The following is a 43,517-nucleotide window of genomic DNA, read 5'->3' as shown; positions in this document are numbered from 1 at the left end:
CACCTATTAAGATGGTTTGATTGCTATGCCCTTTATTTCTTGGCTGTCCTCTACTTATTTGTTTCAAACTTAAACCTCCATTTTTTCTATTCCGTTTGCCGGAACATAAAATCATACTACGGCAGAAGCTAAAAGCTCCGTTAAAAAACCGGAAAGCAAAACTGTAAAGAAAATTTGCTTCATCTCAAGTGCCAGCTTTGCCAATATAATACCGCACGTTGGTATGTATATTTTCAAAAATATATCTGCCCATTTTGCAGGGCAGAAATTTATGCATGGCATATAAAAAGCGCGCAGAACGTGCTTTTTATTGCCTGCTCTTTTGATAGATAGATGTCAGTTCTATCAATCTCTCCATCATTTTACTGTCTACGATATCCAGCCCAAATCCTTGCATCATCTGTCTGAATACCATAAACTTTCGGTAGGATTCATCCTCAGAACTGTCAAATATCATAGGATTCATCCAAACATTTGCCACAAGCAAAATCAGTTCTGCCAATTGCTCTGGGTAATCCGTTTGGATAGAGCCGTCTGAAATACCCTGCCTGATAATGGGCAAAATATAGTTCGGCGCAGCGTTATCTATGGTATCATGCAAAAGTCCGAAAAGAAGTTTCGGGTTATTCTGAAAATCCGGAGCTACTGTAAAAATATCATCCTGTACAAGCCGGCTGATGGATTCACGAAAAATTGTTTTCAACTTTTCTTTTCCGCTGAGGTCAGAACGGTCACGAATGGCTGCAAGCATCTGGTTCGATTCAACTGTCATTCTTTCCATAACAGCAACCAAAATATCTTCCTTTGACTTAAAATGATGATAGATGGCGCCTTTGCTAAGACCACCTAATTGATTGATAATATCCTGAATTGAAGTATGCTCATACCCCTTTTCCAAAAATAAGCGGAAAGCAACATCTAATACCAGATTAACAGTTTTTTCCGGATGCTTATTCCTTGCTATATTTCCTCACCTCCCCGGCATACCCTTGGTATGTATTTACATTATCATACTGTTGGTATGTTTGTCAAGATATTTGATATTGTATTTACATGTAAATCCCCCATGCTGCCAGTTCCTGCAAATTTGGGCGTCAGCACAAATTTGTCTGTGAAAAATTTATTTTTCACAGTAACACTACAGGCCACTATACATATACTTTTCCCTGAACTTCTTCGGCGTCTCTCCGGTATATTCCCGGAACATCTTTGTGAAATAGCTTTGGGAGGAAAAAGCAAACGCCGCGCTGACCGTAGCACATGAGCACTCCGAATCTAACAGCATATTTTCTGCGGCCCTTAGTTTGTTTTCCATAATATAATCCGTGATTGTCATTCCGGTCTCCTTTTTGAAAAGTGAGGAAAGATAATCAGGATTCTTCCCCAACCGCCCGGCGATATCGGTCACACGGATAGGACTATTTAAGTGATGGTGTATATAATCCATACACTTTACCACTGTTTTCGAATAGATTTTCTCTTTTTTCAGAGCTGACATATGCCTGGTAAAATATTCTATTGCCTCCTCATGGAGTTTTTCTACATCCTCAATCGTTTTACATTTATCCATCTGCTGAATATAATAATCACTGGTGGTATAGGCCGTTTCGCTGTTCATTCCCCGGTGATTGCAAATCGCATAACCAGTGTCATGGATGCTACAAACAGATATTTCATGTTCGTGAGCGGATCGTCTGAAAGATGTCCCTGTTTCCGTGCACAAAAAGTTCTGCGCGCTTCCTCCAGCGCCCGAAGATCTCCGTCCCGTACATGTCTGTATATACGCATTTCTTCTTCATAATCGCTGTGCCGGAAATTATGCTCCCTGTTCATAAATTCCATATAAGAAATCTGCTCTTTTATTTTCCTTCTCACTTTATCCCCCATGTATCCAATGCGCTCTATTATGCACAACTGTTTTCTGACGTATGAAATGAGTCAAATCGTATATCAGTATATTACCATTTTTCAAAGAATTTTAATATATCGTATTCCAATTTTATCATAATCTTCAATATATAAACGATCAAGGAGATCATATTTTAATCACACAGAAAGGAACGGACCATGAACAGAAAACGAAAAAAAACCAAACTGACCGGTACCATCTCCCGGGACGTACAGCCCTACGAAGTGGCCCACCGCAAAGTGGCGAAAGCCGCCGCTGAAGAAGGCTTTGTCCTTTTAAAAAACGATCATCAGGTACTGCCTGTGGCAAAAGGCTCCAAACTGGCGCTCTACGGCGCCGGCGCCTCCAATCCTATCAAAGGCGGAACCGGCTCAGGCGATGTCAACGAGCGTGAAGTTGTCAGCATTTACGATGGCTTAAAGCAGGCAGGCTACGAAATCACCACGGAAGACTGGATCGAAAATTTTAGGAAACAGTATGAACAGTCCCGTCTTGACTGGCGTCAGAAAATCTGGGATGAAGCGGACAAGACTGCTGACGATTCCATGTCCTTTTTCAACGCATACGCTTCCATGCAGTATGCCATACCCGCCGGCGATATCCCTGAAAAAACCGATGCACAGACGGCCGTGTATGTAATCAGCCGTATTGCCGGAGAAGCTGCCGACCGCTTTGACAAAGAAAGCGATTACTACTTAAATCAAAAAGAAGAAGAAATCTTAAAAACCATCTGCACACTTTACAAGGAAGTCATTCTCCTGATCAACTCAGGCGGCATTATTGACCTTTCCTTCCTGGATTCCTATGCCAATATTTCCGGTGTGGTTCTGATTTCCCAGCCGGGTATGGAAACCGGTCATGCGGTGGCCTCCCTCTTTACAGGAGAAGTGACTCCCAGTGGAAAGCTTACCGATACCTGGGCATACAAATATGAAGATTACCCTAACTCCAAAACCTTTTCCCACAATAACGGCAATGTACAGACAGAAAAATATGAGGAAGGCATTTATGTGGGCTACCGCTATTTTGACACTTTCCAAGTGCCGGTCCGTTATCCCTTTGGCTATGGACTGTCCTACACAGATTTCCACATTACCGTGAAAGGCATTGCCAAAGAAGCGGATGATTCTGTTTCCGTAACCCTTTCCGTTGCAAACACAGGCAGCGTCTACAGCGGCAAAGAAGTGGTTCAGCTCTATGTATCCTGCCCTCAGGAAAGTATGGAAAAGGAATACCGCCGTCTGGCCGGCTTTGCCAAGACAGCTCTCCTTGCTCCGGGACAGTCCCAGACGCTTACCATAAAGATTCCTCTCTATACATTGGCATCCTTCTGCCCAAAGACACCTGGGTGGATTCTTGAAAAAGGCGTTTACGGCCTGTTCGTTGGCAACAGCATCGCTGCTGCTGCTCTGGCAGGCACCCTCAATCTGGATGCAGACGTTTTACTTGTGAAGACAGAACATATTTGTCCTCTTAAGGAGGAACTGCAGGAGCTATCCGCTCCCAAGCAAGCCGTACAGGCGCTGAGAAATTCCTGGCTTGCACAGGCAGGTAGCGTACCTTCTCTTTCTATCGAAGCAGCTGTGCTGCAGACAAAAACGGTTGTTTACGGCAATGAAAAAGACAATATCTCACCTGAAGTATGGCAATTTGTAGATTCTCTTGACACCGAACAGCTAACGCTGCTGGCCACCGGCGATCCTGGCAAAAGCCAGAATGCTTCCGATGAACAAAAAGACAGCGCCCTTGGCAGTGCCGGTATCTCTGTGCCAGGCTCCGCAGCCCAGACAAGCAGCTGCGCTTTAAAAGACGGCAATCTGGCCCCAATCGTTCTGGCAGACGGCCCGGCAGGTTTAAGACTTCTGCAGAGCTATCCTGTTGTGGACGGTGAAATCCGGCCGGTTCCTTTCGAGATGAGCATAGAGCATGGTTTCCTTACCAGAAAGGTTGACCTTGATACTGATAACGCCGAACTTTATTATCAATACTGCACGGCTTTCCCCATCGGAACGCTGCTTGCCCAGACCTGGGATCGGGAATTGCTACAGGAAGTCGGAAAAGCCGTAGCGGAGGAAATGAACCTGTTCTGCGTAACGCTTTGGCTGGCACCGGGTATGAATATCCACCGCAATCCTCTGTGCGGCCGAAATTTTGAATATTATTCCGAGGATCCCCTTCTTTCCGGCAAGATGGCTGCTGCCATGACAGACGGCGTACAGTCCCTATACGGGTGCGGAACCACCATCAAGCATTTTGCATGCAATAACCAGGAGGACAACCGTATGGGTTCTGACTCTGTTATTTCCGAGCGTACCTTGCGCGAGATTTATCTGAAAGGATTTGAGATTGCCGTAAAAGAAAGCCAGCCTATGTCCATCATGACCAGCTATAATCTAATCAACGGCATCCATGCCGCCAACAATTATGATTTGTGCACCAAAGCGGCGCGGGATGAGTGGGGCTTTGCAGGTGTAATCATGACCGACTGGACCACCACCCAGAAAGGGCCTGACTGTACCGCATCCGGATGTATGCGGGCCGGAAACGATTTGGTTATGCCTGGCGTCCCAAATGACCATAAGGATATCAAGACTGCGCTCAAAGACGGAAGTCTTACTTTGGATCAGCTAAAGCTCAGTATCGCGCATCTGGTAAATATTGTGTGGAAATCTAATCGGTATGAAGCGGAATAAAGTTCCCCACAGGTATCAAAATGAATAAAATCTAGTGCTGACATACAAAAAATCCGCATTGGCCGGTATCACCAATGCGGATTTTTTAATACAATGGTTCTTATTGGGCTTATGATGTTCCTGTTTTTCTCCTGCTCCACAAAAGCGCCTCCTCTACCGCGCACATCTTATCCGCCAAACTTACAATTACCGCCTCCCGGCATTTCGGTATGTGCGTAATACGTATGGGCCACATATGGCTGTAAATAATATTTTTCTCTTTTGGACTCAGATAGAATATCCGCTCCGCATTGCCAAGGGCTGTTTCCGGATGTGTCCATCCATGCCGCCAGGGAGAAATCCCTGGGGCCGTGGCTTCATACAAGTAAAAATCATGGAGCATTGCGCCCCTGATGACAGCTTCCATATCCGCTCTGATCCCCATACGCTGTATCATCCAGATACTTTTCAAAGTCACATGGCGGCAATGGGAATAAGTATCTGCATTTCTGTGCTGTTTGTATTTTTTCATACGCCTCACCTCCGGATGTTTCATCATATAGCAAAGCGTATCATAAACTCTCTCCAATTGTTCTACCTTCCCTCCGTACTATTTTCCTAAAACTTTGTACCAAAACTAAGCATATCCTAAAATCTCTCTTTGTGCAATCCCTGGCCGCAGACAACTTTTTCCAGACAGCTATGATTAATATATTTTACAGATTATGGTGGAACGGTTAGTTGCTATTCACGGCCTGGAAGCCGCTCATAGTAATATTCGGGGCGATATTCTCCCCTCACACCTGAATCATGTTCTCACGCAGTGCGCAGTAAATACGCATTCCTGACCCATAAAAAGTAACAATGGTTACTCCTGCATAATTTTGTATTATCACCCCACATTGACATCATAATAAAGATTTTTTATAATTATCATATCTTTTTGTTCCAAAATATATGCCTTTCAGCGCTACGGAATATCTCCGACAAGCTCTAGTAAAAATAAAACCCTATTACAACAACGGTCAGCACGCTCTGTGAACTGACCTTAGTGAATAAAAAGGAGGTACCTTCTATGACTACAGAAAAAGACTGGATAAAAGATCTGGTTATTTACCAGATATACCCCCGCAGTTTCTATGATGCCAACGGAGACGGCATTGGGGATCTGCCCGGGGTATTGCAAAAGCTGGACTATCTTGAGGAGCTGGGCATAAACGCTATCTGGTTCTCACCGGTATACCGTTCCCCCAATGACGACAATGGCTACGATATCTCCGGCTATCAGGAAATCATGGCAGAATTTGGCACCATGGAGGACTGGGAGCGTCTGCGCGATGCCTGCAAGGAAAAAGGTATCCGCATCATCATGGATTTAGTGGTAAACCATTCCTCTGATGAACACCCCTGGTTTCTTGCATCCCGTTCGTCCCGTGACAATGATAAGAGCGAGTATTATATCTGGCGCGATGCGGTGGACGGACACGAGCCCAATAATTGGGCCTCCGCCTTTGGAGGAAGCGCCTGGGAATATGTACCGGAAAGAGATCAATATTATTTTCACTTTTTCTCCAAAAAACAGCCCGACCTGAACTGGGCCTGCCCAAAGCTGCGTGAAGAAATTCACCAGATGATAAACTGGTGGGTGGATAAAGGCGTAGACGGCTTCCGGGTAGATGCTATCAGCTATCTGGATAAACCTCAGGATTTTCCGGACTCTACCCAGCCAGCCCAGCCGGACGGGTACTCCTTCCCCGATATTCTGGCAGGCCGCCCTGGCACGCATGCCTATATTAGGGAGATGAATCAGCACATCTACGCTCCCCGCAATGTACTGACCGTAGGAGAGGTATCCGCTCCCACCGTAGAAGAATTAGGCAACTATGTGCGTACCAGCCGGGAAGAATTCGATATGGCCATCCCTTTTGTGCCGCCTATTGTGGAGATCGATACCTGGACACCGGAAAAGCTGCTGCACGACATTCAGGAAAGCTATGAAGCCCTGAAGGAAGATGGCTGGTGGGCACGTTTTTTCAGCAACCACGACAAACCCAGGCAGGTTTCTCTTTATGGTGATGACAGGGCATATTGGGAAGTTTCAGCCAAATTTCTGGCTATGTTCCTCCACACCCTGCCCGGTACCCCCTTTGTATATCAGGGCGAAGAGATTGGAATGACAAATGTAAAGCTCCCCTCCATAGAAGATTACAATGACCTGGACACCCTGAACATGTATAAGCAGGGCCTTCTTGCGGGCATGACGCCGGAAGCTGCCCTGGCCCGCGCCCAGCTGATTAGCCGGGACAATGCCCGTACCCCTATGCAGTGGGACAACTCTGCAAAAGGCGGCTTTACCACCGGCACTCCCTGGCTTTCGGTGAACCCCAATACAAAGGAAATTAATGTCAAAGCCCAGCGCCAGGACCCGTTTTCTATCTACCAGTGTTACCGTAATTTGATCGCCCTGCGCAAAAAATCTTCGGCCCTGGCCCGTGGAGATATGGCTTTTCTGGAAACAGGATGCAAAGAGCTCATAGCGTTTACCCGCAGCACGCCAGGCGAAACACTACTTATGTTCCACAACTTCTCCTCAAAGGAGCACGCCATCCCAGATGCCTTGCGAAAGGATGCCAAAAAGGCGCTGCTCTCCTCCTACGACCGGGAAGGAGGTTACAGAGGCCCTATGCTGCGGGCGTATGAGTCTGTGATTTTTCAGATGTAGCATGAGCCATCCTCTGTAATATGTGCGAACCATGCTTGCATGAATGAGTACATCTATCAGAGGATGGGCCAGGCGCCCGATTATCAGCTTCGTTAGCCGCTTTATCTTGTTGAAAAGCTGTCCATCGTTTACCTCAAATCAGCTTTTCCAAAATCTCCTTCGCCATTATGATATCTTTCTTCTGTTCTTCTCCTGCTATCTCCCTTTCTATGGTAATATCCCCGTCATATCCAATTTCTTTTAATTTCGCTATCAATACCGGATAATTTACCTTCCCTTGTCCCAGCGGCACTTCCACGCCCAGGTAATGTCCGTCCGTAGGGTACAAACCATCTTTCCCGTGAATGCCTCTCACATACTCTCCAAATACATCCAGCGCATCCACCGGGTTTGCTTTCCCATACATAATCAGGTTGGCAGGGTCTAGATTAATTCCCACATTTCCTTTTCCCAGCGCTTTTTCGATATCCTGAATTGCCCTCTTTAATGTAACCGGCGTCTCCTGCCCGGTCTCAAACAGGAAATTTTGTCCGTTTTCCTTACACTTCTCCACCAAGGCCTTGCACGCAACAAGTACTTCTTCATACTTTGGGTCATAGGGATTCTCCGGAAGATACCCTACATGTGTGGCAAAGTCTGTCACATGGATTTTCTTTGCAAAATCTGAGCCCTCCATGAGCATTTTTACTCGTCCCATACGATAATCTGCAGGCACTAATCCAAGCGTAAGCTGTCCTTCATAGAAGTCCCACACCTTCCGTCCTTCCCATCCACACCAAAACGCGCTGATTTTCACGTTGTGCTTTTCCACAGCTCTATTCACTGCCTGCACTACACTGAGGTCATGAAGAATCCTCCGGTTCCAGCAGACAAGCTGACAGCTCTCCATTCCCATAGCACGCAGCTCTGCAAATTTTGCGTTGACATCCGTATCCTCAAATAATTCAATCAATACACCTATTTTCATATTGATAACCATGCTCCTTTCTCAACGTGTGAATTTGTGCGTTCAAGCACAAATATTCATGCCGGCAGCTTTCAAATGTTCCCTTCGTGCTTCTTTACATAATCCTTAGCTGCTTCCCACACCTTCAGGGCAAGCTCTGCGGACTTCACTCCTTCCGCCAAAGGCGCTACTTCTATCGGTTTCCCATCCATAATACATTGTAGGAAGTATTGAATCTCCGTGTAATAAGGTCCTAAATTCGACACATTAATACCTGCTGTGTCATCTTCCATCTCAAACTCCATTGAAAGCTCTGGCACCTCCACTGTTCCATCCTTCTTATAAACGCAAAGCGATGGACTTTTCGTTCCATCATAAATTACCGTAGCTTCCTCGAAGCATGCCCGGAAACCCGCCTGAAATTCCAATGCCGGCGACACATTCCATAACCCTTCCGCTGTCACAAACGCATCTTTGAATTGATAAGTCGCGATAACCTGGTTTATCATTCCACTCTCAAAGGCTGTTGCCCTCACGTCATAATAATCAGGTTCGCCCAGCATATACCGCAGGAAATCCAAATCATGTATATGAAGATCTAACACCACCGATCCACTCTTTTTCTCATCATGAAACCAATCTTCAAATCCCCACTGCACATCGCCACTGATCCGCTGCATCACCATTGACTTCAGGCGTCCATAAGCTTGTTTATCATACACTTGCTTCAAATACCGGTATTCTCCAAATAACCTTACCACCTGCCCTACCATAGCCCTCCCTTTGGTGCGCTTTTGGGCATCCAGAATTTGCCTGCCTTCTTCAGGGGTCAGGCACACCGGTTTTTCTACAAATACGTGCATACCTTTTTCCATGGCTGCCACCACGTGTTCGGCATGCATATAGGTGGGAAGGCAGATATGTACAATATCCAACGTTTCCTTTTCAATCAATTCCATGCCATAATGATAGGTTTTTGCACCTGGGAAATAAGAAACTGCCTTATCCAAATACTCCTTCCGGCAGTCCGCTAATGCGGCCACCTCAATATCCATTTGGGAGGACAATGCTTTCAATGAAAGATAATGGGTTGTACCCATCCCCCCACATCCAATTACCCCAACCTTCATTCTCATCTTTCCTTTCCTTTTTTTCATTTTTTAAATTGAAGCATTCTCTTTCTATCATACCAGATCAATGACAAAACCTGACAAAAACGCAAATACCATGGTAAACAGCAGATACAGCAAAAACCTCTTTACACCAAACACGCTCTTGACTGCGCCAAGGTTCGTGTTCTTCGTTGCCGGTCCCGTTTCCATAAAAACCGCCGCACTCCCCATGCTCATGCCATCCACAAGCCCATGGACTTATTGGGCTTTCATCGTTCTGCAGACATGCATACACGGAATCCGGGTCTGGCTGGACTCCATCATGGCAAGTGTCCGTATCATCTTTTTCACTTCAATTCCTTTGGGACAGCGGGCAGAGCAGGCTCCGCATTCAATACAATCTATGGGCTTTCCGTCAGATTTCATCCTGCTTAGTCTGTTTAGTACATCCGGATCACCTGAACGGTATTTTTCATAAATCCGGATTGCCTCTGGAATATCAATCCCTGCAGGACAGACAGCACTGCACTTTCCACAGTCTGTACAGATCGGTATGCTTTTTGTGAAAGCATCCAAAAGAATGCCGCTCTTACTTTTCCTCAAAATAAATTCCTCCTTAATAGCCTATTCATTCTTGCCTTCATTTGTCTGCAGCATCCGCTTATTGCCTAAGTTCACGCAGCCTCCGTACAGCCAGCGTTCAGTGTTACATTATGATTATATTTCCATCTTTCAGCCCTCACAACACCAGTTTACCATAATTCGGGGTTTATGCCACGCATGATGTTAAAATATGGCGTAACTTTCGTTCATGACATGGATGCAAATTTTAATTACCGCATGTTGTATATCTGACTTGCATGTATTATAATATGAATGGTGTTTTTCTCTACATATGGAACCTGCCACCGACAGCTTCCTCCGGATGAATGGCAACACCAATTTTACAAAAAACGGGTCTTATGCCACATGGCAATAGGAAGCAAGTACAGCATCCCATGAGCGAGCATACAGTAAAGATGCAATTTGGGATAAGCTGTATGATGCAAAAATGTAGTGCACGCAAATCAGATCAGGAGGTATTACATTGGCAAATTCAGGAAAAGAGGACCTGCGTTCCCGCCGTACCAGGGAATTCATCCGCAAGGCTTTTGAAGATATGATCTGCGAGATGGATTATGAACAGATTTCTATCAAGGAACTGACAGAACGCGCAAACATCAACCGGAAAACTTTTTATCTGCACTACAATTCACTGGATGATCTTCTCCGGGAGATGCAGAACGAGCTGGCACAGGCATTTATCGAACGTACCAAAGGACTGGAGCGTCCCCGTGACCTTGATAAGATTACACGGGAGTTTTTTCTGTCTCATGAGGAATTAGGAAAACTTGGGGAGCGGATCACTTGCAGCGGAAGCTACCATTACATAAGCCGCAGGATCACCAACGATATCATGGGAAATGTCTGGAAGGAAGATAAAAACGGTTCCTCCAACCCCTATATCCAAAATATCTATATGACCTATGTATCACAAAGCACACTTGCCATTTATAAGCAGTGGGTTGCCGATGGGAAAAAGATCCCGCTGGAAAACATCATCCAGATAGCGATTAAACTGGTATGCAATGGGGCAAACAGCCTGATGTAGACTATCTCCCAATATCTATATGTACTAGCCTTTACCATTAGGCAGCATATGCTCCAATATTCTGATCTCTATCTTTTTAAAACAGGTGTCACATAGGTTGAAGATGACAATACTGTATTTTGTCTTTGTTTGTCATAGTTCTTTAGATTGAGATAAAAATTGAAATAAATATGAGATATAAGAAAATAGTGCTCATTAGCAGAAAAACAAAAAAAGGCGGCTACTTGACCTTATGAGATCAATATGAAAGCCTGTTGATTCTTCCTTTTAGAATCAGCAGGCTCTCTTTTTTCCGAAACCGGTTACTTTTTTGTGCTTTATATACTTTAAAAATACCAATTAATCTAATTTATCATAAGCATCCGCCGTCACGGCCTCGCACCATTCTGTTTTGGTTTCCTCTCCCTGAACCTCCACAGCCAAGTGCTGGAACCATGTATCCTTTGCAGCTCCATGCCAGTGCTTAACCTCTGCCGGAATATTAACCACATCGCCAGGATGAAGCTCTCTTGCCTCCTTGCCCCATTCCTGATACCAGCCACGGCCTGACACACAGATTAGCATCTGTCCGCCGCCATTTTTCGCATGGTGGATATGCCAATTATTCCTGCATCCCGGTTCAAAGGTCACATTAAATATAGGTACCTGACTGGTTGACACCGGCGCTAAATAGCTTTGTCCAATGAAGTACTGTGCAGTACTGGTATTGGGCTCTCCAACCGGAAATGCGGACAATCCTGCCGGAATGCTGTTCTCTTTCTCCTCATGGATTTTTCTGTTGTTCAGCATCTTAACCAGCTGGGGATCAAAGTGATTGATGATTTCACTGTGTCCAAGATCCTTTTCGCCGATTTTCTTCATCTCGTCCTCTATCAATTCAAAATCCCAGATAGACAGATTCTGCTCCATTCTCTCCACGTGGGTTGACTTTGGAAGGATGGAAACGCCTCTTTGCACATTCCACCTAAGAACCACCTGCGCTGCGCTTTTTCCGTATTTTGCTCCGATTTCTGTCAGCTCAGGATCTGTAAAAATGCCGTGCTTTCCTTCCGCCAAAGGCGCCCATGCCTGGGGTGCAATTCCGTAAGCCTTCATAGTTGCAAGCGCCTCCTGCTGGGCAAAGAAGGGATGCAGCTCTACCTGATTAACCGCCGGTATCACTTCCACGTTCTCGCAAATATTAGCCAGGACAGAAGGGAAAAAGTTTGACACGCCTACTGCCTTTGTAAGGCCCTCCTGATAGGCCTTTGTAATTCCTCTGTATGCTGCAAAATAATCTCCCATTGCCTGGTGCAAAAGCACCAAATCTACATAGGGCATATCCAATTTTTCAAGAGAAGCTTTTACTGCCTCATAGGCCGCCTTCTCTGTTTTCTGGTCCTGCACCCAGACTTTCGTTGTAATAAAAAGTTCTTCTCTGGTCACCAGACCATCTGCAATCGCTTTTTTTACTCCTTTGCCAAGGGCTTCCTCATTCATATAAGATGCCGCCGTATCCAGCAGGCGGTATCCTGTTTTAATAGCATCATAGACCACTCTTTCGCATTCATCCGCATCCGGAATCTGAAATACGCCAAATCCCTCCAATGGCATCTTCGCTCCTGTATTCAGTGTTACATATTCCATTTTTATCTCCTTTCTTGTCAACAGCCCATCCATTGGGGGCGGGTACAAATTTGCTTAATCAACCAACGCCGTAAAAGAAAATTGGATCAGTTTCCACACATCCTCCCTTCTAACATACACCTCTGTTACCGCAAAGTGGTGGGTGGTGGGCTGTTCATTCAGCAAAAGCCCATAATCGCAGTCTGTAATCACAACCGCCGTATCCCCATAAATATCCGCCTTCTGATTATGAAATGTAATTTCAATGGGTTTAAATGCACCGCTGGTATAAAATTCAATCTCCTTATCCAGTCTGCATGTAATTCCAATATGAACAAAATTACAGTTAGGATCCGCAATTTCCCTCATTCCGGCTTCATCCGCCCGCTCCATAGCGTCCCAAAACTTTTTTGATGCCTCCAATACTTTTTTTGTCATCTCTATCCCTCCTGCATACCGCAAGCTATGCTTGCGGTACTGTGTGAATATATCTTCTATAACCTACGAGCCACCTTCAAATTGTGGCGGCAAATATTCATCTACTATTTTTAAACTATTCTTTATTACTTTTGCTCCTCTACCGGCGGTACCGTGTTTGCATATTTCTCAAGCAGCTCCGGTGTGCTGGTATAATATCTCTTATCCTTGTTAACTGCTTCCACCTGTGCCATCTCTCCGTCCGTAAGAGCAAAATCAAACAGCGCAAAGTTATCACGGATATGGTCAGGATTTTTAGAGCCTGGAATCACAATATTGCCTGCCTGTATATGCCAGCGCAAGATAATCTGGGCATTGCTCTTTCCGTATTTTTTACCCAATTCAGTGAATACCGCATCTTCAATCAAAGCCTTATCACCATGGCCAAGAGGATACCACGCCTGAATTACAATGCCTTCTTTATCCAAAAACGCTTTCAGCTCTTTTTCCTGTGAGTAGGGATGTACCTCTGTCTGCAAAATAGCTGGCTTCACTTCGCAGATGTCAAGAATCTCCTGTATCTGTTCCTTGGTAAAGTTAGAAAGACCAATGACGTTTACCTTTCCCTCTTGATAAGCCTTTTCCATTAACCGGTAACCTGCCACATAATTTCCTGCCGGCTGGTGGATTAACAGAAGGTCGATATAATCTGTATCCAGTCTTTCTAAAGTCTTTTCTACAGCATCTTCATTTTCATAAAAAGAAGGCCACAGTTTCGTTTCCAGGAAAATATCTTTCCTTGCAATACCTGACTTTTTCATTGCCCGTCCTACTGCCTTCTCATTCACATAAGCATTGGCCGTATCAATCAAACGATAGCCGCTCTCCAAAGCACTTAAAACAGAAGCCTCCGCTTCATCCGGACTTAACAGGAAGGTTCCAATTCCTGCCATAGGCATTTCTACTCCATTATTTAATGTTATCCATTTTTGTTCGCTCATTCTTTCCCTCATTTCTGCGTTGCTTTCTGCCCATTACGAGTTTGTGGCAATCAACGCGCAGCCACATAATCTGCTTCCACCACATGCGCGGCATCTGCAAAGCTTATGGTAAACGCTCCTCTTTCTTTTATGTTCTTTGTGGTCTTATGTCCTCCGCTTAAGCAAAGCACCACTTGATCTGATTCGTAAATACCGCCCCATGCTACATTCATAGCATCCGCGACTCCGTTCTCGTCATAAGTACCGATAATCAATACCGGCAAAGGATACATCCACGGCTTCTTTCCAAAATTCTTTCTCAATTACGCTACCTCCTGTCTTTATGTCTTACCTCCAATACTTCCTTTGGCTTTCCTTGCTGTCCACAGCCTATATCCATTGCTTTCTGCTGTTCTATCTATAATTATAGGGGAAATCGAATCTCTATGGAAGTTTCAGTTAGTTCATTAGTTTATACCTGAAAGTTATCAGTTCTGAGTTAATACTCGTTACCAGCATTCCTCCAAGATCTCAAGAATCTCCTCTCTGGAAAGCTTCTTGCAGCATCCTGCCGTAAGGTTACAGGTATCGGCAACCTTTTTCAAAACACTCTTATCTGTGATGCCCATCTCCCTGAATGTGGACGGCAATCCAATTTCCCGGATAAATCCTTCCAGCGCTTCAATTCCCGCTAAAGCAAGTTCTTCCTCTGATTTTCCTTCGGCCGGAATCTCCCATACCTTCTCCGCCATACGTGCAAACTGTTTCGCACTGTCTTTATACATATGCCGATAAAGAACCGGATGAATCACAGCCAAGCCCTGTCCATGGTTACAGTCCGTATAAGCGCCCAGCTGGTGCTCAATCTGATGCGCCTGGAAATCTGTCACCTTTCCAATTTTCAAAATACCGTTTTCCGCCATGGCGGAGGCCCACATCAGCTCACTTCTTGCCTCCCAGTCTTCCATGTCCAGCATAAGCACTTTGATGTTGCGAATCACATTGCGCATAACTGCCTCTCCAATCTCGTCAGACAAGGTAACATCGCGGGGAGATCCTAGGTAAGTTTCCATACTGTGGCTTAAGGTATCAAAAGCTCCTGAAATAACCTGTCTTGCCGGAAGCGACATAGTGTAAGCAGGATCCAGCACTGCAAAGCTGGCATATGCCCCCAGCACACCTGCCTTCTGCTTCGTGTCCTGGTTGGTGATTACAGCGCCGTTGTTCATCTCCGCACCGGTTCCTGATGCGGTTACAATCGCTCCCATTGGAAGAAATTCAGAAGGGAAAACATGATCTTTAAATTCCATTTCCCAAATGTCTTTATCCGTCATTGCCTGGGCCGCCACAATCTTACAGCAATCTATTACGGAACCGCCGCCTACTGCCAGAATGAAATCTACTTTCTTTTCCCTTGCAAGAACTGCGCCTTCCTGCACCTTTTCATAAGTGGGATTAGGCATAATTCCTGAAAAGTCAACAACCTCTTTCCCCGCCTCCTTCAAATAACCGCAAATTTCATCATACACTCCACTGCGCTTTACAGAGCCACCCCCATAAGCAAGCATAACGGTTTTTCCTGCTTTTTCAAGCTCGGCGGGCAATGCCTTTGCAGCTGCCTTTGCTCCAAAATATACTTTTGTAGGGTATGCATAAATAAAGTCTTTCACAATCCATCTCTCCTTCCATTCTTCCGGATTTTCAGCTCTTATCATCTTGTGTTTTACAAGTATCTTACCTATGTCTTATTGTAAGCAAATTGCGGCTTTATAAGAAGTTTCAATTGGTTTACCAGTTTATACTTTAAGGTTATAACTATGATTGTACCTTTCACGTTATTACATGAAAAACTTCATTAGAAATAGCTTGTCCTCTCAGTACATAAATGTTATTCTGTTGAAAAATCCAAAATAAATGGGAAGTGATTTGTGCTTGCGCCTAAATTTATAGAGTGCTGGCTAAAATAGGGGATTCAATATGAAAGAAAATAAATATGACAACGAACAATTTTATCAAAAATACAGTCAGATGGAACGCTCCAAAAAAGGGCTGGCAGGCGCCGGCGAATGGTCTGAGCTTCAAAAAATCCTTCCTGATTTTCAGGGAAAAAGTATACTGGATTTAGGCTGCGGATATGGCTGGCACTGCAAATACGCTGCCGAACATGGAGCCGAGTCTGTCCTTGGCATTGACCTATCTCATAAAATGCTTGCAACGGCCAAAGAAAAAAACTCGGCTTCCCAGATAGATTATCTTTGTCTTGCCATGGAGGATTTAAATTTCCCCGACAACACCTTTGATGTAATTTTAAGTTCACTGGCATTTCATTATGTAAAAGATTTCGAGCCATTAGTGGCAAATATCGCCAGATGGCTCAAAAATGACGGATCATTTGTTTTTTCTGTGGAGCATCCTGTTTTTACATCCTATGGCAGTCAGGACTGGTACTATGATGCAGACGGCAATATCCTGCATTTTCCTGTTGATAATTACTATTATGAGGGAAAGCGTGAGGCTGTTTTTTTAGGGGAACCGGTTATCAAATACCATAGAACGCTGACCACCTATTTAAGCACCCTGCTTCAAAACGGCTTTTCACTTCAACAAATCATAGAACCCAAACCGCCAAAAGAAATGTTAAATATGGAAGGAATGAAGGATGAAATGCGCCGTCCCATGATGCTGCTGATTTCAGCTATACGAAGATAATCTGTTGTAACAGGGGCGCCTTAGGCTCCCCTGCTGCAGTCTGTTTTAAATGACCTGAAACTCCTTCCATTTTCCGGATTTCTGACGCCAGATAAAGATAACTGCCCGAATCACCCAGTCAGCCACCATTGCAAGTGCAATCCCGATGACGCCCATTTGAAAAACAATTCCTAGCAGAAAAGATAAAAACAACCGTCCTGCTATGGTAGAGATAACCGAAACATACATAGTGAATTTCACATCTCCTGCTGCCCGTAGCCCATTACTGAGCGCTCCTGAATAAGGGAAAGCAACTGCATTAAACACATTATGTATCAGCACAAGCCAAATCACAAGCTGTTTTGTCCCCGCCTCTAACGCATAAAATCTAAGAAAGAATGGTGTTAAAATGAAGATGAAAAGATTCCATCCGGATGACAATAGCAACGTTATCCTCGAGAGCTTTTTAAGATAATAATCCGCTGCCTGAATGTCCTTATTTCCCATACACTGTCCAACTACGGTGATGAAGGCAGGCCCCATTGCCACACCGGCTAATGCTGCCAAAGACCAGATACTTTGCGCCACTCCGTTTGCCGCAATCTGATAAGTGCCAAAAAGCGCTACTATACTGCTAAGAGCTACCTTAACCAACTGGAAAATCCCATTTTCCACACCGTTTGGTATCGCAACGTTCAAAATCCGCTTTAAGCAAGTAGTATCCCACTTAAAAATCCATGAAGCTTTGTAAACCACTTCTCTCTTTTTCCCAAAGCACAAAAACGTAATCACAACAGCCGAAAATGTTCTTGCTATCAGCGATGGCCATGCCACACCGGCTACTCCCCCATGCAGCACAAATACACCAATCACATTACCGATCACATTAATGATATTCGAGACCACAGATATATACATTGTCACGTTCGTCTTCCCAAGACTACGGTAAACCGCCGCTCCGGCATTATAAATTGCAAGAGCCGGATAAGAATAGGCAGAAATTCTTAAGTATGTCACACAGGCTTCCATGACGGAATCATCCACCTTACCAAAGAGCAGACGGAGCATACCCCTGTTTCCAATCAGTACCAGCACCGCAATCAACACCGAGAATACCGTTCCAAACATCAAAAGCTGGCTGGCTGAGATGCCTGCATTCTCTGATTCTTTCCTTCCGATATATTGGCTGAGCACCACCGCTCCGCCGGATGCCAGGGCCGTAAAAAGATAAATAAATATTGTATTAAACTGATTGACCAGAGAAACACCTGATACTGCTGCCTCCCCTGCATAACTTACCACCAGCGTATCTGCAATTCCCACAAGCATCACCAGGAGCTGCTCTAAAAACAATGGAATAATCATTGCCTGTAAGTCCATATTAGAAAACATCATTTTCTTTTCTTCCATAAATCCTTCTCCTTCCTATTTCACACAAAAAAGCAGGTGCAGATAAAACTGATTTCCTTCTACACCTGCATTATAATATAGCTTTTTTATTATATCAAATACTTAGTTTTTATATCATACTCATGCCTGAAAGGCATGTTATTTTTCAAAGTTCATCATCAATAATCGGATGCTTCCTTTCGGAAGCAAACATAAAGCAAACAAAGCGTACGGAGGAGGAAAAAACCATACGCTTTGTCTGTCTAAAAAAGGGGAAGAATATAGGAAAAACCGTATTGCGTCTGCCATCCTTTTCACACCTTCATAAAAGTAATATCCTAAAAATATAAACAATCCCATAACAGCTATGTAATCCAGCAAAAAGGAAATAACCGGCAATAAGAAATGCTGTCAGACATCCAATCCATTTTCCAAATGTGATAGACTGTTTCCAGTGCTTTCCCACCAACTCTAATCATTATATGCCAAGTCATTCGCACTGTGCCTCCCAGAACGCCACCGCATCGCTAATCCATCCTTCCGCAGTTGTGCCAGTCCCAATGCCAAACCCGTGCGTCAGTCCTTCATAAGCATGGAACTCTGTAGGAATGCCCAATGCTTCAAGACTCTGCAGTCTGGACTGCATGGTTCTCCAGCTTGCTATACCGTCATTCTCGCCCCTGCCGATCCTCCCCACAGAGAATAATCTTCTGGAATTACTCCCAGTTCTTCTGCATGGTCATAGATAAAACTGATTGCCCGCGCCAGATCCGTATACGGATCATCCGGGCGATACATCAGGGCAAAACTATTGTATCCCATCTTTGAAAGCTCCAGCGCATGCGGAAAACTGTCCTGCATGGCTCCGACATGCATAAAACCACCTCCGGCATTTACTACCGCAAACTTCTCGCCCGGATTTCCCCGAAAGAAGAATAAACCTGTATCCTCCTTTGACGGATCAGCCTCTTTTTCTTCCTCTGAATAAATTTTATAAAAAATCTGTTCTCCTGCCGCCGCATGGTCGTGAAGGCTCTGTATGATTTCTACTGTTTTATCAGGATCAATGTAGTTATACCAGGCATATATACTGCCGCTGCTGATTTCTTCCAGCGTCATATTCTCTGACACAGAACGGTCCACAGGAAACAAAAGCCGACCGAAATCTTCAAAACAGGGATCGCTTATCACATCCTCGACCGTGGAGGAACGCAGGTAAGTATATTCTGCTTCATTTTGTTCCACGATACGATTCTCCGTTTCCATATTTGACTCTGTTTCTATATTTGACGCTGTATCCGCTTTCGGAGTTGTGTCCGTTTCGCTGTTTCCACAGGCGGAAACTACAAAAGCAAAACAGCACAGCAGCCCGAAAACACTTAATGCGTTCATTCTTTTTTTATATTTCATAGATTTGTCCCAAAAAACTCTCTCAGCTTATTTGTAATCTTTTCCACATATTCAGGAAACCAATAGGTTTTAATATGTGTTGCTCCGTCAATCAGGAACAATTCTTTGTTCCCGTTGCCCTCTCATAACACCCCTCCGTCATATACAGAGTATCAGCGCATTTACCCGCTATCATGAGAAGCGGCTGATCAATCATTTCCATGCCGACTCTGGCATCGAAAGCAAACAAATCAATGTTAGAAGATACCGTATAGGCAAAACTTGAGCCGGTATGCTTATGGGTAATCCCATAGTATACATAGCCGTCTTTATATAAATCGAAAGGCATCTTCTCCGCTTCTTCGGGTGTCATGGTATCCAGCATATTAGGCGTATACCGCACTTCTTTTCCGGAAAGTTCGTCCTCTCTCGCTTTATATGCATCCATAAGCCTCTCCGTAATAGTGGCATCTGGGAATCCAGAAATCCGTTTTTGCGTACAATACCTGTATTGAAAGCAGACAGCGTGGCAACTGCCTTCATTCTTTTATCTGTCTGGGCAGCTCTTAATGTATAGCCCCCGCCTCCGCAAATTCCCAGAATACCTACGCGTTCTCTGTCAACGCCCTGATAATTCACAATAAAGTCTACCGCCCCATGAATATCTTCCACCCTGTTCTGCGGTTTATCTGTATTTCTCGGCATCCCTTCAGACTGTCCCTGATAGGAAGCATCAAATGCCATTGTAATGTACCCCATGTCAGCAAGTTTCTAGGCATACAGTCCTGCAACCTGTTCTTTTACCCCGCCATTCGGATGTGCCACCACGACTGCAGCATATCTCTTATTTTCATCAAAATCCGAAGGTACATATATATTTGCCGCAATCTGCAGTCCCCGTAACTCATATTTTACGGCACGGATATTTACCTTACCCGGAATATTCTCGGTCAATGCGCCGTCATAAACCAGACCAAATTTGTTTTCTTCTTCTTTTCCCATTTTGATTCCTCCTGTTTGCCTTATATATTTTTCCTACTTTTCACCGGACTTCTTTACAGCGCGTCCTGCCGCCTTTTCAGTCACGTACTGAGGGCTGTTTTTCCGCATCCACCGTTTATTCTCCATCCTCTGCGATCAGCTCCACAATGCTCACCCGTGACAGTCTGGCGGAATAAAGCCACGCAGACAAGGCAAACAGCATCGGTATTACCACAAGCGGCACTATATTTCCCAGCATACTGAAACCTGCCGCAAACTCGCCGATTCCAAAACGCTTAAATACAGCCCCGATCAATGGGTCCGCCAGAATCCCTGCTGCCAAAAAGCCTAAAAGGGCTCCGCCAAACTTCTTTTTGTTTATATTTTCATAATCGCATTGTGGCAAGACGCCTTTTATTACGGAAGTCTCGTTTCGTTCATAAGTATCAACCCAAAGATATATACCAAAATAGTGGATTTTTGCGTTCCTCTCAGTTCACCTCCCTGTCGTATTTCCCCTTGTGACACAGCGCTTCCTGTGTTACAATGCGGTTGAACCCTCCGATTGATACAACCGATTATATTATCCGGTAGTAACTATCGGTCAAGGGGATTCATGCAAAAAAAGTTTGAATTTTATGTGAACATTAAGAGGGAAAGCCACGATGTATACAATGATGCAAGTCTGCAAAGCAACGAATATGACCTACCAGACATTAAAATTCTACTGTAATGAAGGGCTGGTTCCCAATGTCAAACGCGACCATAACAACCGCCGTATTTTCGATGCGCGTGATGTAGAATGGATTAACAGTCTTATCTGTCTGAAAAAATGCGGTATGAGTATTCAGGAAATGAAAGATTATCTTGATTTATGCCTGCAGGGGGAATCTACGATTCCCCAACGCAAAGAAATGTTAGCTGAAAAACAGGAAGCTCTGTGTTCTTCCATGAAAGAACTGGAAGACAGCATAGCATTTATTGACTGGAAACAGAATTTCTATGATGAGATACTTTCCGGCAAGCGTCCATATGCCAGTAGTCTGATCCAGGCGGAGGAATAACTCTTTAGACGGATTCTGCATAAAAGCAGTCTGCCTGCAGCTTAATTATTCCAAAGTTTCACCTTTCCACAGTCAGACTAATCCATTGTAAATATACTGCATGGCAGCCTCAGCATTGTGTTCGTTGCCTTCCTGCACCCGGTATGCCAGATTACCATCTTTTTCATTGTCCGCATCAATAAAGATACCTCCCGGCGCATCTAACATCGCCTGAATCTGACGCGAAAACGCAGAATAGTCAAAATCTTCCGTACCGGACATGGCATAAATAAAGAAATCCTCCGGGCCATATCCGGAATCGGTCACAATACTCTCCATATACTGTCCGTCCGATGTCAGATCGCCGCTGGAGGGCAAAAAGTATCGGAAATACGGCAGGCAGTATTCAAACGTATGCCAGGTGGCAACAGAACCCATGGAAAAACCACAAAATGCACGATGTTCACGGGAACGCTCCAAATCCTCAATCGAAGTGCCTTCTGCGTAAGTACTGTATTTTCCCTCCACCGCCGGGATCAAATCGTTTATCAGCTCATTGTGGTAGTTATCCGTCAGTCTGAGTTCAAGGCCATAGTCATCACTGTCATTAGGACTCTCATTATTGAAGGTCGGACATATGATTATGACCGGTTCCATTCTGCCATCCTGCACGACATGGTCAACCACGTTCTGAAACACATTCGGGTTCTCCGGCGTGCCCAGATAGGTGGCCTCATTTGCCCATCCGCCGTGCATCAGATAAAACACATTGTACTGCTTGTCCTCAGAATAACCGTAAGGCAGATATACATAGGCATTTTTTGTAAGCACTTTGGTACGCTCCTCATAACTGAAAGATTCATATGTCGTGTATTCCAGCCGCTCCAATGTTCCCTGCTCCGATGCCGCAGAATAATAGTCCTCCGAAATCTCAAGGGGTGTATCGGGAATACAGGCAATATTTTCTTCCTGCCCCACATCAATCACATCTGCCTGTTCTGGCGAAGTCATTTCTTCATTTGAGACTGCTTCATTTCCAGCTGACGCTCCTATGTCCGTTTCACCCACATCAGAAACTCCCATGTCCTCCGGTACTGTCCTGCGCTGTGCACACCCAGTACACATCATCAAAGACAGGACCAAAACCAGTAAATTTAATTTCTTCATACTCGTTTCCTCTGTTCCTAATTATTTGAAAACACATTTTCCAGCCACTTAGCGTATGCCGGAATCCAGCCTTCCGTATAGCCATAACCGTGCGGCCTTCCTTCCAGCACATCGACTTCCACAGGAACCTCTGCCTGCTGCAAGGCTTCTATACACGCCTCAAATTCTCTCACAAAAGGGTCTCTCGTCCCATAGCAGAAATAGGTTGGCGGCAGATCAGATGCCGCAAACTTCTCCACATCTTTGGATGCAACGCTCAATCTGCCATAGAAGGAATAAATCATTCCGTCCGCCGCCGCATCCGCAGAAACACCGTCCAACATATCAGGCATATAATCCGCATCAAGCGCTGTTCCATTGACCGTGCCGTCAAAATTCAGCAGCATTTCCCCGGCAAGAATACCTCCCACAGAAAATCCCATCACGGCAATGTCCTTTTCATCAATACCGTAAACATCCGCATTTTGACGTATGAAGCGCACTGCACGGGCTAAATCCAGCGCCCCTTCTTCCTGTGTGTAAGGCCGAAGGCGGTAATTGACCACAAAACTCTGATAGCCCAATTCGCGTAGTGCCTGGGCAACCGGAGTTCCCTCATTCTGATCCGCGCGGAACTGGAATGCGCCTCCGGCACAGATCAGCACAGCGCCTTTTACTTCTGTTCCCTCCGGTACGGGGAAGGTCACTATGTATGGCCGAAAGTCCGGATCATCTGCATAATATCCATTGTTTTCCGTATACTCCGTGACAGATGGCATATTGTTTTCTTCCCACAGAAACAGCGTCTGCTGATTCTGTGGGTCTGCCTGTGCGCCTGCCACAGTGTCACTGCTGTTTTCCGGCGCCTGATTCTCCCCATCTAGGTTAAGGCTTTCCGCCCACTGCCTGATTGCTTCCTCACAGTCTGCCAGATCATCTCTTGCAACAGAGAGTCCATTGTCACTGATAAACGCGCCCGGCTGCAGTTCAGAGATAGTCTCACTTGTACTTCCAAATCCACTGCCGCCATGGGTTACAAATGGAATAATCGTCTTGGCACCAAAATCATATTCCTCCAGAAAAGAATAAATGGGCATAGGCATATCCATGATCCAACTGGGAAACCCAAGAATGATTGTGTCATACTGTTCCGGATGTTCGATATGCCCTGTAAGTTCCGGTCGAACACTTTCATTCTTTTCTGCTCTTGCCTGGGCAACCAGTTCATCATAATCAGAAGGATATTCTTCCATCGTCTCAATGCGGAACAGATCGCCTCCTACTGTATCCTGAATAATCCTTGCTACATATTCCGTTGTACTGCCTGCTGCCTCATTATCCCGCACCACCACACTTGCACTGGAAACAGCATCCAGATCGGAAGTGTCCACATCGGTAGGCTGGGAAAAATACGCAATTAGAATACGCGAATTTTGTGTCGGTTTACTTTCTGTCATGCCGTCTTTCTCCTTATCCTGTTCTGTTTGCTCCTCTATAATATTTTCTTCAAAGTTCACTGGCTGCTGTGGCTGTACAATGTCTGTTTCCATTGGTGTTACGTTCGCTGCATTTCCGCAGGCACTAAGCGCCATGATCTGAATCATAGATATAAGCAGTATCACTTTTTTCTTCATTCTGTCTCTCCCTTTTGCTGCTTTTGATTTGTTTGTCATACTCAGCTTTCAGAGGCTGCCATTCCTTACTTTTCTTCCAGTTCTTCATCAGGAACTTCTTCCAGTTCTATTAATACGGCATCTCCATATTCCTCAAAAACAGAAACATCTGATGTAATCTTTCCAATCGATACTACGGGAACTACAGTCTGGTCACGGCTTGCCTTATAAATCAAAGCGATTGATGGTCCTTCATACCAATACGCCAATGATACAAGTTCATATTCACTGCCGCACCCGGCAATGACCCATATAAGCATTACACACAACAATGCCGCTGCTATCCGTTTCGTTTCCGGCGCCTCCGTTTTCTTCCTATGTGTCATATCAAGTTTGCTGTAAAATGATCCTTTACTTTCCTCCTCTTGCTTCTGTATTCCTTATAATTTAATAAAAAAAGAGACCTGGCGCTTTCTCTTTCTTTAGACTGATGCCATTATATCGGTTCATCCCCTGACAACCAATCAGATTAATCTGTGGACAGAATAAATGGGTAGCAACATTATTGTTATTTTGGCCGGCTGCTGATTCTGGCGAGCAAATTTGGTCGTGATCTCATTTTTTAATAACATTCCTTAAAAATTTCAAAAATCTCCTGATGGGTCAGTTGTCTATAGCTGCCAGCAGAAATCCCACAGGAATCAGCTATTTTTTTCAAATCGGCCTTATCTATTCCCATCTCACGAAGAGAAGTTGGCAGTCCGATTTCGCGGATAAAGCCGGCAAGCGCTTCTACCCCTGCAAGGGCAGTTTCTTTCATCGTTTTTCCCTCATTTGAAATGCCCCATACATGCGTGGCAAACCGGCTAAATTTGGCCAGTCCATCTTTGTAAATATGACGGTAGTAAACAGGATGTAAAGCCGCAAGCCCTTCCCCATGATTACAATTTGTATATGCCCCAAGTTGATGTTCCATATTGTGGCACTCAAAATCCATGCGCTTACCCAGCTTTATGATGCGGTTTTCCGCCATTGCCGCATCCCACATCAAATTGCTCCTTGCGCTATAGTCTTGCGGGTTCCTGATTGCCGCCCGCAGGTTCCGTATCACATTTTTCATCAAAGCTTCCGCCATATCATCCGATACATTATCTTCGTCCGGTTCGCTAAAATAAATCTCCATAATATGGGACAAAATATCAAAGCCTCCGGATACCATCTGTTTTTTTGGTACGCTGTAAGTATACACAGGGTCAAGCAAAGCAAATTTAGGATTGCACTTGGGATAATCACGCCCTGTTTTTATCTTCAGCTCCTCATTTGTAATAACTGCGCCTCCGTTCATCTCGCTTCCTGTTCCCGCCACTGTCACCACCACACCAACAGGCAGCGGTTCAAAGTCCATAATGCCCGGTCTTGCAAAAAAATCCGCCCAGATATCTCCGCTGTAAACTGCCGCCATGGAAACAGCCTTACAGCAATCCATCACGCTGCCGCCGCCTACACCAATAATCAGGTCAACCTTATTTTCCCTTGCCAGCTTCGCGCCTTCTAACACCTTTTCATAAGTAGGATTTGCCATAATACCAGGAAACCGGATGATATTCTTGCCGGCCCGGTTAAGGCTCTCCATAACCTCATCGTAAATTCCGTTTTTCTGAATGGAACCGCCGCCATAGGCAAACATAACATTGGGTCCATAATGCTTTGTGAGACAGGACAGATATTCTTTTACACAGCCTTTTCCAAAATAAGTTTTCGTTCCATTTTCAAAAATAAAATTATTCATTCTAATCCCTCCGCATATCGCGATCTTTCAATTTCCTTAGGCAGCGTTTTTCAGCTGCCTTAAAATTTCTTCCCGTAAAAGAGGTTGAAGCAGTGGATTCCTCATCTCGTATTGTATCTTTATAATATAAAAAAAGAGACCTCCAAAGAAGTCTCCATTTGTTCATTAGTTTATACCCCTGGGTTATATCTTTTCATGGTTGATCCCTATGCTTAGCCGCCTGATAAATTTTTCTGTCTAATCTCGAAGCACCGACCGAATTGCTGTAAGAAAGCGTTTTACTGTTTTTGACGGCGTAGGGGAATGCAGCAGGCCATAAGGAATGCTATGTTCCCAGTCCATAGGAATTATTTTTAATAACGGATGCACGTTGGTCCATTCCTGGATAGCAATCAGGATATCATTAGAATTTTCGCACCGGTTAAAAACTTCTAAATTATAAAAATCAAAATCCACAATATGAATCTGACTATGATTCTGCCAAATATCATCCCGAAGCTGGTCAACGTAATGACTCCAGTCCCGGCGTATCAGCATGAGATTTTCTCCATATAAGTCCTGAATCTGAAGCTTATCTTTTCCTGCAAGCGGATGATGGATGGACACGGCACAGCACAAAGGCGTGCGCAGAATTTCAAAACCCTCACAGCTTCGCACATCTAAAAGGGGGTCATCGAAAATACCCACTACAACATCAATATTCTGCCCTAGATTTTTTAGAATTTCTCTTGCATTCTCAGGTGTGTTTTCAAACGGTATAAGCTGAAATTTAATGTCCGGGCACTGCTTGTGAATCTCAGGCCACAGCTCTACGAGAATCTGAGCAGGGGTCATGGGCGAAGTTCCAATTCTGATTATGTTATCATCCTTCTGCATGGCGTTCTTGGCCCGTATCACAGAATCCCTACAATACTGAATGATGTATTTTGCGTCCCTGTATAAAGATTCTCCGGCTTTCGTCAATTTAAGCCCCCTGTGCGTCCTGTTAAAAAGCTGTACCTGCAAATCCGCTTCCAGCAGATTAATTTGTTTAATTACTGCTGTGGGCGTGATAAATGCCTGTTCTGCCGCTTTATTAAAACTTCCCGCATCCGCTACTCTGATAAAAGTCTCCAGTTGTGGATTATACATAAAACTTCACCATCCCTTTTCTTTTAAAATCACTGCAAAACCCTCCGGCCTCCTGCATCTGCTTTATCACTTTCTTTCCAGGAGATTTCCATATGTTGGTCGCCATAAGCCTCAATCTTATCAATATATCTCTCTATCATATCTTTTGACAGTGCTGCTAACCAGCTTCCATACCCTTCTACATTCCTGCCACAGGTCATAACAGAATACTTTGTTTCCGCTTCCTGAATCCTGCTGTTTAAACCCACCAGCCCATTCTCTATTGATTTTACCACTGATTGGTCAGATTGGAAACTCCCTGCCTTGCCCCAGGCATAATCCTGGTAAGCTTCAAAGTTTTTCTGTTTCTGCTTTTCGATTTCTGCCAGAAGGTTCCTCTTTTTCTCTCTTAACCCCTTAAGCTCCTTTTCCAACCTTTCAACTTCCTCAATATAGAGCTTTTCCAGTTCTCCCTCTGCCTCCAGCTTATGCTGCATCATCAGAAGAACATACTGCTCTGCAAACATGGCGTTTACCCTCCGGACACATTTTTCCATAAGATTGGAATAACGGTTGCAGCAGGTGAAGTATGGGTTTCTCCCTCTGCGGTAATTCAGGTTCTTTTTGCAGCAGCCGCACACAAGCTTACCCACAAGGGGGTGGGTCGGATGGTGCTGCGGCGGCCTTTTATTTCCCCTGCCCTTCTGCACCTTATCAAAAACTTCTTTATCAATGATAGGTTCGTGATGCCTGTAAGAGATCAGCCAGTTTTCACGGGGATTGAAATGATTTTTTCCACCCACAAAATCCTTTGTATACTTTTTCTGCACGATGTTGCCGATATAGATTTCATTCCTTAATATCTTGCATATCGTACTGCTGCTCCACAAAAACCTGCCCCCTTTCGGTATCCGGCTTGTTTTTCCCTTTTCAATCTTAAATGCAACCGGTGTCTTTACTCCTGCTGCATTAAGCAGCTTCGCTATTTCCACCGATGTATACCCTTCCAAAGTCAGGGTAAATATCTGCCTGACCACCTCCGCTTCATCTTCAGCCACCAACAGGGCATGCCTGTCCTTTGGGTCTTTCTCATAGCCAAAAGGAGGATTTGCACTTACATACTGTCCTTTTTCCTTTCTGATAGAAAGGGAAGAACGAACCTTATCCGATAAATCCCTGCTGTACAGGTCATAAAGCAGGTTCTGAAAATTCACGTCAATATCCGCAATGCCTCTCTGGACTTTGGCACTGTCATATCCATCGTTAACGGAAATAAAGCGGACACCTAAAAATGGAAAAATTTGTTCCAGGTAGGCCCCCAGCTCTATGTAGTCCCGGGCAAACCGCGAAAAATCTTTTACTATAACACATTTTATCTCACCATCCCTTATCCTTTCAAGCATTTCCTGCACGCCCGGACGCGCAAAATTAGTACCCGTATAACCGTCATCACAAAACTCGACTATCTCATAGTCCACAAAGTTTTCCTCTACATATCTTCTTAAAAGGATGCGCTGCATGGTAATACTGTTGCTCTCCTCTTTCCATTTATCATCCTCTTTGGACAGGCGCAGGTATATTGCAGTCAGTAGCTTCCTCATATTAATCCCCCATTCTTGCCAACACCCCGCAAATTTGGGCGAAAGCACAAATTTGTTGTGTGAAAAATTTATTTTTCGTACTAAATGCCCTCCCTGTACGCAGGCAGCTGGCTTCTCTCAAAAGCAAAAGTTACCTTTACCCTTTGCTTTGGATAAACCTCTATCTTCTTGAACAGTGTCCTGACAAGCGCTAAGGACAGTTCACCCTTACCGCTGCCCTCCATCAAAGTATATAGGAAATCGTTTTTCCTGGCTGTTTCGGACTCTACCCTCCTGAGTTTCTCTGTAACAGCCCTGCTTTCTTCACGGATGGAAGCCGAATTTTTGTCATTTTCTTCTTTCCTCCTCTGAAAGCTCCCTTCATTCATCTCACCCATCCGGTATCTGAGGTACTGTTCGCTCCCAAGCACTTTTATCATCTCCAGCTTCCTGTCAAGCTGGGTAAGCCGGGCCAACCACCCCTCCTTCAGCGCTTCCGTTTCCCGGTTGCTCATCTCCACAAAGTCTTCCAGGCACATTCCGGACAGCGCAAATTCCCACCGTGCCACCTCCTTTACGATATCTGTAAGCAAATTTAAAGTGATGTTCTTCCCCTTACACTTAAGGCTGTCTATCCTGGCAGATTTAGGGCATTTATAGCTGTATGTCCTTACTCTGTTCTTTGAACTGAATTCCTTCACTGCCGTCACCCGCTTCATCTTTGCCCCACAGTCGCCGCAGTAAAGGACATCTGTAAAGATATCATCTTCCACCGGAACTTTTTTTGTGAAACCATCCGGATTGCAGTATAGGGAAGATTTTTCAAATTGTCCGGCCGCTTCAAAAAACTGTTCCTCACTGATGATAGCTTCATGGGTGTGCTCCTTGACCAGCCAGACCCCGGAATCAATATCATGCCACCCACGCATCATGTAATCTTTCCCACAGGTGCGCCCCCGGACAAGGCACCCCATATATACCGGGTTCGTCAGAATCCTTTTGACCGTTGCCACGGACCACTGTTCCAGTTTCCCCTCCTCATGGCAGTAAATCTGCCCTGACTTATGGTATTGCCCCGGCCTTGCTATCTTATTTTCGTAAAGCCATACGACAATCTCTTTCCTATTCCTGCCTGAAAGGAACAGGTCAAATATCTTTCTCACGATATCCCCAGTAACCGCTTCTACAAAAAGGCATTTTTTATCACCGTTCCACTCTGCCCGGTACCCATAGGGCGGTATACCGCCCGTATAACCTCCCTGATCCCATTTTGCCTTCCTGCCGGCCTTTACTTTCACTGCTATGTCCCTTGCATACATCTCATTGATTAGGTTTTTCAGATTCACGCCCATAGTCTCACTTGATCCGGACATGTCCATGCTGTCAAAATTGTCAGTGACAGCGATGAAACGCACTCCCATGAAAGGGAATATCTTTTCAATATAATCCCCCATCTCAATATGGTTCCTGCCAAATCTCGACAAATCCTTTACCACAATACAGTCAATCTTCCGCAGCCTTACGTCATCCATCATGCGTTCAAAGCCATCCCTCTCAAAGTTAGTCCCTGTTTTTCCAAGGTCTATGTAGATATCATACAGCTCCATGTTATCCTGACACCCGATAAAGTCCTTTGCGATCTCCACCTGTGTCTCAATGGATTCGTTTTTCCTTTCATTGGAATCCACGGAAAGCCTTGCATAAATGCCAGCGGAATAGACTTTTTCAAACTGCCCTTTTGTTTCCTGCTTCTTTTTAGATTTCCTTGCCATTTACGCCATTGCTCCTCTCTGCTTTCGGCGCCACATACTCCCCGCCCCCAATAATTACATTATATTTGATGCGAAGTGTGTCCTATTCCACCTCAAATCTTATCATGAAAGGAAAAGTCTTTTCGTTCCTCCCCCTGGGTATGGACCGCCCTGTCAATATAAACCACACCATCGTCCATCTGCAAGTCATAATTCTACTCCGGAACAGAGGTATAATAGTCCTTTCTCCATGTATAAGCGCCATCCGGCTTCTGCTCCACATATTCCAGATCAAAGTTTAAGGGTACCTCACCCTCCTGCCGCTCATAGCAATGCACATCAATATCCACTCTGAGAATTTTCTGCTCTGCTTTTTCCTCACTCAAAAGCGCTCCATCCTTGTAGTGTTGTCTTGTATAAGGACGCAGCTCATAATTCAAAACAAATTCATAAGTAATCTGATCTTCCCTACGCTGAGCGCTTTTTTGAAAATATGTCATTGCCGCAAATACGACTGACGGTACCGACACAAGTATGATTATCGCCGCCGCAACGCTCATCCATCGTTTATTTCTGTTTTTATATTTTTCCATTTGCTTCACCTGTTTGACCTCTCCCTTCCGTATTGCCTCATATGCTTCTTGTAACCGGTCTTCCACCACCTGAGGAAGTCTTTCATCCATTTTATGGTTCATCCACGTCCTCCTAACTCCCGATTGCCTTTTATCCCATTGCGCAGCGCATCACGGCCGCGTTTCAGACGGGTTGTCACAGTATTTTCTTTCATCTCCATATGCGCTGCAATTTCCTTCACTTTCATGCCATAGACATAATACAGTGTAAAAATGCAGCAGTCCTGCTCCTTTAACGGTTCAATCAACTCTAAAAATCCCTCTCTCCCAACCTCCGCTTCCCGGTCTTCTAGCTCAGGCACACTCTCTCCACCGCAATGCTCCTGCGCTGAGCGCACAGAATATCCTTGCAATGGTTGATCATAATCCTGATCATCCATGTCTTAAAATAAGCATCCTGCTTCAATGTACGGATTTTTTCATAGCATGTCAGCACTGTTTCCGACATGGCATCCACCACATCCTCCTCATGCAAAAAACCTCTGGCAACCTTGTACATACTCTGTTTATTCCGTTCAATCAGTTTTATAAAGGCTTCGGATCACCTCTTTTTGCCTTCTTTACAAGAAGTTCCACCTCTTATGTCTCCTTTCGTAATTTGATTCGTCTCTCCTCCTACAACACCGGTGTTTGGCTTTCAGATTCCGGATAAACCGCCCCTTACTTCCGCGCGGCCTTTCCATTATCAAAAATTTGTCTGCTCATGTAAGATACTTTACTAAGTTTTTTGGACTTTTACACTCATTAGACGAATCAGAAACCTGAAATATTGCATTGTACACAAAAATTTTATAAAAAAATAGTAATCCGCCGTACAATGGCTTTTTTCTTTTGCCATTGTACGGCAGATTACTAAGTATGATAAACTGACTCAATGGAAGATCACTTGGGTGTGGTATATTGCTCCTGAACAGCCGCCGGGAGTTCATCATATTGTACTTCTTCCCATTCAAGAACGCCACGAATTGGCATTACCGTGAAACGAATAAAAGCGCCCTCTTTCAATTCTCTTGATGCTCCGAATGTAATATCTTTTCCCTTTCCCTTCTCGTTGTAAGAAAATAAAGTGTATGAGTAATCCAAACTCCCACTGAAATTAACTACGCCGCCTCCTGATTTGCCCTGTTCCATTTTACTGTTATCAATTTGTGAATAATAGTATGTGCTGCCTGCCTTTGAAAGAAGGAAAACGCAAACACATACGACCACTAAAATAACCATACCGATTCCGGATAATATTCTTTTCTTCATATAAAAAACTCCTTTTCTACCAACCTTTTTTTGTAACGATTTTTTTCTGCTTTTTCACTGTTTTGATTGGGGAAGCATTTTTGGCAGTCATCACAATAACCGCAGAAACCAGCAAAACCACAAGCATGCTCAGCCCACACAGCGCAGTATTCCAATGGACAGCTTCATCATAACTTCGATACCGTATTAATCCCATGCTCACTGTGATTGGATAGATATTGGCAATCGTCATATTCCCTGCTGCAAACATTCCCCCATATCCATAGACAAATGCAATGACCGTACCTATCATATGTCCGTTGGATATACGGGCTGTAACTGCGATCACCGGCATTACGGCAATGTATAAAAACAGACAATTCAAAATAATCTGGACAAAGGTCTGTAATACCGATGTTACAGAAAATCCCGGAAATCCCATTATCAAATTAGCAATGACCGTAAATACGGCGCTTACAAAGCCTAAAAACAGGGATAACAAAGCGCAGACCAATAATTTCCCCCACAGTAAATGGCAGTAAGAAACAGGAATCGTCATGATACTTTTCAGTGTGTCGTCTTTTTCTTCCCTGGCTATGATATATCCGGCAAGCAAAGTAATGCACATAGGAAAAATCATTGTAATATTGTTTTTCAGCACTTGTTCCGTAAAATGAGAAAATGTCCAGATAGTACCGTCTAATGCCGTAGTGGAAAAGATTGTCAGCAAAACGGAAAGCAACATTAAAAGAACGCCTGCCCATATCATGTGATAACGTTTTAATTTCCAAATTTCCGTCCTAACCATACGAAACATATCATGATTCCCCCCTTCTTTTATACAAATAGTCGATGACTATGACTGAAAGAACAGCTTCAGTACCCAAAATAACGATCGTCTGAAAGGTTGTGGGCTGCAGATATGTAAGCTCCCCCACACTATCTATCACTCCATGCCGTACCATATCCCCCGCACTCCAAAGCGTTGTGAGCGGAATGGGCATCAACCAGCATACAGCTTTGGGCAATACACCAAAACAAGTTTCCGCAGTCAGGCTCAAAGCACTGTAAAAGATACACAGGAGAACGGAAAAAATGTAAGTCTTGCTAAAGAAAACAACAAGTACAATCAAAGGCAGTGTTCCGGCTGTGGTAAAGATCCCCATTTCCAATGCCACGAACAGCTTATAGGCAACCCCATTTACCTGGGAAACCAAACTTCCGCATAAAACCGCAGCAAAAGCCGAGAACAGGCTGAAAATAACCCCCATGGCAAATAAAACAATGATTTTCGCAAAAATCATCTGCGAGCTTGTGACCGGAATGGTGCGCAGATTTTTAAAGGTGTCATTGTCCCGTTCCATAAAAAACAACATGGCGGCGATGACTCCAATCACACAGGGCAAAAGCAGCTCCACCCCATATCCCATAATAAACTGGAAACAGGCATTGAAAATCTCAGCCTGGCTGTCATACCCTTTTGCCATCTGCGGCGTTGTCATCATCGCTGTAACAGGCACAGGGAACAAAAGTGCGGAAAGTATCACAAACAAAATAAATTTTTTACGTTTTAATTTTGCAAATTCGCAGATAATCAGTTTAAGCAATCCCCTCACCTCCTGTTACACGTTTGAAATAATCTTCAAGACTTTCCTCACAAGTACAGGCTTGTGATACTTCCAAGCCGTTTTCTACAAAAGCGGTAACGATCTTCCCGATGGAAATATTCAGATTATGCAGCTGCATATTGTGGCCATCCTGTATGGTAAACTGGTTTTCGCAGAAACCGCATTCCAAAATCCTTGCTGCCTGTGCCGTATCAGAAACAGTAAACCGGATATGTTTACTGCTTTTTGCTTCCAGTTCCGCAAGGCTTTCTTCTTCCAACAATACGCCGTGATCGATAATGCCTATATCGTCAGCCAAAAGTGCAATCTCCGAGAGGATATGGCTGGAAATCAAAATCGTTTTTCCCCGTTCGTTGCAAAGGGTACGGATAAAGGAGCGTACCTCCGCAATTCCAATGGGATCAAGACCATTGATGGGTTCGTCCAAAATTAAAAGCTCCGGGTCGTGCATAATGGCAAGGGCAATGGCTAACCGCTGCTTCATGCCAAGTGAATATTGGGAAAACAGTTTTTTATCTTTGTAAGGCAGACCCACTAAATCAAGTGCATTTTTAATTGCGTTGCGGTTTGGCACGCCCCGCAGGGTAGCAAAAATGCGCAGGTTTTCGGTGGCAGTCAGATTGGGGTAAAAGCCGGGGGATTCAATCAGGCTGCCAATGCGGGGCAGCAGCCTCTTTTCATTGGCCACTAAAGGCCTGCCCCAAATTGCCACTTCCCCGGATGTAGGCTGTGTGAGCCCAAGCAGCATTTTCATTGTGGTTGTCTTTCCGGCTCCGTTTCTGCCAAGAAGACCATAGATACGTCCCTTTTTCACATGGATATTCAGATTGGCAACACTTTTTTGTGTCCCGTATTGCTTTGTAAGATTTTTCGTTTCAATTACATATTTACCCATTGGGAAACCTCCTTCTTTATGTAAGCGCTCAATCATCCCGGCCGTTTTTCCTGCCGGGAAGATGCGCATATCAGTTTACTGATGTGCTTTATTCTATCACGTCAACCTTGCATAAACCTTGCACAAACCTTGCGTTAACCTTGCACTTTGAAAAGAGGAGGCGGCAGCTCAATCGTCCGTTGAGGGGAAAAGTATGGTAAAGGCAGTTCCTTCCCCGGGTATGCTCTGGGCCGTTATGGTTCCGTTCATTTTTTCAACAAGCTGATGTACAATAGACAGACCAAGACCGCTGCCTTTCTCAGACCGCCCCTTATCGCATTTGTAAAGCCGCTCAAAAATATGTTTTAAGTCCTCTTTGTCTATCCCTACACCATTGTCGGACAGAAGAATTTTGATCTTCCCGTTCTGCTGTGATAATGCTATTTCGATTTTATCCCCATGGCTGTGGGAAAGTACATTTTGTATCAGATTGTTTAATATCCGCATATATCCGTCCGGGTCTATCCGCACCCGGAAAGGCTGCTCTGGAATGTGAATCGCGAAATCTATCTGTGTATCTTCAAATATGGGGATCCAGCAGGTCAGCGCATTGCGTGTCAGCTCCGTCAAGTCAGCCGCCACTATGTTCATGGAAAATTCATTAGAACCAAGCTTAAACCAGTCAAAAAGCACGTCTATATATTCTTTTAAGTCATGGGCTTTGCGGCGGGCAGTTTCTATATAATCGTCCCGTTCTTTTCCGGTGGCAATCCCTCTGTGTACGGCATCCAAATACCCAATCAGTGTGGTAAGCGGTGTCCTTACATCATGGGAAAGGCTCGTCATAAGCTGCCTGTTTGCTTCTTCCGTTTGGTGATAGACAGAAAGTCTGCTTTCATAAGACAGGACAATATCATTCATTTTGTAAGCAAGAGGGGCTACAAGCTCATGAGTTTCCGCCAAAATACGCCTGTTTCCATTCCCATTTTTGATATCCTCCAAAGCATCGGACATTTCCAATATCTGCTTTTTTACACGCCGGACTGTGAAAATCGCCCAACCCACAAACACAATACCGATTATTAAGACAATTACCATAGCTGTTTCTACATACATCGCTCACACCTCTTTATTGAAACGGTATCCAATCCCCTTTACGGTCTGTATATATTTAGGACTGGCCGGATTTTCTTCTATCTTTTTCCGCAGCCGGCTGATGATCGCCATAATGTTGCTGTCATCATAAACATAATCTTCTTCCCACACATTTTCATAAATTTGCTGCTTTGTCAGTATCTTTCCCTGATTCTTGGCAAGGAATAGCAGTAAATCAAATTCTTTCGGCGGCAGTTCATAATCGCCGTTTACTCCATGAACAGAACGGCTGTTAAAGTCGATGGTCAGCCCTTCAAAATCAAATGTCTGCAGCTGCCCGTCTTGTTGATTAAAGCGGGTATAACGTCTGATCAAAGACACAATACGGGCAATCAGCTCGTCCATGTTAAAGGGCTTTGTCAGATAGTCATCGGCTCCTGCCCGTAAACCGCGCACTTTTGAAGCGCTGTCATTTTGGGAGGTAAACATCAGCACAGGCAGATTGCTTTCCTTCCGAATCTGTTCTAATGTCTCAAAACCATCAAAGCCGGGCATCATTACATCCAATATGACAAGCTGATATTCTTTTTCCTTCAGCTGTAGCAAGCCGGATTTTCCACAGGAGCAGAAATCGGCGTCTATGTTTTCTGATAAGACGCTCTGCTTAATCAATGTACAGAGCTCTTTATCATCATCTATGATTAAAATTTTGTTCATAGCAGGCACTCCTTCATTGTCGAAATATCGCACATTTAAACCATTTACACAGTTACACTACAATTATATGTGGAGATTGGAACAATAGCAAGGCCCGCATCCCGCATTGTAGCAAACAAAGGTAACACTTCAGCAAGGCTGAACTGTTCCAAACAAAGTAACCCACAAAAACAGGGCAAAAATCCGCCGATTTAAACAGCAGATTTTTGCCCCGCTTACATGCTAATGATTCAATTATACTATACTCCGGCTAATACGTTAAAGGTTCCGGCTATATCCAGTCTGCCATACCCCGCGTATGTCAAGTTAATGTCACAAACTTTTTTCACTTTTTTTGAGCGAAAATCGCTGAAACCCGCATAACTTCGTGGAGCGTGTGGTAAATTATTGCTAAGTCGGGGTAAAATTGGAGATAAATTATTGTCAAGTTGAAATACCCGAAACAATCTCCATTATTTCCTCCGCGATCTCCACCATGTTCCTGTCCGGCGCATAAACTTCCGTTCCTGAATCCTTTAGCTGTCTGACCAGACTTATCGCATCTGGCACCGACCGGGATAATCTGTTTAGATTACAGACAAACACCCCCTGATAAGTTCCGGCCTCCTGCAACAGTTTTTGCAGGCCGGGCCGGTCTGTCTGCAAGCCGGAGATGCCATTGTCAGCATAAATATCAATCTCCGTGCTGTCTCCCCACATACCTCTGATCTGCCCTGTCAACACCTCTGCCTGATTCTGGACTGCCAGTTGAGCCGGATTTCCTACTCTTGCATATATCGCTGCCCTCATTCTGTCCCCTTTCCATCATCGCGGAAATTCCACACAATTTCAACTCTTTTGTCTTTGTAAACGTATATTTTCCTAATAAATATATCAACCACTTCCTGTGTCAGCACTTCTAAATGGGAATACCGTATGACCTGCTTCATATCTTCCTCTGCCCTGCGGTATTCCTCCCGTAGCTGTTCCAGTTCTTTCCCATACGTTTCTTCCTCTGCCGCCAGTAAAGCAACCTGCTCTTTTATGCCGTCCGCTTTCTGCCTGTATGATGCGGCCTGGACGGTGCCAAGCGCATAGCTTTCATACAGGGCATCCGCCTCCGCCTGAAGCTGCTTTTTCCTGCCCCGGCCCTCTGTTATCTTCTTTTCCAGCCTTGTAATACAAGACTTCTGGAAAGAAACAAGGTTCCGGTTTTCCTTTGCGCCATCCCCGCGCACCATCAGCTCCCTGCTTAACATAGTCAGCACGGTTTCTTCCAGCAGATCGGCAGGGAAATAGGTACAGCACGACCGTATCTGCAATACAGCGTGTTTCCGACACTCAAACCTGCGGTATTTATTCTTCCCCCGTATGGGCTTGTAAGTCATGGAATAGCCGCATCCGCCGCAGAATAATTTCCCCACAAGCGGGTTTTTCTCCCCTTTTCTGGCAGTGTCAGCCCCTTTACGGAAAAGGCATACCTTTTCATAATCTTCCGGCGAAACAAGCGGCTCATGGTGGTCTGGTATCACTTTCCAGTCCTCCACCGGCACAGCGATACTGCCTTTACTGCCCACGAATTTGCGCTTTGATTTCCCATAGGCCATCTCACCTAAGTAAAAGCGGTTATTCAGGACAGCCCGGACAGAGACGTTATCCCATGCCTGCATCCTGCCGCTTTTCCCTGCCCTCTCAGGGTGGCGCATCTGTGTTTTGGTGGGTATACCCTTCTCATTGAGAATCCTTGCGATCTGTGTGCTGCCGTTCCCGTCAGTGGCAAGGGCAAAGATGCAGCGCACAATCTCCGCTTCCTTTTCATTCACTACAACCGTATTTTTCAGTTCCCGGCTTTTTTCATACCCGAAGGGAACCTGTCCGAAAACATATTCCCCACCCGCGCATTTATTTTCAACCGAAGCCTTGACCTTTACGGATATGTCCTTGCTGTATAAGTCATACAAAAGTGTCTGGAAAGCCGTGTCAATAGGTGTCGTGCTTCCTGCATGGTCACGGCTGTCGTAATGGTCATTTACCGCGATAAACCGCACTCCCATAAAAGGGAATATCTGGTTCATATAGGTTCCAAGTTCGATATAGTCCCTTGAAAAACGGGACATATCCTTGACGATCACGCACCCGATCTGATTGTCCTTTACCTCTTTTAAGAGCCTCTGCATCCCCGGCCTTTCCATGCTTGTACCGGAATAGCCGTCATCACAAAACTCTAAAACTTCTTTTTCCCTCAGTTCCCTGTCACTGCATATGTAAGCGTGGAGCATGGCCCTCTGGCTGCTGATACTGTTGCTTTCATCCTTATCGTCTGCATCCTCCAGGGAAAGCCGCAGGTAAATTGCAAGTTTATCCATTTGCAAGCACCCCCTCAAGCAGTTCATTTGTATAGGCAAACTCTACTTCTATCCGCTTCCCCGGATAGACGTAAATCCTGCGGTTCAGGGATTCTACCATTTCCTTTGTCAGTTCCATGCCGCTTTTTAACCGGAGCAGGGCACGGGCCGCCGCAAGATATTTTCCTGATACAGTGTCCAGGTTCTTCCTGCCAGCTTCCAGTTCCTCCTTCTGCCGGTTTAAGTCATTAAGCCTGCCCTCCTGCCGCATCTTATAAGCAACATACTCACTCTGGGGGATAATACCCTCCCGGTATTCCACATATTTTGTCCGTTCATCTTCTTTTGCGGCGGCGATATCCCTTTCTGTTTTCCTGATTTTTGCATCAATCTCCGTCCCCGCCGCCCGAAGCTGTTCTTTCACAATCTCCGTATATCTTTTCGTTTTCTCCAGATAGACAGAAAACTCTATTTTAAGGAGCGGCAACAGGATATCCACCAGTTCCGCCTTTGAAATACGGTTTGATGCAGGGCAGCTCTCCACTTTTGTCTGCCCGCCGTTTATGCAGAAATATCCGTCCAGCCTTGTCTTGCTCCTGTCCGCATAAGTTTTGGCATAACTATGCCGTGTCATTTTCCTGCCGCATACGCCGCAGTAAAGCACGCTGTCAAAAATATTCTCCCTTATCGGGCATCCTTCTGTCGGATGGGCATGGGATTTCATCCTTTCCTGAAGCCTTTCCCGCACTTTTGCCGCTTCTGCAAACACCGCCGCATCAATAACAGGTTCGTGGGCGTTTTCTTTGACTACCCATTCTTCTTCCGCTTTGTGAATACGGTTCTTTTCATCCCTTGCGGTGATGGAAGTCCGTCCCTGCACCAGTTTTCCGGTGTATGTCTCACTTTTCACGATACGCTCCACAGAGCCTTTATCCCATCCCTTGTATTCCCCCTGTTCCGGGTCAAAAAAGACGTTTCCGGTTTTCTTATACACAGACGGCGGGTTGCACTTTTTCCTGTTCAGGTCATCTGCCACCGCCGCATAGCTTCCCGTTTCAATAAACAGCCCGAAAATATGCTTTACAATCCCCGCAGTATTTTCATCCGGCACCAGCTTCCGTATTTTCTTATCCCCATGGCAGGCCCTGCCTGCCATTACACTTGTATAGCCGTAGGGCGGCGGCCCTCCCACATAGGAGCCTTCCTGCCGCCTTAGTTTTAAATGCTGCTTTGCCTTTACGGAAAAGTCTTTTGCATACATATCGTTGACAAGGTTTTTTATCTCCGTTGCCATCTGTTTTGTATTGCTTCCCCTGTGCCCCGTATCAAGCCCGTCTGCAACCGCTATGAAGCGGACACCCAGGAATGGGAAGATTTTCTCAATATAATTCCCCGCTTCCAGATAGCTCCGGCCAAACCGGGAAAGGTCTTTGACCACCACGCAGTCAATGTCACCCAGCCGTATGTCCTGCATAAGTCTCTGAAACTCGTCACGTTCAAAATTACTCCCCGTTTTCCCCAGGTCTGTATAACGGTCTATGATCTCTATCCGCTCTGTCCCTTCCCGGTTCAGTTCTTCGATATGCTTTTCCGCGATCTTTACCTGCACTTCCACGGATTCATTCTTTTTCCTGTCCTGGTCTGATGAAAGCCTTGCATAAATGCCTGCTTTGTAACATGTTCTCGTTTTTTTGTCCGCCACAGCAGGGGCGGAAGTCCGCTTTGACACTCTCCCCATCAAGCTCCTCCCCTCTCCGAACACACCGGGAATTTGGGCATAGCACAAATTCCTAAGTGAAAAATCTCCGATTTTTCACTTTGCGCTCCTCCTTCCGCCGTCTGTGCTTTCACCGCCCTGTCCATCGAAACCTTCCGGCCAATCCCTGCCATGACAGCAAACGTGTCCATAAAGTAAAAATCGATCACGACCTGCCGATTCTCATAAACATCAATCCGCCTTACAAGGCTGCTCAGCGTATGCCGGTCTATCTCCCTCAGTTCCACACAATCCTGAAAAGTTTTCAGCCTCCCCGCAGAAAGCGCCCCTTTCTTGAACATATCTTTAATGAGCTGCTCCTGCTTCTGCATGGCTGCTTCCAGTTCCTTCCCTTTCTGCGTAAAGCCGCTGTGCAGGCGCTCAAATTCCTCCTTTGTGACAATGCCCTTCCTTAAATCCTCATATAAGCCGGAACAGAGGGAGTAATATTTATCCTGCTCTTTTTTCAGCCGCCCGATCTCTTTGTCATACCGGGCAACCGCCTCGAAGTTGGTCTCATACTGCATGGCCCGGTCAAAAAGTTCCTTTTCTTTCAGGAAGGAATTGGCAAACTTCCGGATGCTCTCACAGACGATCTCTTTCAGTGCGCTTTCCTCTATGCTGTGCCTGCTGCACCCTTCTCCTCGGTTCTTTGTTGAGCAGATGTAATAAACTTTTGCCGTATCCTTATAACGTATCACCCGCCTTATCATCTGCTGGCTGCAGTCGCCGCAGAACAGTATTCCCACAAAAGGATTTAACGTCCCGGATTCCGGGCTTTTGCGCCCATCTGTTTTGAGCAGGCGCTGGACTACCGCAAAATCATCGGCGGAAACGATTGCCTCATGGGTATTTTCTACTTTCACCCATTCCCCTTCCGGTTTTGCGGTATGCTTCTTTACTTTATAGTTTACTTTCTCTGTTTTCCCCTGAACCATATGGCCCAGATAGACCTCATTGGTTAGTATCCGTTTTACGGTGGCGTTTCCCCAGATGCTACTTCCAGCCCCGGAAAAGCCACTGTGATAGTGAAGCCCCATTGACTTTTTATATTCTTTCGGGGAGAGGATGCCGAGGCTGTTCAGCTTTTCCGCAATCGCAGAGACTGCCATCCCCTCGATCTTCCATGCAAATATCCGCCGCACGTTCTCCGCCGCGTATTCATCAATGACAAGCCTGTTCCTGTCTGTGTCACTCTTTTTATACCCATAAACTGCAAAGGCAGATACACACTCCCCGTTCCTGCGCTTTACTTCAAGCTGGCTCTTTACCTTTGTGGAAATATCCCGGCAGTAGGAATCGTTTATGAAATTCTTGACCGGAAGGACAATCGAGCTTTCCCCCGTATCTGCCGATACACTGTCAAAATGGTCCGTAAGCGCAATAAAACGCACACCAAGAGCCGGGAAAGTCTTTTGTATGTACCTCCCGGATTCGATGTAATCGCGCCCGAAACGGGACAGGTCTTTCACTACCACGCAGTTCACCCTGCCTGCCTCAATGTCGCCGATCATTCTCTTAAATTCTGGCCTGTCGAAATTGCTCCCTGAAAAGCCATCGTCCACATAGATGTCGTAAAGCTCTATGTCCGGTTGCTCCCTTAAGAATGATTTGATAAGTTCCCTCTGGTTTCCGATACTGTTGCTCTCGGACTTATTGAAACTGCCCCTGTCCTCGTCATCCTTTGAAAGACGGAGGTACATGGCCGCATAGAATTGTTTTTCTTTCAACTGTATCACCCCTGACTTTTTATTAGCTAACAAGGATAGCCGTTATCCCGCTCATATCTAAAAGCCAGGGCTTCCACTGAATCAAGTCCTGACTTTAGATTCACATAACTTTTCTGTTCTTTCAAGAACAATCTGATTCCATTCCGGTTAAATGTGTATCTCCGCGAGCCGCCTCAAATATTCCTCCATCTTATCATCAATGGTCGGCCCTTCTTCCATGAAACGGACTTTCACGATATAGTCCCCGATCCGGTGGATGTATACGTTATTCGTCTGCGCCGCAAAAGAGGCCAGTTTCTGGGGGACGGGCTTTTTCGTGTCAACCACAATATCCCTTAAATCCGTTAGGCTGTTGATATCCACGCTCCGTATATCCACAGCCGCCATCTCCTGTAACTTTTCCCTTGTCAATTCCATATCCTGCCCCTTGACCGCCTTTCTATATTCTATTTCCCGTTAAGGTTGTCTTATCACAAAAAATCTGTCCCCCTATATACCAGCGGGATGGAACACCTTGCGCTGCAAACGCCGCCCATTCATCAGAATGCAGCGAAAAAAGGCTTGCGGCGTCAGGTCTTACATCCCGTAAGAAATCCGGCAGATTCTTTTTCACACCTGCCGGAGATAGGAAAGGGAAAACCGCCCGGACAGCACAGATTAAATCTATCCTGTCCGGTACCTGTTCCCGTAAAATCACAAAAATCCTGTCTTGTGCCGTATTATCAGGCAACCGGATTGCCTTACTGCCCACCCCCGGTACGGGAATATCCAAGCCGCCTACGGCTCTATAAGCGCCATGATACCGACAGCAGGTGGCGGCAGGTGACTAAGCTGCCCAGGCCGTGCCCTCAGTATCCCCCTTTCACCCTGCGGTACGGGAATAACTGGTTTTCCTTTACTGGCGACTCATGGCGGTCCCGGCGCTGCCACGCGCCGATCACAGGCCCTCCGGGTTGCCGCTCGTACTTTTGAAGTCATCTTGTTTGACGGGGCGGGCAGGCAGGAAAGGGAAACCTGCATCCCTCCCTTGTCCCGCCC

General features: G+C 45.2%; 46 protein-coding genes and 2 pseudogenes. 5 read left to right on the top strand and 43 right to left on the bottom strand.

Annotated elements, in window-relative coordinates; all coding sequences use genetic code 11:
* Positions 1–307 precede the first annotated feature (307 nt).
* The 3 genes from D5281_RS17405 to D5281_RS17395 all read right to left on the bottom strand — a co-directional run bounded on the left by D5281_RS17405 (position 308) and on the right by D5281_RS17395 (position 1,875).
* Positions 308–928, bottom strand: a complete 621-nt coding sequence (locus D5281_RS17405) for a TetR/AcrR family transcriptional regulator (RefSeq protein WP_160561375.1) — start codon at positions 926–928, stop codon at positions 308–310.
* Between the two features lie 210 nt (positions 929–1,138).
* A complete protein-coding gene (locus D5281_RS17400; RefSeq protein ID WP_160561374.1) occupies positions 1,139–1,618 on the bottom strand; it encodes an AraC family transcriptional regulator in 480 nt (159 codons plus the stop codon).
* Positions 1,615–1,875: a hypothetical protein gene (locus tag D5281_RS17395; protein WP_160561371.1), complete on the bottom strand. Its 261-nt coding sequence runs from the start codon at positions 1,873–1,875 to the stop codon at positions 1,615–1,617. The genes D5281_RS17400 and D5281_RS17395 overlap by 4 nt, the downstream gene beginning before the upstream one ends.
* 192 nt (positions 1,876–2,067) lie before the next feature.
* On the opposite strand from D5281_RS17395, the gene D5281_RS17390 reads away from it, so the two are divergent.
* Entirely contained in the window at positions 2,068–4,602 is a 2,535-nt protein-coding gene (locus D5281_RS17390) for a glycoside hydrolase family 3 protein (RefSeq protein WP_160561370.1), read from the top strand.
* Positions 4,603–4,711: 109 nt separating this feature from the next.
* Here the strand turns inward: D5281_RS17390 and D5281_RS17385 are convergent, their stop codons facing one another.
* Positions 4,712–5,113: an HD domain-containing protein gene (locus tag D5281_RS17385; RefSeq protein WP_277935432.1), complete on the bottom strand. Its 402-nt coding sequence runs from the start codon at positions 5,111–5,113 to the stop codon at positions 4,712–4,714.
* A 543-nt stretch (positions 5,114–5,656) separates the two neighbouring features.
* On the opposite strand from D5281_RS17385, the gene D5281_RS17380 reads away from it, so the two are divergent.
* Entirely contained in the window at positions 5,657–7,303 is a 1,647-nt protein-coding gene (locus D5281_RS17380; protein WP_160561369.1) for an alpha-glucosidase, read from the top strand.
* Positions 7,304–7,436: 133 nt separating this feature from the next.
* On the opposite strand, the gene D5281_RS17375 is transcribed toward D5281_RS17380, so the two are convergent.
* The 4 genes from D5281_RS17375 to D5281_RS17360 all read right to left on the bottom strand — a co-directional run bounded on the left by D5281_RS17375 (position 7,437) and on the right by D5281_RS17360 (position 9,964).
* Complete coding sequence (locus tag D5281_RS17375; RefSeq protein ID WP_160561368.1) at positions 7,437–8,270, bottom strand: sugar phosphate isomerase/epimerase family protein; 834 nt, start codon at positions 8,268–8,270, stop codon at positions 7,437–7,439.
* Positions 8,271–8,341: 71 nt separating this feature from the next.
* A complete protein-coding gene (locus tag D5281_RS17370; protein WP_277935431.1) occupies positions 8,342–9,385 on the bottom strand; it encodes a Gfo/Idh/MocA family protein in 1,044 nt (347 codons plus the stop codon).
* Positions 9,386–9,433: 48 nt separating this feature from the next.
* The gene (locus D5281_RS17365; protein WP_160561367.1) at positions 9,434–9,592 is read right to left on the bottom strand and encodes a hypothetical protein; all 159 of its coding nucleotides are present in this window, start codon (positions 9,590–9,592) and stop codon (positions 9,434–9,436) included.
* A 27-nt stretch (positions 9,593–9,619) separates the two neighbouring features.
* Complete coding sequence (locus D5281_RS17360) at positions 9,620–9,964, bottom strand: 4Fe-4S dicluster domain-containing protein (RefSeq protein ID WP_160561366.1); 345 nt, start codon at positions 9,962–9,964, stop codon at positions 9,620–9,622.
* A gap of 484 nt (positions 9,965–10,448) precedes the next feature.
* Between D5281_RS17360 and D5281_RS17355 the strand changes: the two genes are divergently transcribed.
* Positions 10,449–11,012 carry a TetR/AcrR family transcriptional regulator gene (locus D5281_RS17355; RefSeq protein WP_160561365.1) on the top strand — a complete coding sequence of 188 codons (564 nt, stop codon included), beginning with the start codon at positions 10,449–10,451 and terminating at the stop codon, positions 11,010–11,012.
* Between the two features lie 339 nt (positions 11,013–11,351).
* Here the strand turns inward: D5281_RS17355 and D5281_RS26980 are convergent.
* The 6 genes and pseudogenes from D5281_RS26980 to D5281_RS17330 form a co-directional block, all read right to left on the bottom strand.
* Positions 11,352–11,738 (bottom strand): annotated as a pseudogene (locus D5281_RS26980) (cupin domain-containing protein); the annotation flags it as partial.
* A 126-nt stretch (positions 11,739–11,864) separates the two neighbouring features.
* Positions 11,865–12,605 (bottom strand): annotated as a pseudogene (locus D5281_RS26975) (aldo/keto reductase); the annotation flags it as partial.
* Between the two features lie 87 nt (positions 12,606–12,692).
* Positions 12,693–13,055, bottom strand: coding sequence for a nuclear transport factor 2 family protein (locus D5281_RS17345; RefSeq protein WP_160561363.1), 363 nt, complete (start codon positions 13,053–13,055; stop codon positions 12,693–12,695).
* 125 nt (positions 13,056–13,180) lie between these two features.
* A complete protein-coding gene (locus D5281_RS17340) occupies positions 13,181–14,035 on the bottom strand; it encodes an aldo/keto reductase (RefSeq protein ID WP_160561362.1) in 855 nt (284 codons plus the stop codon).
* 50 nt (positions 14,036–14,085) lie between these two features.
* Positions 14,086–14,337 carry a hypothetical protein gene (locus D5281_RS17335; RefSeq protein ID WP_330585123.1) on the bottom strand — a complete coding sequence of 84 codons (252 nt, stop codon included), beginning with the start codon at positions 14,335–14,337 and terminating at the stop codon, positions 14,086–14,088.
* Between the two features lie 186 nt (positions 14,338–14,523).
* Positions 14,524–15,684, bottom strand: coding sequence for an iron-containing alcohol dehydrogenase (locus tag D5281_RS17330; RefSeq protein ID WP_330585121.1), 1,161 nt, complete (start codon positions 15,682–15,684; stop codon positions 14,524–14,526).
* Between the two features lie 307 nt (positions 15,685–15,991).
* Between D5281_RS17330 and D5281_RS17325 the strand changes: the two genes are divergently transcribed.
* Complete coding sequence (locus tag D5281_RS17325) at positions 15,992–16,723, top strand: class I SAM-dependent methyltransferase (RefSeq protein ID WP_160561360.1); 732 nt, start codon at positions 15,992–15,994, stop codon at positions 16,721–16,723.
* Between the two features lie 45 nt (positions 16,724–16,768).
* Here the strand turns inward: D5281_RS17325 and D5281_RS17320 are convergent, their stop codons facing one another.
* From D5281_RS17320 to D5281_RS17305, 7 genes are all read right to left on the bottom strand, one after another.
* Entirely contained in the window at positions 16,769–18,112 is a 1,344-nt protein-coding gene (locus tag D5281_RS17320; RefSeq protein WP_160561359.1) for an MATE family efflux transporter, read from the bottom strand.
* A 469-nt stretch (positions 18,113–18,581) separates the two neighbouring features.
* The gene (locus tag D5281_RS25850) at positions 18,582–18,737 is read right to left on the bottom strand and encodes a hypothetical protein (protein WP_277935430.1); all 156 of its coding nucleotides are present in this window, start codon (positions 18,735–18,737) and stop codon (positions 18,582–18,584) included.
* Positions 18,738–18,751: 14 nt separating this feature from the next.
* Positions 18,752–19,501, bottom strand: a complete 750-nt coding sequence (locus D5281_RS17315; protein WP_277935429.1) for an alpha/beta hydrolase — start codon at positions 19,499–19,501, stop codon at positions 18,752–18,754.
* A 91-nt stretch (positions 19,502–19,592) separates the two neighbouring features.
* A complete protein-coding gene (locus tag D5281_RS25845; protein WP_277935428.1) occupies positions 19,593–19,928 on the bottom strand; it encodes a hypothetical protein in 336 nt (111 codons plus the stop codon).
* Positions 19,850–20,239, bottom strand: coding sequence for an alpha/beta hydrolase (locus D5281_RS27210; protein WP_408637289.1), 390 nt, complete (start codon positions 20,237–20,239; stop codon positions 19,850–19,852). Before D5281_RS27210 ends, D5281_RS25845 begins: the two co-directional genes overlap by 79 nt.
* Positions 20,240–20,251: 12 nt before the next feature.
* The gene (locus D5281_RS25835) at positions 20,252–20,482 is read right to left on the bottom strand and encodes an alpha/beta hydrolase family protein (RefSeq protein ID WP_277935427.1); all 231 of its coding nucleotides are present in this window, start codon (positions 20,480–20,482) and stop codon (positions 20,252–20,254) included.
* Positions 20,483–20,597: 115 nt separating this feature from the next.
* Positions 20,598–20,867, bottom strand: a complete 270-nt coding sequence (locus D5281_RS17305) for a hypothetical protein (protein ID WP_160561358.1) — start codon at positions 20,865–20,867, stop codon at positions 20,598–20,600.
* A gap of 259 nt (positions 20,868–21,126) precedes the next feature.
* Here D5281_RS17305 and D5281_RS17300 point away from each other — a divergent pair, with 259 nt between their 5' ends.
* Complete coding sequence (locus D5281_RS17300; protein WP_160561357.1) at positions 21,127–21,525, top strand: MerR family transcriptional regulator; 399 nt, start codon at positions 21,127–21,129, stop codon at positions 21,523–21,525.
* A gap of 72 nt (positions 21,526–21,597) precedes the next feature.
* Here D5281_RS17300 and D5281_RS17295 read toward each other — a convergent pair whose 3' ends face one another.
* The 22 genes from D5281_RS17295 to D5281_RS17190 all read right to left on the bottom strand — a co-directional run bounded on the left by D5281_RS17295 (position 21,598) and on the right by D5281_RS17190 (position 43,251).
* Positions 21,598–22,671 (bottom strand): alpha/beta hydrolase, encoded by a 1,074-nt coding sequence (locus D5281_RS17295; protein WP_160561356.1) that lies wholly within the window; start codon positions 22,669–22,671, stop codon positions 21,598–21,600.
* 17 nt (positions 22,672–22,688) lie between these two features.
* The gene (locus D5281_RS17290) at positions 22,689–24,284 is read right to left on the bottom strand and encodes a flavodoxin (RefSeq protein WP_160561355.1); all 1,596 of its coding nucleotides are present in this window, start codon (positions 24,282–24,284) and stop codon (positions 22,689–22,691) included.
* A 65-nt stretch (positions 24,285–24,349) separates the two neighbouring features.
* Positions 24,350–24,649, bottom strand: a complete 300-nt coding sequence (locus D5281_RS17285) for a hypothetical protein (RefSeq protein WP_160561354.1) — start codon at positions 24,647–24,649, stop codon at positions 24,350–24,352.
* Positions 24,650–24,885: 236 nt separating this feature from the next.
* Complete coding sequence (locus D5281_RS17280; RefSeq protein ID WP_160561353.1) at positions 24,886–26,052, bottom strand: iron-containing alcohol dehydrogenase; 1,167 nt, start codon at positions 26,050–26,052, stop codon at positions 24,886–24,888.
* A 237-nt stretch (positions 26,053–26,289) separates the two neighbouring features.
* Positions 26,290–27,183, bottom strand: coding sequence for a LysR family transcriptional regulator (locus D5281_RS17275; RefSeq protein ID WP_160561352.1), 894 nt, complete (start codon positions 27,181–27,183; stop codon positions 26,290–26,292).
* Positions 27,184–27,212: 29 nt separating this feature from the next.
* Positions 27,213–28,763, bottom strand: coding sequence for a recombinase family protein (locus D5281_RS17270; protein WP_160561351.1), 1,551 nt, complete (start codon positions 28,761–28,763; stop codon positions 27,213–27,215).
* Positions 28,764–28,843: 80 nt separating this feature from the next.
* Positions 28,844–30,514: a recombinase family protein gene (locus D5281_RS17265; protein WP_160561350.1), complete on the bottom strand. Its 1,671-nt coding sequence runs from the start codon at positions 30,512–30,514 to the stop codon at positions 28,844–28,846.
* Between the two features lie 194 nt (positions 30,515–30,708).
* Positions 30,709–31,188 (bottom strand): hypothetical protein, encoded by a 480-nt coding sequence (locus D5281_RS17260; protein ID WP_160561349.1) that lies wholly within the window; start codon positions 31,186–31,188, stop codon positions 30,709–30,711.
* Positions 31,185–31,427, bottom strand: a complete 243-nt coding sequence (locus D5281_RS17255) for an RNA polymerase sigma factor (RefSeq protein ID WP_160561348.1) — start codon at positions 31,425–31,427, stop codon at positions 31,185–31,187. The genes D5281_RS17260 and D5281_RS17255 overlap by 4 nt, the downstream gene beginning before the upstream one ends.
* The gene (locus D5281_RS17250; protein WP_160561347.1) at positions 31,415–31,624 is read right to left on the bottom strand and encodes a sigma factor; all 210 of its coding nucleotides are present in this window, start codon (positions 31,622–31,624) and stop codon (positions 31,415–31,417) included. The genes D5281_RS17255 and D5281_RS17250 overlap by 13 nt, the downstream gene beginning before the upstream one ends.
* A 383-nt stretch (positions 31,625–32,007) precedes the next feature.
* Positions 32,008–32,376, bottom strand: a complete 369-nt coding sequence (locus D5281_RS17245) for a YxeA family protein (RefSeq protein WP_160561346.1) — start codon at positions 32,374–32,376, stop codon at positions 32,008–32,010.
* A gap of 16 nt (positions 32,377–32,392) precedes the next feature.
* The gene (locus D5281_RS17240) at positions 32,393–33,172 is read right to left on the bottom strand and encodes an ABC transporter permease (protein WP_160561345.1); all 780 of its coding nucleotides are present in this window, start codon (positions 33,170–33,172) and stop codon (positions 32,393–32,395) included.
* Between the two features lies 1 nt (position 33,173).
* The gene (locus D5281_RS17235) at positions 33,174–33,962 is read right to left on the bottom strand and encodes an ABC transporter permease (RefSeq protein ID WP_160561344.1); all 789 of its coding nucleotides are present in this window, start codon (positions 33,960–33,962) and stop codon (positions 33,174–33,176) included.
* A complete protein-coding gene (locus D5281_RS17230; protein ID WP_160561343.1) occupies positions 33,955–34,878 on the bottom strand; it encodes an ABC transporter ATP-binding protein in 924 nt (307 codons plus the stop codon). The genes D5281_RS17235 and D5281_RS17230 overlap by 8 nt, the downstream gene beginning before the upstream one ends.
* Before the next feature lie 168 nt (positions 34,879–35,046).
* On the bottom strand, positions 35,047–35,955 hold the full coding sequence (locus tag D5281_RS17225) for a sensor histidine kinase (protein ID WP_408637290.1): 909 nt from the start codon (positions 35,953–35,955) through the stop codon (positions 35,047–35,049).
* Between the two features lie 21 nt (positions 35,956–35,976).
* A complete protein-coding gene (locus tag D5281_RS17220) occupies positions 35,977–36,669 on the bottom strand; it encodes a response regulator transcription factor (protein ID WP_160561341.1) in 693 nt (230 codons plus the stop codon).
* Between the two features lie 423 nt (positions 36,670–37,092).
* Positions 37,093–37,458, bottom strand: coding sequence for a recombinase family protein (locus tag D5281_RS17215; protein WP_160561340.1), 366 nt, complete (start codon positions 37,456–37,458; stop codon positions 37,093–37,095).
* Positions 37,455–39,014 (bottom strand): recombinase family protein, encoded by a 1,560-nt coding sequence (locus D5281_RS17210; RefSeq protein ID WP_160561339.1) that lies wholly within the window; start codon positions 39,012–39,014, stop codon positions 37,455–37,457. Before D5281_RS17210 ends, D5281_RS17215 begins: the two co-directional genes overlap by 4 nt.
* Positions 39,007–40,731 carry a recombinase family protein gene (locus D5281_RS17205; RefSeq protein WP_160561338.1) on the bottom strand — a complete coding sequence of 575 codons (1,725 nt, stop codon included), beginning with the start codon at positions 40,729–40,731 and terminating at the stop codon, positions 39,007–39,009. Before D5281_RS17205 ends, D5281_RS17210 begins: the two co-directional genes overlap by 8 nt.
* Positions 40,731–42,452: a recombinase family protein gene (locus D5281_RS17200; protein ID WP_277935433.1), complete on the bottom strand. Its 1,722-nt coding sequence runs from the start codon at positions 42,450–42,452 to the stop codon at positions 40,731–40,733. Before D5281_RS17200 ends, D5281_RS17205 begins: the two co-directional genes overlap by 1 nt.
* 174 nt (positions 42,453–42,626) lie before the next feature.
* A complete protein-coding gene (locus tag D5281_RS17195) occupies positions 42,627–42,896 on the bottom strand; it encodes a DUF6870 family protein (RefSeq protein WP_160561337.1) in 270 nt (89 codons plus the stop codon).
* Positions 42,897–42,918: 22 nt separating this feature from the next.
* Positions 42,919–43,251, bottom strand: coding sequence for a hypothetical protein (locus D5281_RS17190; protein ID WP_160561336.1), 333 nt, complete (start codon positions 43,249–43,251; stop codon positions 42,919–42,921).
* Positions 43,252–43,517: the final 266 nt, after the last annotated feature.

Origin of the sequence: Parablautia muri, from assembly GCF_009917485.1 — a bacterium.
Lineage (GTDB): Bacteria > Bacillota > Clostridia > Lachnospirales > Lachnospiraceae > Suilimivivens > Suilimivivens muri.
This window is presented reverse-complemented; position numbering and strand designations above follow the sequence as displayed.

Bases quoted from the DNA above. Each gene is read 5' to 3' on its own strand.
- D5281_RS17400 (WP_160561374.1), bottom strand. From the start codon at position 1,618: ATGAACAGCGAAACGGCCTATACCACCAGTGATTATTATATTCAGCAG.
- D5281_RS17390 (WP_160561370.1), top strand. From the start codon at position 2,068: ATGAACAGAAAACGAAAAAAAACCAAACTGACCGGTACCATCTCCCGG.
- D5281_RS17385 (WP_277935432.1), bottom strand. From the start codon at position 5,113: ATGAAAAAATACAAACAGCACAGAAATGCAGATACTTATTCCCATTGC.
- D5281_RS17380 (WP_160561369.1), top strand. From the start codon at position 5,657: ATGACTACAGAAAAAGACTGGATAAAAGATCTGGTTATTTACCAGATA.
- D5281_RS17375 (WP_160561368.1), bottom strand. From the start codon at position 8,270: ATGAAAATAGGTGTATTGATTGAATTATTTGAGGATACGGATGTCAAC.
- D5281_RS17370 (WP_277935431.1), bottom strand. From the start codon at position 9,385: ATGAGAATGAAGGTTGGGGTAATTGGATGTGGGGGGATGGGTACAACC.
- D5281_RS17365 (WP_160561367.1), bottom strand. From the start codon at position 9,592: ATGGGGAGTGCGGCGGTTTTTATGGAAACGGGACCGGCAACGAAGAAC.
- D5281_RS17345 (WP_160561363.1), bottom strand. From the start codon at position 13,055: ATGACAAAAAAAGTATTGGAGGCATCAAAAAAGTTTTGGGACGCTATG.
- D5281_RS17340 (WP_160561362.1), bottom strand. From the start codon at position 14,035: ATGAGCGAACAAAAATGGATAACATTAAATAATGGAGTAGAAATGCCT.
- D5281_RS17325 (WP_160561360.1), top strand. From the start codon at position 15,992: ATGAAAGAAAATAAATATGACAACGAACAATTTTATCAAAAATACAGT.
- D5281_RS17320 (WP_160561359.1), bottom strand. From the start codon at position 18,112: ATGGAAGAAAAGAAAATGATGTTTTCTAATATGGACTTACAGGCAATG.
- D5281_RS25850 (WP_277935430.1), bottom strand. From the start codon at position 18,737: ATGCAGTCCAGACTGCAGAGTCTTGAAGCATTGGGCATTCCTACAGAG.
- D5281_RS17315 (WP_277935429.1), bottom strand. From the start codon at position 19,501: ATGAAATATAAAAAAAGAATGAACGCATTAAGTGTTTTCGGGCTGCTG.
- D5281_RS25845 (WP_277935428.1), bottom strand. From the start codon at position 19,928: ATGGATGCATATAAAGCGAGAGAGGACGAACTTTCCGGAAAAGAAGTG.
- D5281_RS27210 (WP_408637289.1), bottom strand. From the start codon at position 20,239: ATGGGGTACATTACAATGGCATTTGATGCTTCCTATCAGGGACAGTCT.
- D5281_RS25835 (WP_277935427.1), bottom strand. From the start codon at position 20,482: ATGGGAAAAGAAGAAGAAAACAAATTTGGTCTGGTTTATGACGGCGCA.
- D5281_RS17300 (WP_160561357.1), top strand. From the start codon at position 21,127: ATGTATACAATGATGCAAGTCTGCAAAGCAACGAATATGACCTACCAG.
- D5281_RS17295 (WP_160561356.1), bottom strand. From the start codon at position 22,671: ATGAAGAAATTAAATTTACTGGTTTTGGTCCTGTCTTTGATGATGTGT.
- D5281_RS17290 (WP_160561355.1), bottom strand. From the start codon at position 24,284: ATGAAGAAAAAAGTGATACTGCTTATATCTATGATTCAGATCATGGCG.
- D5281_RS17285 (WP_160561354.1), bottom strand. From the start codon at position 24,649: ATGACACATAGGAAGAAAACGGAGGCGCCGGAAACGAAACGGATAGCA.
- D5281_RS17280 (WP_160561353.1), bottom strand. From the start codon at position 26,052: ATGAATAATTTTATTTTTGAAAATGGAACGAAAACTTATTTTGGAAAA.
- D5281_RS17275 (WP_160561352.1), bottom strand. From the start codon at position 27,183: ATGTATAATCCACAACTGGAGACTTTTATCAGAGTAGCGGATGCGGGA.
- D5281_RS17270 (WP_160561351.1), bottom strand. From the start codon at position 28,763: ATGAGGAAGCTACTGACTGCAATATACCTGCGCCTGTCCAAAGAGGAT.
- D5281_RS17265 (WP_160561350.1), bottom strand. From the start codon at position 30,514: ATGGCAAGGAAATCTAAAAAGAAGCAGGAAACAAAAGGGCAGTTTGAA.
- D5281_RS17260 (WP_160561349.1), bottom strand. From the start codon at position 31,188: ATGAACCATAAAATGGATGAAAGACTTCCTCAGGTGGTGGAAGACCGG.
- D5281_RS17250 (WP_160561347.1), bottom strand. From the start codon at position 31,624: ATGTACAAGGTTGCCAGAGGTTTTTTGCATGAGGAGGATGTGGTGGAT.
- D5281_RS17245 (WP_160561346.1), bottom strand. From the start codon at position 32,376: ATGAAGAAAAGAATATTATCCGGAATCGGTATGGTTATTTTAGTGGTC.
- D5281_RS17240 (WP_160561345.1), bottom strand. From the start codon at position 33,172: ATGTTTCGTATGGTTAGGACGGAAATTTGGAAATTAAAACGTTATCAC.
- D5281_RS17230 (WP_160561343.1), bottom strand. From the start codon at position 34,878: ATGGGTAAATATGTAATTGAAACGAAAAATCTTACAAAGCAATACGGG.
- D5281_RS17225 (WP_408637290.1), bottom strand. From the start codon at position 35,955: ATGGTAATTGTCTTAATAATCGGTATTGTGTTTGTGGGTTGGGCGATT.
- D5281_RS17220 (WP_160561341.1), bottom strand. From the start codon at position 36,669: ATGAACAAAATTTTAATCATAGATGATGATAAAGAGCTCTGTACATTG.
- D5281_RS17215 (WP_160561340.1), bottom strand. From the start codon at position 37,458: ATGAGGGCAGCGATATATGCAAGAGTAGGAAATCCGGCTCAACTGGCA.
- D5281_RS17210 (WP_160561339.1), bottom strand. From the start codon at position 39,014: ATGGATAAACTTGCAATTTACCTGCGGCTTTCCCTGGAGGATGCAGAC.
- D5281_RS17205 (WP_160561338.1), bottom strand. From the start codon at position 40,731: ATGGGGAGAGTGTCAAAGCGGACTTCCGCCCCTGCTGTGGCGGACAAA.
- D5281_RS17200 (WP_277935433.1), bottom strand. From the start codon at position 42,452: ATGTACCTCCGTCTTTCAAAGGATGACGAGGACAGGGGCAGTTTCAAT.
- D5281_RS17195 (WP_160561337.1), bottom strand. From the start codon at position 42,896: ATGGAATTGACAAGGGAAAAGTTACAGGAGATGGCGGCTGTGGATATA.